Genomic DNA, 57,671 nt, shown 5'->3' with positions numbered 1-57,671 from the left:
ACAAACCATTTGTCAGCTCATTCCCATAGGCATCGACAAACCTGATCATCCCCGGCTCCTCTACATATTGTTCTATGGATATTGAATGTGTCAAACGACCAGCCGTTATCGTAAGAGTAGCCTGACGTGTCTGCCCTACATCGTTCCAGTAATAAGGAAAATTCAGATAAATTGCGCCATCTGTATTTGCACTTCCGGTTACAGCGGTACCATTCGAGAAGTTCAGCCATCCTCCTGAATCCGTAATAACAGCTTTCCACCCTCCAGGACTATCGGTAAACACATCGATCTTATAAGACACATTTTCGTATTGCCATACTCTTATTGCCGATTCGCTTACTCCAAGCATATATTGGCCGTTGTATACGATATCTGAAATTTTATCACGGTTATAGGCGATTAACCGAACATTCAGATTGGTCATCGTTCGATACGACTCAATGGCTTCTTCCATGGTCAGGTAGCCAATACCGGAAGCTTCCTTTATATTGATAGTATATTTGTAATTTCGTTTTAACGGCATATAGTCAGCAGTTCCTGACTTCAGGAAATCGACCCGATAATAATAAGACGTGTTATCACCTGTCATTTTACCTTTTACAATCAGACAGGTTGCATCCTTACGGCTTACCGCACCATCATTAGGGCTACCATCCGAATTGCTGGCTGCATCTGCAGCAGCAATAGCTTCATAAGTATAAATTTCCCCCAGATAGCTTGCCGCTCCATTGACTGAATAACTATAAGGTGATCCAGTTCTATCACTGTTACCCGGAATCATCGGATCATCCGGTTCCGGATCGCTTAACAATCCTGTTCCAGAATCCCAGGCAGAAGCAATATATCCAACTGTATTATAATTAGCCAGATAAACATTCTCCACTGTAAAATTCGAAGCCTCGTTATTAATATCGATCCGGGCGAGCATACGTACCAGATTGATATTGATTATAGGATCCATCTCGGGATAAATCTTCGAAACTTCTTTTTCTGCGTACATAGGTATCGGTGTATACCCCGAAGAGGTGGAACCATTAGCCGGCCATGCCACCGTCGAAGAGTGCGTCAGCTTCGGCATTATTTCAGCCTTTGTCTTCCCTATATCTGAGTCCTGAATAATCGAAGAAAGCGACTGGTTTGCTACCATCACAACACGAGCCTTTCCGCTGGTACGGGGTAGTTCCGCTGAAAAAGTCACCGTAGAAGGATTTTTACTCAAATCCTGTGTAACATTTGTCGCCACTACCCGCGCCAAAAGAACCTCCGGACTTTGCGCAGCATCGAATACAAGAATATCAACAGTCTTCACTTCGTCTTCCTTGTTGTTTGTCCCCTCCATCGTACGTGTAGATACAGACGGAATACTGACATCAGGAACCGTTAAAGTAAAGCTAACCGCATTTCCGATTGGACGTGGTCCGACACTATACTCATCCGAACAACCCACAAAGCCGATCATCACCAGCAATATAAGTGATAAGATGTTGAATCCGGGTGTTGAATGTATATATTTCATTATTCTGTTTCCTTTCTTAAAAAATATTCTTTACAATTAAAGTGCAGGCACTACAATCGTCAAAGGCGGATTATTGCCGTTTGTATTCTTCAGGGTGAGGGTAGCCGTTTTACCGGTTGGAGCATTGGCTTTGTAATAATAATAAAGTGCATCGCCATTTCCCCCGTTCGCTCCAATAATCGTCTCCGTATTCAGAAGTATATCATCCGGATCAGATACACCAGTCACCTCCCAGGTCCACGCACCAAGATCACCAGCACTCGAATCACCTGCGTATCCCGAAGCAAAAACGAGCTTATAGCGGGGTACTACACCTGAAACCCCGGAATTATCCAGAATTCTTGAAGCTGTCATCCAGTCAGCAAGCCCTTTGTATTGTTTGATTCTCATTTGGTGTATCAAATTACCTGCCTTGATATTGAACAAAGTATTCCGGCTATTTTCTGCGCCGCTATAACTCCCCACATTAATCTCAAGCTTATAAGTATGCACACCTGACGAGACAGTCCCATCAGACCTGTAAACCGTAGCCCAATCGAGTGAAAGATATTGCTCATAATTTCCGGGCGCACTAATACTGCTTAGATACGCACCTGCAGGATAGCCCGTTTCCGGGTCCGTATCCAGTTTATAATTCGTTTCAACATCTACAAATACTTGTGCACCATTACCCGCCAGTTCAATCGATTTATATTCGACATTCAGATAATACTGCTTATCAAAGATCACATTCACCGGATTCGTATCCCACGGTAAAGGTTGAGCTGTTATCTCGAATATCTTATCGGATAGGGTTATATTATAGTTTATATATTCACCCGATTTCCACGTATGTGCACTGGCAGCAACAACTTCCCGGAGATTAAATTCGTTAGTCCCCCAATTGGTTGTTATAACGATTTTGGCAGTCGAAGAGAAACTGTTCGTCGGTAACATGAGAAACGTATCCCCGATCTGAGCTACAGTACCCGTCACCGTATTACCGGAAGTAATCGTAGAAGTAACAGTACCTGTTGTAACATTACTCCAGGAAAATGCCGGTTTAGCAGGAGAAGAAAACGTAGGAATTTCTGTGACAACAAGCTTCCCGCTTTTCCCTATATCCTGAAACTCTATTTTATTTATAGTCACGACATCCGGAGCCGGGGCCACTTTCTTGAATGTAAAAGAGACCTTCGTCAGGGTATGGTAGAAATGTATACTTACCGGGCTTTTCCAGGCCAACGATCCTGATACAGCAGTCAGCACATCCACATGATTGGCTGCATCAGTATTTGCCGTATAATCCAAACTTAACTGCCCGGCTGTAAAACTCGCGGTAGGCGTATAGCTACCATCGCAAGGATACCACGAAAAGAACTTCAGCCGATCCGTTGCTTCATCAGGCCAGTACCGGATCGGTGATAATGAAGCTGTATAATCATCGTTCACTTTCGCTTTGGTATCTTCAAAGTAAATCTGTTCACTCGATGATGCGGGTATTCTCGAAGCATAAATACCAAAATTCAGTCCCAGCAGGTCTGCATCCGAATCAATAGCCGTACCTTTGGTGACACTGGTACCCTCCGTCACGATCGAACGCACGACTATCTGTTCCGTATCCATACCACCGCCTATCATCTTCTCACAAGAAGAGAGGGCAGCCGTAAGAATGACAGCTGTCACTGTATATTTTAGCTTATTTATATAAATCCCAAATTTCATCATCCATTATTTGCGTATGCCCGCCGAAGGGATCACAGCTTTATATCTAAATCGATGTCTTGTCTTGTACCCCAGTCTTCAACGGTGACCTGATATATGTCAATCTCAAAGACTTCCCCTACATAGGCCGTTATTACATATACATTATTTCTCCGGATTTCAGTAAAAGACACAGCTTCTACATCCTCCGAAGTTCTTTTGGTGACTGTTTCTATCGGTCTTTTATCCATACCGACAGACAAAGTCGCTTTTTTAAAGTTAGCCATACTGATAGCCAACCTGTCAGTATAGTTTGAACGGAAGATACGTTCGGCTGTATAGAACGAACAGAGTAACTGTTGGTTCTTTGCACCGGTAGCAGAAGAATACTGCCAGGTTGTATCTTTTGTTGCAGTCCATGTCTGATTGACTAAAACACCATCAGCCACACTGCCCATAACCTTGCCGTAATTCTTCGATGCAGTGGCGTTACCACGCGTACCGTTGGCTTCGTTCCCCATCACAAAATAGCTGTTATAGGAAAGGTTATACAAGGTAACGCTACTGGCCTCCGTGTCAGCAGTTTGTTTAAAGTATCCGATCTCATGCTCAGAATCTTTCCGGACTCCCAGATAGACATCTACCCTCGCTACGGCACGTTCGACCACAATCTTCACTGTTTCTGTATAGCCGTTAGCAACCGCTACATCCCGGATTACTCCAACCATAGGCATACCGGTAGTAGCAACTACCTCCTGACCACTGCTGTTCAGAATCCGGGCAATATCATACGTTACATTCTCCAAGGTAGTCATGTCGTCAATGAGATCGAGTTGTCCCGTCAACTCTGTCGGCTCATTGATGATCACCACCACAACCTTATCATCGTTGGGGGTGACCTCTACCTCATTTACTTTTATATCTGTCGCTGTTTCCGGCGACAGAACTTCCGAATAAATATTTTTATCCAGTTTCACTGTAGCCAACGACGCATCGTCAAATATGATAAACCGAATGGTTTTTATTAACTCCTGCCTGTCTTTATCCGTATCATCAACCAAATTGACCTGAAGAGATGCCCGGGTAGCCAAAGGAGTAATAATCTCTTTTTCACCACACGAGACCAAAGTCACGGCAAGTACAAAGAAAACTATATGTAATAGTCTATATATCATTTCATTTTATTTCACATTATTCAATCTCTATATCATGAAGCCAATATATCCAGTCGGCAACCTGAAGACCGATCGACAGAAATGCATTTCCGCTTCCAGGATCTTTTTCAGTCACGCAGAAAATAAGGTTCCACTCCCCTTCACGGTCCAGATATTCCTGGAAAGGCAGGGCTGTACCGTCATGCCTGTTGATAGGCTTGGTATACAACAATAGAGTCAGTAAATTATAGCTCCATACTTCGTTTAGCGTTTTCGTATCGCGTACAACAATCTTATAATCGAGTCCTTCCCTATTCAATAACCGAAGGGTATTCAGGTGGGCAGATACAAGAATGTCACTAGTCTCTCCTTTATTGAGATAGTAAGGTGAATAAGTTACCGGATGGGTTACATCCAACGGTTCGTTCTCCCATGAATAGGTACCGCTTTCCGGTGTAACAATTTCAAAAGTATACGGAGGAATTTCAGTAGCTGGAGCCGCTCCGTTCAAACTAACCAGCATCATATTAAACCGATTGGTAATGCGCATCAGGTTCACCTGATACACTTTATGGTCGGCGTTTTCCGGGGAATAGTCTATTTCCAGGGCTTCACCTAAGTAAAGATGAGGAAATTCGAAGTTCACCTCGTCCGACCTGCGTTCCAGGGCGAACATAAATTGTTGAAGTGTTGTAACTCCCGGAACCACATCTTGTCCGAGATAATCGGAAACACGAAAATTATCGGACAACCCTCCGATAGTAAGCACCTTATACTTCCCGTATGCAAGATCGTCTGCCAACGGCATTTTGTTTCCATCGACTAATCCGGCTGCTTCGGTACGTTTGGTGAATAATAGTTTATCATTGCTATCGAACACGAATACGTCTACCGATTTCACTTGTGGACTAAACGAGTCCGCATATTCCATATTATGATCGAATACGAATTTCAACCACAACTCGCAACGGGGCATATCCTCAAAGATCGAGGTACACGAAGCCGGCATAAGGAATATAATAAGAATGAATAACTGTTTGATATTTCCGAACATATTTTTTGTTTATTCTTTTAGCTATGACAACCCAAAGGTTGACTACTTAAAAAATGGAAAGAACCGAGCAGGCAGTATCCCTACCCGGCTACTTTATTTAAGAGTATATTAGATATCAAAATCTGTAGTCCAATAAACCCATGGACCTACTTCTATTTCGAAATCCAGGTAAGCATTTTCCTGGTCGATATCTTCTCCTGGATCTGGATCTTCAGGACCTCCACCCGGATACCATGGAGTACCTTTTCCTGTAACATTTTTCAGATTGAGGTTATACCAGTTATTACGTACCACACCATATTTACCAAATTCCATATTCCCTAGATCCGAATTATCATGACGAATTTCATAATAATAGTAATTGAGACCACCTTGGTACCAGCGAAGGCATTTATTTATTTTAGTAATTTCACCACCATTAGGGATCAATGCCGTAGTAAGTTGAGCTGCATCAAGAAGGTCAATATCTGAAGTACTAATATTTGAATTTATCTTATTAGCCTCTATCAGGAAATTGTCGGTTGCTTCAATAAACAATTTCTCAATTTCAGTTGGATCTGTTTTAGCCGCATTATAGGCAGCTTTCAACGTAGCAATAGTATAAGCCTTATTATCCCAGAAAAACCAATCTGTTCCTAATGGTATTTCAGTATTATTAGGAGTATATAATCCTTTTATGACCAAACGTGTAGCTGCTCCGAACTTTTGAGCCTTGGCTTCCATTGTATTTTCGATACAATAGTCTAGTCCTTTGCTGTCTTTCCAAAGCCCATCAGCCGGAATATCTTTAGAATCATCTGCTTTATTCAGAATAATTCCATTTTCGTGCCCTTTACCAACCTCATCCAGGATATAGTTAGGATCTTCTGTATAAAAGTTATTTTCATAGAAAGCAGGGCTATTATGCGTATCTAATTTAGTTTTCTTTGCATAAGGAAAGAATGTACTGTTACGATAGTCTAATATCCAAGCCCCAAACTCAAATTTTGCATTCGGATAAGTAGTTGTAGCTGCTACAGCACTTGTAGCATCCACTTCTATCTTAGCAGCCAAACGTTCGATTTTAAGAGTAGCTTTATCACTGCTCGCAGCAGCCTGAGCAGCTGCATCGTTTGGATAAGTGCCCTGTGGGTCAACCTTCTTTACATTACTACCGACATCGAGTAAGCCATCATCTGGCCATTTGTCACTATTTATATCATACGTACCGACATTGATCATCGTGAAGTGTTTACCAATACCGGTAGAACCATCAACAGATTCCACAATCTCTTTAACAAGAATATCGGGAGTTTCACCAGCTCCTAAAGCATCCAAAGTAATAACTTCATTAAAATCACTGTATTTCGTATTCTCTGTTAAAGAGCCCAGCCTGTTCTGCATTTTAGCCCCCGGATTAGCAACAACAAGCAGATATTTGGTATCCGGATTTACCTTAAGCATTTTAGTAACAGAACCGTCAATCTTTGTATAATACGTAGTTGCATTAGAATGCTTGATTAACTTTTTATCTGCGCTGCCATCGAATGTCAACACATAAAATTCCTTAATAGCAGCTTCATCCGGCTCTGCAGGTTCTTCTGTTGAACCTGCCTTTGTAGATGAAGTAGGATACGTTACATTTAACGACATATAAGCCGTTCCGGAGGAGCCTGTACCAGTATCAGGCCCTTCGCCTTCAACGTTGTCTGAACAACTTGCCATTGTGGCTATAGCCAGTAATACGGCAAAAATAGATTTGATTCTCATTCTGAATAAATTTAAATTATACTTGTTAGATAAATTCTGATAATAACTATGATAATAAAGAAGTTTAGCATCAACTATATTCGGAATATCTCTTATATTGCGTAATTGAAAAGTCATTTAAAAAAGTAAACAACCGAAAGTGCAAGTTTCGTCACACCGAAATAATCTCTGTCTTTTTGAATTTTGTCGCCACATGCTGTACATGGATATTTATCCTGGTTCAGATGAGCCCAACCGACCCCTACCACCGCTTCCATGCTCCAACGGTTACTCAACAACCACTGATAACCATACGAAAGTCCGGCTCCGTAAAGAGTTCCCTGATAACGACTCTTTTCCATATTGTCACTCAGGAACTTTATTCCACCCACATTGTAGTCCCCATAGTGTCCATGAATTCCCAAAAAATGTCCCACGAATTTCTCACAAGTCCAATACCGTAATTCAGGTTGTACCAGCCAATGACGCAGACGCATAGCGTCACTATCATCTCCAAACTTCCAAGGATTATAGTTTGCGGAAACGTCCAACGTCCATTTTTTACTCAAGCCCAATTCAACTCCCAGATTCATGGAAGTAGTCAAATCATAGAGCAAGTTAGACTTTACAGCCACTTTTTGGCTGAATGCACTTGTCACCGTAAATACCAGGAAAATGAAAAGTAAAAAAACAGTCCTCATACAATTCCTGTTAATGAGCCATTTTTTAAACTTCGTATCTCCATGTCTGACGTATTAAGCCCAGTTGTTACTATTAAAATATAAACCATCCGATTCTCAATTAAATAATTCATAATATTTACTGTCCTTGTAATTTTCATAACCTCTTGTAATCCCAAATGAAGTTATGTTATAATCCTAGTGCTGTCAGGCTCATACTCTACGAAATCAACCGAATCTAAATTTATATCCCATCATTTACAACCAGATCCGAATTTGGCGTAACTTAAAGTTTATAATTTATCCCAAAAACACTCCTTTTATAATATACAAAGATCGCTAAAGTCAAATAAATCATCACGCTATAACCGTTTCTGATATCATGCACACACCACACGGCAAACTACCCATTTCACAACACTATTTCCGCTATTTTGCATTTTTCGCAACTTTTCCTCTGTTTCCACCTTTTATACATACTAACCAAACATAAAAAAGAAATTTGTCTATAAAAACCACAAATGAGCCCCTACAAAAAAGAATATGGTAAAGACCACGCTAACTGTTAATTCAAAATACCTATACGCAGGTTTTTAGAAAATAATCATGTACCTTTGCGTCCAAAATAAAATCAGAATATATAGAAGTAAGAATATGGTTATTGAACAGCAGATCACCGGTGCGATCATTGCCGGAATAAAAGAACTGTACGGTACCGACATCACGGAAGCCCAGATACAGTTACAGAAGACAAAAAAAGAGTTTAAAGGACATCTTACCCTGGTTGTATTCCCCTTCCTTCGTGCATCGAAGAAGTCACCGGAACAGACCGCTCAGGAAATCGGCGAGTATTTGCTGAAAAACGAACCGGCTGTATCTGAGTTCAACGTGATCAAAGGTTTTCTGAACTTGACAGTTGCCGGTCCTTGCTGGATCGACCTGCTGAATACGGTCCATGCACAGCCCTCCTACGGGATCATTCCTGTGACGGAACAGTCTCCTCTGGTGATGATCGAATATTCTTCGCCTAACACGAACAAGCCCCTTCACCTGGGACATGTACGCAACAACCTCCTTGGCTACAGCTTGTCAGAGATCATGAAAGCGAACGGAAACAAAGTCGTTAAAACGAACATCGTAAATGACCGCGGTATCCACATCTGTAAATCCATGCTAGCCTGGCAGAAATGGGGTGACGGCGTTACTCCTGAGTCTTCCGGCAAAAAAGGCGACCACCTGATCGGTGATTTCTACGTATTATTCGATAAACATTATAAACAGGAGCTGAAAGAGCTGGAGACCAAAGGTCTGACCAAAGAAGAAGCAGAAGCTCAATCCACCCTGATGGCAGAAGCCCGCGAGATGCTTCGCAAATGGGAAGCAGGCGACGCTGAAGTCCGCGCTTTATGGGAAAAGATGAACAGCTGGGTATACGCCGGTTTTGATGAAACTTATAAAATGATGGGCGTAGACTTCGACAAGATCTATTACGAATCACAAACCTACCTGGAAGGTAAAGGCAAAGTAATGGAAGGCCTCGAAAAAGGTATCTTCTACCGCCGTGAAGACGGTTCTGTTTGGGCAGACCTGACCAAAGACGGACTGGATGAAAAACTGTTGCTCCGTGCTGACGGTACTTCCGTATATATGACACAGGATATCGGTACAGCCAAACTGCGCTTCGACGACTATCCTATCAACAAAATGATCTATGTAGTAGGAAACGAACAGAACTATCATTTCCAGGTACTGTCTATCCTTCTCGATAAGCTGGGCTTCGAATTCGGAAAGGGACTGGTACATTTCTCTTACGGAATGGTAGAACTTCCGGAAGGTAAAATGAAGAGTCGCGAAGGTACCGTTGTCGATGCAGACGACCTGATGGAAGAGATGATCGGCACGGCACACGAAATATCACAGGAACTGGGTAAACTGGACGAAATGACTCCCGAAGAGGCTGCCAATATTTCCCGTATCGTAGGACTGGGCTCCCTGAAATATTTCATCCTGAAAGTCGATCCGCGTAAGAATATGACCTTCAATCCGAAAGAATCTATCGACTTCAACGGCAATACCGGCCCGTTTATTCAGTACACATATGCCCGAATCCGTTCCGTTTTGCGAAAGGCTGCCGAGCAGGGAATTGTGCTTCCCGAACAAGTGCCCGCCAATACACTTATCTCGGAGAAAGAGGAAGGTCTGATCCAGATGATCGCAGACTACGCTGTAACGGTGAAAGAAGCAGGCAAGGAATACAGCCCCGCTTACATTGCGAACTACGTCTACGACCTGGTAAAAGAATACAACCAGTTCTATCACGACTTCTCCATCCTGCGCGAAGAGAATGCGGAAATCAAACAGTTCCGCCTCGTATTATCAGCCAACGTAGCCAAGATAGTCAAATCGGGCATGTCATTGCTGGGCATCGAAGTTCCGGAAAGAATGTAATTCCCCTATACATTATAATACAAAAAAACTCCTGCTGAATGATCAACAGGAGTTTTTTTGTATGAGCTATTCTCTGATTATGCTTTCTTCTTTGTAGTACGCTTTTTAGGAGCAGCGGGCTTCTCTGCCGCTTCAGTTATAATCTTCATACATTCTTCAAAAGTCAACTTTTCCGGATTCGTAACCGTCTTCGGTATCCGGTAATTTGCTTTCTTATAGGTAATATAAGGACCATATCGACCATTCAGAATTTCCAGTTCAGGATCTTCCTCAAACTTCTTCAGGAAGCGCTGTTCGTCTTTCTTACGCTTTTCATCGATCAGCGCAATCGCCTCCTCTGCCGTAATAGACAGCGGATTCATATCTTTCGGGATTGAAACGAACTTTCCGTCATGGCGGATAAACGGTCCGAAGCGACCTACAGCCGCAACCATTTCCTTGCCTTCATATTCACCGATCGTACGGGGCAGATCAAATAACTTCAGGGCTTCTTCAAGCGTGATCGTTTCGATGGACTGTCCTTTCATCAACGTAGCGAACTGAGGTTTAGGAGCCTCCTTGTCATCCGGATGGGCTTGGCCAATCTGTACGACCGGACCGTAGCGGCCAATCTTTACGAATACGGGATTTCCGCTTTTCGGATCGATACCCAACTGACGTTCACCTACCTTATGTTCAGTCTTCAACGCAGCCGTTTCCTCTACGATCGGATGGAACAGCTTATAGAACTTATCGATTGCCGCCGTCCAGACCATTTCTCCTTCAGCAACGGCATCGAACTCTTTTTCCACACTGGCTGTAAAATTATAATCCAATACGTCCGGAAAATAAGTCATCAAAAAGTCATTTACCACCGTTCCTATGTCGGTCGGCATCAACTTATTACGGTCGGCCCCTACAATTTCTTTCTTATCGGCTTCCTTGATCTTGTCCTTTGCCAGTGTAATGACACAGTAAGAACGTTCCACGCCTTCTTTATCTCCTTTCACGACATATTCACGATTCTGAATAGTCTGAATAGTAGGAGCATAGGTAGAAGGACGACCGATTCCCAGTTCTTCCAGACGACGAACGAGGCTGGCTTCCGTATAACGCGGCGGACGCTGCGTAAAACGTTCCGTGGCTACGATATCATTCAGCGACAGTACTTCATGCAGCTGTACCGGCGGTAACAAGCCGTTTTCCTGCTCTTTCTCATTCTCGTCATCGAAGCTCTCGCGGTATACCTGAAGGAAACCGTCGAATGTGATCACTTCACCTACGGCTACGAATTTCTCTTTCTTATTATTGATGCAGACGGAAATCGTCGTACGTTCCAGTTCGGCATCTGCCATCTGCGACGCGATCGTCCGTTTACGGATCAGTTCATATAATTTCTTTTCCTGCGCCGATCCGCTGATCTCCGTATTACTGATATAGGTAGGACGGATGGCTTCGTGCGCTTCCTGGGCACCCTTGCTCTTTGTGTGATACTGGCGGAATTTATAATATTTTTCACCGTATGTCTCCAGGATAGCCTCTTTGGAGGTTCCTAAAGCCAGGTCACTCAAGTTCACCGAGTCGGTACGCATATAGGTGATCAACCCCGATTCGTACAAACGCTGTGCGATCATCATGGTCTGCGATACGGAATACCCCAGCTTACGTGCAGCTTCCTGCTGTAAAGTGGAAGTAGTGAAAGGAGGTGCAGGTGATTTCTTTACCGGTTTCTTCGTGATCTCATCGATGCTGAAAGAGGCTGCTTTGCATGATTCCAAAAACTCCATGACCTCTTTCTTATCCTTCAGACGCTTGTTCAGTTCAGCTTTCAGGATCGTTGTTCCGTCGGGAAGCGTAAAATTGGCAATGATGCGGAAAGCGGCTTCCGATACGAACTCATTGATCTCACGCTCACGTTCCACAATCAGACGGACAGCCACAGACTGTACACGCCCGGCAGACAAAGCCGGCTTCACTTTCCGCCACAGGATGGGAGAAAGTTCGAAACCTACGATACGGTCCAATACACGACGTGCCTGCTGTGCATTCACCAAATTGATATTGATATCACGCGGTGTTTCGATAGCATGCAAAATTGCATTCTTGGTAATTTCATGGAAAACAATACGTTTCGTATTTTCCGGCTTCAATCCCAAAACTTCGTACAGATGCCAGGATATAGCTTCTCCTTCGCGGTCCTCATCGGATGCGAGCCATACCTGTTCGGCTGTCTTAGCTTCGGATTTCAATTCGGATACCAGCTTCTTCTTATCGGCCGGAATCACGTACTGCGGAGCATAATCGTGCTCGACATCAATACTAAAATCTTTTGTCTTCAAATCGCGGATGTGCCCGTAACTCGACATAACCTTAAAATCTTTCCCGAGGAACTTTTCGATGGTTTTTGCCTTGGCGGGTGACTCCACTATTACCAGATTCTTTTGCATAATCACTTTTCACTTTTTAGAAATCGAGTGCAAACTTACATAAATAATTAACGTAACCGTACATCAGTAACAAAAAAACAGTTTTTTAAACCGTGATTATTATGTATGTAACCACTTCAGAATTATCTTTGTCCACAAAATATCACATTATTTCGACATGGAAACAATCAGACAACTTATCAACGATAATAAAACAGATGAAGCCTTGCGTTTGTTGGATGAATACATTAAAAAAAACGAGGCAGACGATGAAGCGTACTACCTGCGGGGAAATGCATACCGTAAAATCGGAGACATCCGCCAGGCACTGAACAACTACCTGACTGCTATGGAACTAAATCCCGACAGTCCGGCACAAACGGCTTACAATGCCCAAATCAAAATATTAGATTTCTATAATAAAGATATGTACAATCATTAACAATTTTGCCCAAATATAGGAGTTCTTTTCATGAAAGTCGTTACTACATCTACTCAGGACCCTCATTTTACTCTGTTTTACACCCGGATGTGAACGATGCGAAGACCCGGGTGTAAAGGATGCCGAGACCCGGGTCTCAAGAAATTATCAGTGAATCTTTTCCCTCAGCTCTTTCAATACCTGGATATCTTTTGCCCGTATTTTACCGCTTCGATCAGGCGGACAATTCAGGATCAGGATATTATTATTCTTTGTACACTGACGGTACAGTTTTGCCAACTCATCAACCGGTTTATACTTTTTGTCGGTCGTATTATAAAACCAACGTTCGCTGATACAAATGGTAGATTCCCAAGGCATATAATATTCTTTACCGTCGTGGGTAAAGATTTTCGGATCATTATCGGCGGGCAGATACGGATCTCCCAAACGGAAATCACTCGGGAAATAACGGATCGGATAACCTTCTTTCTGATTTTCCGGCAATACAGGATGTGCATCCGGATTTTCCGGCAAACCGATTGTCCAGTTTATACCGATCTGACAATCCGGCTGTCTCGATTTGATCGTCTGGTAAATATCTTTCACCGGCCAACGATAATTTTCTTTCTCCCAGCCACCGTCAAACCAAAACTCCACAATATTCGTATAGGGTTCTACAATATCGATCAACTCATTCAACTGACGAAGCATATATTCATTATAGGCCGCATCTTTGGAGGGATCTTTCACATCTGTATTCACCTTGCGGTCCCATAAAGAATAGTACAGTCCCAGACCGATATCATATTTCTTACAGGATTTCGCTATCGCTTCAATTACATTAGTGGGATTGCCCGAACTCGCTACATCATATTCTGTATATTTACTGTCCCAAAGGCAGAAACCCTCATGATGCTTTGCAGTAAGAATAACGTATTTCATTCCGGCATCTTTTGCCGCTTTAATCCATTGGTCCGTATCGACAGCCGTCGGTCGATAAGAGGAAGCGGGTTTAGAACCGTCTGTCCACTCCTGGTCCTGAAACGTATTCAGTCCGAAATGGATAAACATTCCATACTTACGGGCTATTTGCTTTTGCTGTGCCGGGCTAGGTTGATTGGAAGGGACCGGCAATATCTGTTCCTGCCCACACACAAAAGGCATAGCCAGGAACAGAAATAAGAATTTAATTAGTATCTTTTTCATGGTAATAGAAATTTATACCACAAAAATATCGTTCTTTCTCTATCGGATATAGTCAGAATTCGTTCTATAGTTTGCAGAATCCGATATTATAACAATCAGAAGCGCCAACCTATATTAAACTGGAGAACGCCGTTACGGCTCTTTCCTTCCAAATCGGAAGCACTTATCCCACTAAAATCAGTATTATTATTTAAAAAGGAAGCAATATTGTCTTTATCAAGAACATTGGTTAATCCGATATTATAGCTTAAAGAAAACATAACTCCCATAGGCGACTGGTAACCAGCTCCAATAGCTACCGAAAAGTCAACTGTCTTAAACCAATCGCTGGCAATATCCGTCGAAACAGAAGTTCCGGAACTGGACGCTTTTAACTTAGAAGAAACCTTAAATCCGATCTGAGGTCCGGCAAATAAATTAAAACCTTCATAAATATAGCCTTTAAACAAAATAGGGATATTCAGATAATCATTCTTGAATTTTATAGAAGCACCACCTTCTTTCAATTTAGTACCCTGCATCGAATAGAATATTCCCGGCTCTATCGCAAAGTTATCAGTCATCATCACTTCGCCGGCTACACCGATATTCATTCCCGGCTTCATACTACCGTCCATATTTGTCATATTGGCAAAATTCAAACCGATCTTCGGTATAAAATGGAATTCCTGCGCACTCACCTTAAAGGTAACGAAAAGCAACAATAATAAAGCGATCTTTTTCATACAATAAATTTTTAGATATTAAACACATTATATTCAAGACAAATAAAAACATCCATTGTCACACTTAAATAATACCGGCCAAATATAAGTATTATATCAATCCTATACAACCTTGATCCATCTATTAAAGCAGAGCAAATGAATACAGTATAAACGCATTCGAATTAAAACTATTGCAGAAAAGATACAAATTAACGCATACAAAAAAAGCCATACCTTTTTGGGGTATAGCTTTTTCTTTTCATTTTATGTTGATATTACTTCAACAAGCTGCAAGGACAAAGATTATCTTTTTCGATATCTTTGAAGTAGTTGTATGTACCGACTTTGATTTCAGCGCAAGCCGCTTCGTCAGCTACGATAATACCTTTCGGGTGCATCTGCAAAGCAGTGATTGTCCACATCTGGTTGATAGAACCTTCAACAGCCTGCTGCAAAGCGCGAGCCTTGTTATGGCCGTTTACCATGATCAATACTTCTTTAGCATCCAGTACAGTACCTACACCAACCGTTACAGAAGTCTTCGGAACCTTGTTTACATCGTTATCGAAGAAACGAGAGTTAGCGATGATCGTGTCGGTAGTCAGAGACTTTACACGAGTACGTGAAGACAAAGAAGAACCCGGTTCGTTGAATGCGATATGACCGTCAGGACCGATACCACCCAGGAACAGGTCTACACCACCTACCGCTTTCATCTTAGCTTCGTAAGCAGCACATTCGGCTTCCAGGTCAGGAGCGTTACCGTTCAGGATATTTACATTCTCCGGCTTGATGTCAACATGGCTGAAGAAGTTGTTCCACATGAACGAATGATAACTTTCCGGATGATCTTTCGGCAATCCTACATATTCATCCATGTTGAAAGTGATGATATTCTGGAAGGAGATAACACCCTGCTTGTTCAATTCGATCAAGTTCTTGTACATACCCAGAGGAGACGATCCGGTAGGCAATCCCAAAACAAAAGGTTTTTCAGCTGTCGGATTAGCTTTCTTAATCTTTGCAGCTACATAATTAGCAGCCCATTTCGAGAGTTGCTCGTAATCTGGTTCAATAATTAGTCTCATAACGTTTGTGTTTTTTCAGTTGACAGTTGACAGTTGACAAGTGACAGATATAGTCACCCTCTTCCGCAAACCGGAACTGATTAGGTTATTAATAGTTTTTTTAGATCTGCTCTTTTAACTGTCAACTGTCACTTGTCAACTGTCAACTCTTTCGCCATCGCTTCACCCAAAGCCCAGCATTCTTCATACTTATCGACTTTCAGGCCCTGTTTTTGTTCAACAGGCGTACCAACGGTTTCCCATTTCATCTTTTCACCGAAAGCTGTCAGGCGTTTTACCGCAGCACCTGCCCAGGTAAATGAACCGAAGTAACCATACAGGCGGTTTTTCACCTCACGCATTTCGATCTTGCTCAGAATAGCTTCCACTTCCGGGAACAAACTGTTCGAATAAGTCGGACTGCCGATGATGATACCTTTATATTTAAATACATCTTTCAATATATAGGATGCAGGACTCTTGCTGACATTATGCAACACAATGTTCTTCACGCCATGTGCCGACAACGATGATGCGATCGCTTCCGCCATCTGTTCCGTATTGCCGTACATACTTCCATAGATAACGACAACACCGTCTTCTCCTTCATACCGGCTCAAACGATCATATATTTCAATCGCCTTCTTTGCATATTTACGCCATACAGGGCCATGAGTCGAACAGATCGTTTCGATACCCAATACAGAAAGTTTCTGTAAAGCACGCTGCACCGGATTTCCATATTTACCGACAATATTGGAATAATAACGGATCATTTCTTCCCAATAATGATCTACATTCATTTCTTCATCGATCACACCGCCATCCAGCGTTCCGTATGTACCGAAAGCATCAGCTGAGAATAACAGTTTATCTGTCGAATCGTAAGTCACCATCACTTCCGGCCAGTGCACCATCGGAGCCATGTAGAAAGAAAGCTGATGACGACCAATATTCAGCGTATCCCCTTCTTTTACTTCGTGAAGCCCGGTCGTAATCCCATGATATCCGTCCAACATACCGAATGTCTGCTTGTTACCAATGATCTGCACATCGGGATATTGCTGACGCAACAGGCGGATACTTCCGGCATGATCGGGTTCCATATGGTTCACGACCAGATAGTCGAGCGTACGTCCGTCCAGTGCATCCGCTATTTTTTTCAAAAAGATATCAGAGTAGCAAACATCCACCGTATCCACCAATACAGTCTTTTCGTCTACAATCAAATATGAATTGTAAGAAACACCATACGGAAGCGGCCACATATTTTCGAAGAGGGCCTTCTGACGGTCGTTAACTCCTACATAATAAACCTTATCTGCTATTTCTTTTAACTTATACATTTCTTTAATTTCGTCTTTTTAATTCTTCGTAATTGTTCGGCTTTCTCGTCAGTGCTCTCCAAACGAACCAGCAACCGGCCAAAACAAACGGAATACTGAGCCACTGCCCCATATTCAGCATCATATTATCTTCAAATGCCTCCTGGTTGTTCTTCAAAAATTCGATGAAGATACGCGATCCGAACACAATGATCATGAAGACTCCGAAAATAAGTCCTTCGCGTTTCCAGGCTTGCTTTTTGAAATACATCCACATACATATCCCGAAAGTAGCCAGATAAAACAGCGCCTCATATAGCTGTGTCGGATGGCTGGGCACCGTAAAGATCGGCTCCGCTCCCATTTTCCAGGCATGTAAGTTCTCGATAAAACGGAATCCCCACGGCAAATCGGTCGGGTGTCCGTATATTTCATGATTCATAAGGTTACCCAGGCGGATCATAGCCGCAACCAGTCCCGTCGGAACCACCAGTTTGTCGAATGTCCACAGCATACTTTTATGTGAGACACGTCTGGAATAGAAGTAAATGGCAATCACAATACCTAGCGTACCTCCATGACTTGCCAGTCCTCCTTCCCAAACCTTGAATATCTCTATCGGATTAGCCAGATAATATCCGGGATCATAAAACAGGCAGTGTCCTAAACGGGCGCCGACCACAGTTCCTACCATGGTATAAATAAGCAGGGAGTCGATCCATGCAGGAGGAAGTTTCTCATTTTTCCACATCCGGCTCACGATGGTATAACCAATCCAAAAGCCGATAGCAAAAGCAAGTCCGTACCAGCGTATTTCGCGTGAACCTATGGAAAAGATGGCGGGGTCAGCCGTCCAGGTAATAAAGTCGAGCATATTTTTTGTATTAAACTAGTCGTCTGATCAAGTCTTCTCTTTCACCGCAGATCATATCGATCACCGGCAGTTCGATCATAGTGTAAGCACCCGGCTGCTGTTTGAAACTTGCACGGGCAACAGCTACCAGGATCTGGGCCGTAAGAGCCGGGTTGTTGATCTTCATATCGAATTCAACCAACTGGTTCTGCGTCTTGCCCGATACACCTTTGCGAACCAGGTTCACACCGTGTCCCATATCCAGCAAATTATCTACGCATTCCACTTGCATCACGTGTGTTTCATCGTGTGCAAAATAATCGTCAGCTTTGATAGCAGCAGCCACCTGCTTGAAATCGTAACCGTCTTTCACTTCGATATAAACCATACGGCGATGAACGCCTGTACCCATCGGGATTGTCATCGACAAAGCAGCTTTTACACCTTCGATTGCTTTTACGGCAACCGTATGTCCCATACTCATACCCGGGCCGAAGTTTGTATAAGTAATTCCTTTCGGAACCATTGCTTCCAATAAAGCGCGAACAACAGAGTCGCTACCCGGATCCCATCCGGCAGAAATAACGGCAACCGTATTATGTGCTTTGGCTACAGCATCCAACGAACGGCGCAGGTCTACGATACCTCCATGGATATCAAAGCTATCTACCGTATTGATGCCTAATGAAAGAATTTCTTTTGCGTATGTCTCTACGCTACGGGTAGGAGTTGCAAGAACAGCAACGTCTACTTTATCTAACTTAGTGATACTGTCAGTCACAGTATAAGCTTTCAGTTCGTCCGGTACGTCATTCGGATTACGACGTACAACACCTGCTACTTCAAAATCGGGAGCAGCTTCCAGGGCCTCTAACACATACTTTCCAATGTTGCCATATCCAACGATGGCGGCTCTAATTTTCTTCATACTTTAGTTTTTACTTTTCAACCAACCGCAAAGTTAATTATTTATGGCGAAAATCTCGTGGAAGCATATAAAGAATTTAAACAATAAAAACCACTCTTAATAGTTATTTCTCCACATTACAACGAAAAGCATGAGCGACAAAAATACCCCAAACTAAACGAAACCCTGGAAGAACGAATCCTCCAGGGTTTGTTTTTGCCTGCCGTCACCCTTCACAGGGGTCAGAACAGAAGAACTTTATTTCATTACTTTAGTATTAATACTGATCGCTTGTTCGCCCTCGCGGGGTAATTACCATGGGGCGGTTCACGAACCGCCCCTACGATACGCGGCCAATTTAAATTTATTGATTATAAATAGTTACTTATTTTACAATTGCTTTAACAGCGGCTTCGCCTTCTACGGCTACTACAACGATACCTGCAGGAGCAGAGATTGTAGCATTGTCAGAAGAAATAACCGTGTTAGCCACTGTCTGACCAAGTACGTTAGTAATTACTACGTTCTTGCCGGCTGCACCCTTCACTGTCACGTTACCGTTGCCTGCTATTACTGATACTTCAGTTGCAGTGATTTCGTCGTTAGCTGTCGGATTGCGGTCTACTCTTTCAGAGATTACAAATTCGTCACCGTTTTCGAAACCTTCAGTTACAACTACTGTACCGTTGATCCATCTCAGGTAACCTTCGTTAGAGATAATCTCTGTATTCTCTGCTCTATCTTCATAGAATTCTTCTGCTTCTTCAGCTGTATCAAAACCACCTTCGAATGCCTTCCACTGAGTCTGGATCTTGAATGTCTTCTTGTCAGCATCAGTGTAACGGAATGCGAACTTAGCTACATTGAAGTCCGGAGTATCCATATCGATCTTGATCGTATCACCGTCTTCTTTTACGATGTTCAGCACATTGTCAGCCAATGTGTGGAAACCTGTTACGAATGCCAACTTAGTTTCAAATTCACCGGCTTCGTTTTCGTTGATATACCAATTGTTGTGGATATTATCGTACAGGTTAGCTGTGTCTACCAGGTTGATCAGGAAGTCGCCATACACTGTATCGATATCACCTTTCTTCTTATCGTGACCCGGAACACCGCAATCTTCAATATGGTAACCGTAAGAATGTCTTACAGCCAACAGATACTGATAGCAAGTGTTAGGTTCTTCTTCTGTACCACGATAAACATAAGCTGTGTCAACAAACAGAGCCGGGTTGATGTTCTTGAACTGATTTACATTGTCGATATTCAGGAAACTCATTGTATCGCCTTCAGCTACAACAGACTTAGCATCGAATTTTTCATACAATACCTGAGATGCATTTTCCTTACGAGCCAAAGTGATTGTATCGCCCCACATGCCTTCACTTACCAGGTGGTATTCAGGAGATTCGGCCTTTTCTACAACCATCAGAGAGTTTTCATCTTCTGCATAAATAGACATCTGACGCAAAGCACCTTTCGTTTCGCTGTTGGCAACTTTTACTTTAACATAACCCAGATAATCCTTATCTTTAGAAGACAAATCAGAACCTTCATTTTGATTTATAATTTCAACGAAGTTGTAAGCATTACCGTCGGCTTTCATCTTCAGAGCGAAGCGAGCTGCATCATTCGGTTTGTCTTTATTATCGTCGGCACAAACATAATAATTAGCATTCTTTGTATTGTCGAATTCTACAAATTCGTGGTTGTCTACCTTCTGGAATGTGTACGGAAGGATAGCCAAACGGCTGTCTGTTGTACCATCGGCTGTTACACCGTCAGCTTTCAGTTTCAGCAAAGAAGTTGTTACGAATACTGTATCGACTACTTCTTTGTCTTTACCATCCACTTTTACAGTTCTTGTTGCAAAACGCAGATTCCACTTATCTCCTTCACCTTCAACAGCGGTTACACCGATCTGGTGGCTGCTTTTATGGTTCTCTTTGAAGTAGGCGTTGTGGTTACCATCGATTGCGTGGTATTGACCCAGCAAGAAATTGTTGTTTCTTACTTCGCTTTCGCTATACTGTTTGAAACCGTCAAATTCTGTTACCTTGTCGGCTGCAGCCAGTTTAACGATATCGGAACCAATAATAATTTGAGCAACTTCCGGATCAGATACGGTCATTGTATATGTACCGTCTCCATTGTCGCGGAACTGAACGCCTTCAATCGTTTCGCTTGTTTCACGGTTCTGCAATGTTACAGTCTGGGTTGCAGGATCGTAAGCTATAACACCCCACTGAGCTTCAGGAGCATAAGCGTATACTTCGCTTGCAGGGATATAGTCTGCTACAGATACAATTTCAATTCTACCAGGTGCTACAGTAACTTCAGCTTCACCACGTTTTGTAGCCAAAACGCCACCGATCTTATAACGTTCATTAGTTGCAGTTACATTTTTCTTGCCTGCGAAAGAGATTCTCCAGAACTTGCCTGCCAAATCCTTCACAGGAACGATATTGTCGGCTTCCAGGGTGATATATGGCAATTTTTCGTCTCCTACCAGACCGCTAGTTGTTGTCAAGCAGATGGTTTCGCCTAAAGATTGGATAAACAAGTCGCCATAAGCTGAGCCATAAGTAGCAGCTTTGTAAACAGAAATCTTTGTAATCTTTTTAGCATTTTCACCCACTACATAAGAGAACTCGAAATAAGAGTTATATTTCTTACCAGCTTTATCTGCATCCTTCACAGCGACGAATTTTGCACCTCGCTTATTAGCACCAACATTACCAGTACCCCATGTATCTTCTTCGTCGAGCACGATATAATTGCCTGCTTCATTCATCAAACGGAATTTAGTAGTCTTAGAAATTCCTTCTAATTTATCACCATTTGCATCTACAGCAGTCAACTTGCCGGCAAATACATCTGTACCATCGATAACGCTAGTATCATCCTTACCTTTCTTGATAGTTACGTTGAAACCATCGTACAGGATTGCATTCAACTCTTCACCTGTTTTAGCGACAGTTACTGATTGGTAAAGGCCAAAGAGTTCTTCAGCATTGTTACCACTAGCAGCTTTCAAAGCAGCAGAATTGAAGCTAACTCCATTCGCAGAAGTAGCCTCTACATCATAGTCAAAAGACTTACCTGCCTTATTTGTAAAGGTATAAGTAGTTTTGTTTGCTGCAGTTCTTACCGATACTTTCCACAGATAATCTTCATAAGCCTCTGCATCTTGTGTTGCACCAGGTACACTTACAAACTGAGGACCTTTTGTTGCATCATCATACTTAAGAATTGCAGATGCTGTAGTAACTTTCTCATCACCTGTACCTACAAAGTAGTAATCGCTACCTATTGATTTGATTAGGGAACTTTCATCTAATTTACTAGGAGCGGTGAGAGAAGTAAATGTTAATACAGGATGTGTAGCTGATGCAACAGCTATTTTGTCCTCTGAATCAATAACAGACAAATAAAAATCTTTTGCTGCATTCTCACTGTAAGTCTTAGCCAATTTGGCCTTCTTTTCTACAGCATCATAATAAAAAGCATAAGCATCCTCTTTCTTATCTTTCAGATCTAAGTACCAAGCAGAGCCTGCACCTAAATATTTACCTTCAGCATTCTTCAAATAGAAAGCGTCATCAACGCCATCAATTGAAGCTGTTTCCAATGTCCATTCATTGCCAAATTCTGTTAATACAGCTTCATCATCGTGATCGATTGTCATATCTGCAGACAATAAACCTGTTACTTTACCATCTGAAGTACTCACAGAAACACCGATAACGTAAGACTTCCCGACAACCGGACCATCCGTTGGCACAATCAGTTCCGCATTCGCCGTCGTCCAAGCCCCGGCCAGCAGAAGACTGGCCACAAGTGTAGAAAACTTTTTGTTCATAATCTTAAAATTAATTGTTTATAAAATAGAGTGAATAAAATCCAACAACTAATTTTACGAAGGGGAAACAACCCCCGCGAATGATTATGAACGGGCATAAAAAAACGCGGGCATGTTGTCTATTATCAAACTAAAGGTATCGGCAAAGACCCATCCAGTAATAATAGAACAACAGCCCGCGCTTATACGATATAATATAATACACCCATATAAAATGGGAAGCACATACATATACGTAGTCCGCGCAAGCATTCTATGTCCATTATTCCACTGGATTAAAAAATTTTGCCGATTTTTTAGTTTGGAATAATCTCCGTAAAACGCTTACAATATGTAATTGAAACCGCATATCGCGAGCCGCTGCTCGCTACGGAATCTGTTGCAAAGGTAAAGAGGTTTTCCGAATCAACAAGGGAAAAGCCTTATATTTTTCCGAAATACGTGCTTTACAAAACGAAATAACACGATTTATGCAACATACTCCCCGGTTTCGGAGATAAAAGAGGAATTACAGTTTGTCGATTTCCTCCACGGACAGACCGGTACATTGGGCGATTATCCCAATATCGATCCCCTGCTTTTTTAAGTTGATGGCAATAAGGCGTTGTCCTTCCGCCAATCCCTCAGCCTTGCCTTTCTCCAAACCTTTCTCCAAACCTTTCTCCAGACCTTTTTCCAGACCCCTCTTCATACCTTTCTCCTCCGCTTCCTCCGCGGCATACTCCAGCGTGGCACGCCAGTCGCGATAATTCTTCAGGTTTTCATCGTAAATGGCTCGCTCGCGTGGAGTCAGTGCGGCCAGGTTCGCCACATTCAGCAAACGCTTAAAGGCTTCATTCTCCTCCTTAAACGGAGACATATCAAATATATTCATATTTTTTAATATATACATTGAACTCTCAAGAGGACTCTTACACTCCTCCTTGCTTAAATTAAACCGGTCGAACGACAGATAAATCTGTTTCAATTTGACCTCACCAAAAGCTTTACCTGTTGCTTCGTTCGCCATAATGACGTCCGTGCGCCAATGCGTAGATTCAGGTAAACTGAAGTTTAACAGGTAGATACCATATACCGGACGTAAATCATACTTCCAGTCATCGCCTGTTTCTCCTTGTCGGGAAACGGTACGACAAAGATAATAGAATCCGCGGTTAAAGAAATAACGTTGCGGGCAGTTTTGCATTTCCACAATAAATTTTGCTCCGTCCACATCTTCGCAGAGGAAGTCGAAAATCACCGTGCGTTGTTCTATTACTTCGGGTTGAATTTCTTTATCGATATAGGTCAGGTCTTTCACCTGACGCTCACCCTCCAAGACGGCATTGATAAAGTCGATGGCTACTTGCTTCACTCCGAAAACGGTTTTGAAGCCCTTGTCTAACATGATGTTCACGTACTTTTCCATATGTCAATGGTTTACTGGTTAATTACCTACTAGCAGGTAACGATACAAATATAGGCAATATCTTATATATTACAAGGTTTGGACTGACTTTTTTATCCTTTTGAGAGGTGTACAAAAACGTTCTCCTAAAGTGTTTCACCTAGGAGAAACACTTGTTTCTTCGGTGTGAAACAGTTGTTTCATTAGGGTGAAACACTTTTGGGCACCTTTTATCTCTTCTCAAAGAAAGCATCGAACGCATGGCCCGAAGGCTGGAAATCGACTTGCTTAACGAATGCACAGGACTCACGTGCACCATGCTCGCGATCCATTGCGCTGTCTTCCCACTCGACCGACAATGGTCCCTGGTAATTGATATCATTGAGGGCACGGATTATTTCTTCAAAGCAAATCCGACCGCGTCCCATACTGCGGAAGTTCCAGTAGCGACGGGAATCGCCGAACGTAGAATGACCGCCGAACACACCAATTTGCTTCGGGGTATCGCTCCAGTAAACATCTTTCATATGTACGTGGAAGATACGGTCGGAGAACTGATAAATAAAATCGACATAATCAACGCCTTGATAGCCCATGTGACTCGGATCATAGTTGAAACCGAAGGCTGGGTGATTTCCTAGTGCATCGAGTGCTTTACGAGCAGAATAAGTATCGAAAGCGATCTCCGTCGGATGTACTTCCAAGCCGTAACGGATTCCCAATTTCTGATACTCGTCCATGATCGGGATGAAACGACGAGCAAAATCGGCATAGCCGTCTTCAATCATCTGATCCGTCACAGGTGGGAAGGAGTAAAGCCATTGCCAAATAGGACTACCCGTAAATCCGGCAACAACATCGATACCTAACGCCTTAGCTGCATGAGCTGTCTGTACCATATATTCAGCAGCACGCTGACGAACACCTTCCGGATCACCGTCTCCCCAAATACACTCGGGCAGAACCGCTTTATGCCGCTGGTCGATAGTATCGCAGACAGCCTGGCTGATCAGATGGATCGATATACAATAAAGCTTCAGATCATATTTGGCCAACAATTCTTTTATGCCGTCATAATAAGCCTGATCCGTACGGCGTACATCCAGATGGTTGGGTAATCCCAGTTCCAATCCGTCATATCCGAACGCTTTCGCTTTTTCACAAACTGTTTCAAGGGGTAAATCTCCCCACTGAAGGGTACATAAAGTTACAGGACGTGCCATTCTTTTTTAATTTTAAGGTTATTACATTGAGTCTGTTTTCCACAAATCTAAAAAAAGTTCTGCTCATAACCAGTAAGTTCTCGCCTTAATATTTTTTAAATTCCAAAATAAGTATTTCCTTTGTGTAGATTTTATCATTAATAACTCCTTTGCTATGAAAAAGAAAGAATTATGCGCAGTAGCCTGCCTGTTTTGGCTGGCAGCTTGTAATGATCCGGCTTCGGATCAGATTGAAATTGTAAAGAATTTATTTCCCGTACAATTTAGTGTTCAACTTCAAAAAGAGGTACTCCCGTTCTCTCCTACCCGCAGTATGCCGCCTAACACAGTGCCCGAACCGACGATTCCGGATGAAAGCGATCCGGATAAAGACCATTCGGACAAAGAACTGGAGGATTTCTGTTCCACTATCGAATATTTGGTGTACGATAATAACGATTTGACAGAACCGGTAAAACACCATATATATAATGTAGAGACCGAAAGTGATTTCAGCATTGTATACGACACGTTACCTGCGGGTAATTATCAGGTTTGCTTTTTAGCATACCAAGCGGGTAAAACTTCGTTCACTGATAATACATTTTCGTTCGATAAATTATCCGACACCTTCTATAGTACAAAAAGATTCGAGGTGAAAGAAGGAGAAGAAACAAATATGGATGTTGCGCTGGAACGGATTGTCAGCAGGATAGAGTTTCGGGCTATCGATCCGGTACCGGACAATATCAAGCAATTCGACATTTCAGTAAAAGATTACCCGACCCAACTAAATATACTGACAAAAGAAGGACTCCCTTCCTCCAAAGAACAGAACTTCACATATAACTTTGATACAAAAGATAAAGGAGAAACCGGGAAAACCCATTCTTTCTATACATTCGTAGCTCCCGGCGACAAAAAGATATCCGTCACTCTTACCTCAACCGACATAGGCGGACAGGTTATGCGTAGGCGGATAGTAAGCGATATTCTCCCTATCGCTAATAAAGTAATCCGCTATACCGGCATTTTATACACTCCTCCCAAACCTGATGAATCAGAAAACACCTTCAATCTGATCATCGATAATAATGGGGAATGGAGCGAACCGGAAGAAAAAGAACTTCCGGAATAGATATTAAAGGAGTAAAACTTATCAAAATTGAACTATCTTATCCCCATGTCAAGCACGGAAACGGGGTAGCTCTTTTTTTTATTAAATAGCAGATAATTCTATGATTATCAATGATCTAATACGGACAAATCAATTAGGAAACCCAAATCTCGTTTTAAACGAGCGAAAACTTGTTTTAAACGAGCTTAAAGTCCGTTTTAAACGAGTTTTTGGGGAATCTATGTCACCTGTGTTCTCTCTATAATATAGCTCACCTTTTATCAGAATTGAACCTATTCAGATCGTATTAGGGGACGCAGATGACGCAGAATACGCAGATGTTCGCAGACTTTTTATTTTCTTTAAAACAGTATATTATCTGCGTTTATCTGCGCTCGTCTGCGTCATCTGCGTTCCTTAATACAAACTGGATATATAGCTCATATTTCTAAAATTGATATATTTATCCTATCATCCATCAGACAGATCAGCACCATGTTTTAAACTTATTAAAACATAAACTATCTTTGTACCAGTATTAAAGAAAAACATTATGAAAAAGAAAAGCATACTCAGTCTTATTTTACTACTCACTGTCCTCTGCGGATTCAATAGTTGCCAGGATAAACCGTTCGATCCTATTGACGATGATCCTGAATATCTGCTGTGCAATGCTACAGGGTGGTATGATGAATACATCGATTCCAATGGTTATCCCTGTACACAACACATTACATTCTATTCCAACGGTGACGGCAAAGAAACCATCGTACGCTATTTCAGTGATTTTCCGGGAGACTTTGAAGAACTTCATAACTCTTTCTACTGGGAATGGGATGACGATTACTACGGATCCATTTACATGGAATACCCGAATGGTGATTATCTTTTTTTCGACCAGTTAGTTATAAGCCCATACGAATTATCCGGCTTGCTGGATGGTGAAAAAGTAGTTTTTGAACCCTTTTAACCTTAAATAGTATCATCAAAAGTAAATGTTATGTCAAAATTTCTTATTCTACATACTTTCTAAAACTTATCTGAATTAGAGTTGTTTCATTCATAAAGAGAGCAAGAGTCTCACAGGGTAATAATCAAGACGCAAAACGTCTATTATAGTGGGGAAGATTCTTCTTGGATGTTTAACAATTTGTGAGTAAAAAGTACGATGAGAAGAGAAATATTGATAATATGCATTATTTATGCATTTATCAGTGGCATAACAGCACAAGTAAAAGAGAATAGAGACCATTTACCGGCTTATGCAATCAAAACAAATGCATTATATTGGGCGACTACAACTCCTAACCTGGGGTTTGAAATAGGACTATCCGATAAATTTACTCTTGACCTGTCCGGAAATTACAATCCATGGACATTTTCTGACAGTAAGAAACTCAAGCACTGGTTGGTTCAACCTGAGGTTCGCTACTGGACCTGCGAACGATTCAACGGACACTTTTTCGGACTCCATGCACATTATGCCGAATACAACGTTGGCGGCATCAAAATGCTGGGTCTGAAAGATCGTCGCTATCAGGGTAACCTATATGGTGCAGGAGTTTCATACGGGTATCATTGGATACTGAATAAGCGCCTTAGCATAGAGGCAACGATCGGAGTCGGTTATGCTTATCTGGATTACGACAAATATCCCTGTGGCAAATGTGGTAGTAAAATAAAAGACGACCACAGGAATTATTTCGGTCCGACCAAAGCCGGTCTGAGCCTCATCTATATCCTCAAATAAACAAAAGACAGTATTAAATTTAAGAAACATTTTGCATATATTCTCATATGTACAGCCATCCTTATGCCCTGATAAGGCATAAGATACCACTAATGAAGACAGGGGGGAAAGACTTCCACACAGAGTATTAATCATTAATTTCAGAGAGTTATGAGTATCAGAAATTTATTTACAGCATTATTTGCTGTAGCCACTTTATTTGCATGTAATAATGATGACGAAGCCCCGGTTCCTAATGCGGGCAAAGGTCCAAAATCCATCTCCGTATCATTGGCAGGCATGTCAGGTATCAAGACAAAAGCGGCAGAAGCCGGGAATTTCCTGACCAAAGACACCATAAATGTCGGTAGTGTACTTATCAACCTGACAGATGCCAGCGGCAGTGTCGTTGTATCCAAAACAGTCAACAAAGATGCTGCAGCCGATTCCGACTGGAGCAAACTGACTGCCACAGGAGAAGGGTCCGGTTTAAAATTCATCAATGTGCCTCAAACCGTATCCAAAGTATATGTATATGGTAATCCAGGCAGTGCAGTAACGGATAACCAGATAACGACGACACTTGACCAACAACAAGGATCAGGCGTATTATATTTCGGCGTAGATGAAGACCTGACACCGATCGTCGCCGAACCGGTTGAACCGGACCCGACTTCCGGACAGACTTATACGGCGAATGTGACCATCAAACCGATCCTTGCCCGTATACAAATAAACCGAATTTATTTTACGGATACGAAAGAGTTCACATTCACACGTGTCGTTGGAGGAAAAAAAGAAACAGCAACAGTCACTTGGGAAGACTTTACTGCGGACCTGAAAGGTATTTACCTGAATAAATTCTTCAATACTTATCACGATTCGACAAATGTGGAAGACCTGTACAGCAATGCTTCAGCCGTGAACAATATCCTGGAAGGCAAATGGTTGTTCAATCAGCCTACCGCCAATGATGCCGCATCGTATGCCAGCTACAACAACTATTCAGGAGGAACTTATCAAACGATGGTGATGGTTCCACCAGCAGGAAAGAGCTATGCGTTCAACTTCTTCCCGGGATCAGAGATACCGACAATACACCTCGACCTGGCAAATATCAATGTTGTAGGCATGCAGTCCGACAATACGACAGCATTCAACCCGTCGCTGGCCAACAAGGCACGCTTTGCCAACATCGTGAAGTATTTCAAAGAACCGAATGTTGAGATGACGGCTGCCGACTTCAAACCGGGTACGATCTATAACATGGATGTCGAACTGATCCCGATGCTCGATAATGACCTGGAAAATATCCAGTTTAACGTCTTAGTTCACGTAACGATCGCTCCCTGGGCAGAAGAAACGATTACTCCGGGATTCGATCTGGATCAGTAATTTCCAATTTCAACATAATTTCAACATACAGAACAAATGAAACGTATTATATATTTCAGCATCATATTATGGGTTGCCCTGATGACCGGTTGTATCAAAGAAGATCTGGCTAGTTGCGACACGAACCTGGTCTTCAGATACTTCGGAGACGGGACAAAGGAAATATTCCCTGAAAAAATAGAGAAAGTGGATCTGTATGTATATGGCGAAAACGGAGCACTAGTACAATCGATCGGACTGGATCAGAGTGATTTAAGACGCGAACAGGGAACTCCCCTCAATCTTCCGGCAGGCAAATACCGGATCATCTGTTGGGGAAATTCCCGGAACGACACCCGAATCGACCAGGTTTCAACTTTAAAAAACGCTTTGGTTGCAGCCCCTCACTATTTTACAAAAGAATTGATCACCACTAATGACAGCCTGTACATTGGAAGCAGGGACATTGAAATATTTCAGGACAACTCAAGTGAAGATACCGTTTATTTTAGTAGCTCGCATATAAAAATGTACATTGAACTGACTGGACTGGAAGAAGAAGCTCTGGCAGATGGCATATCCCCGATCGATATCGAGATCGGCAACCTGAGCCCGACAGTCGACTTTGCGAAAACATTCTCTTCGGAGAATGTTTCGTACAGGCCGGTTGCCCGCAAAGAGGATAACGCATCCAGTTTTAACACAAAGTTCAATGTTCTACGATTCAACGATGAAAATGGTATCTATATCAATCTGATTAGAAAAGAAACTAACAAAACAATATACACATTGAAGTTAAAGGATTTCATGCAAGATAACCAGATCACGGTCAACGGGATCAACGAAGTGACGGTAGGAATCCGCTTCCGCTTCAATGGTACCTCGGTCACAGTCAAACCCTGGGACGAAGAGGTGATAATACCGGGCCTCGGATAAGCCCATAAGCATATGAAAATCAAGAATAAATATATAGCGGCAATAAGTCTTTTCATTGTCGTCCTGCTGGTGGCATCCTGTAGTGAAAACCAGGATACGGATCCAACCGCGGCGAAAATGGATGCCCGACTAAACATGACCATCTCCACCCGCGCTACGGCAGACAACCTGACAAAAGGAGGTGACGGTAAATTTTCGAGCCTGGCACTCTACGTATTCAATAAAGCGGACGGTAGTTGCGAATATGCTGAGTTGATTCCGGTCATAACACCACAATATACGGACGAACTGCTCCGGTCTGTCCAGGTTTCCCCGCAAACAAAAATAATTTATGCAATAGGAAATTATAACGATCCGGATAAAGTCTTTTTCAATTCGTCAGATGCTAAAGTCACTTTAGAAGACCTGGGAAAGCCTACTTTGCAATATCTGGAGGGGTTGACCATTTCAAATCAGAACGGTTTCAGTGATACCAATATCTTGATGGTCGGCAAACAGGAAACACCGATAGAAGATTTCCTGACGGAGGTAACCGTACCGATGGAACGGTTGGTTTCACGCCTGGACATTTATATGTTCAAAAATACGAAGTATAAGGATAGTGAAGTAGTCGTGAACTCAATCGAGCTGGTGAACCAGGTTACTAATACACGCAGTAAATATCAGAACACGGTCATGGTTTCACCTGTTGAAAAAAGAGATGAAAGACAAGCGTTCAGTACCGCAAATTCACTGATACGCGTTCCTGAAGACCTTTCCGTGATTACCCCGGATAATGCGATGGTCTCTTTTTACAGCTATCAGAATATTGCCGGTCCGTCGGCTCCCGATTCGCAGGTCACACCTTATCTGAGAATCTCGGTAACGATAGACGGACAGCCTTACAAATATAAAGCCTATATAACCGACAACGGGCAGACGGATAGCAAATACAGTCTGAAGCGGAACACGGTATATACAGTTATGGGCATCATCGACCATCCGGATAATATCCTGGAACTTAAAACGATCACACTCCCCTGGACCAAATCCGTATCGGAGATCGGTCATGTGGTAAAGGAGGGAGATTATGAGCTCACAGCTAACAATACCGATGCCACTAACGGCATCGTACAATATCCGTATGTGCAAAACGGCGAACCGCAAAACAAGACATCTTATGTCAGTTACAACTTTCGCCTGACAGGTCCGGCCGGGGCCATCTGGACAGCGACATTAACAAACGGACTTGAATTTACCTTCGGGAAAGTAGGCTCGACCGCGGATAAACTGGCTATTTCAAAAGGTATTGCAGGAGATAATACTTACGAAATAAAGGTCGGAGCAACAAAACCCTGGGGAGGTACCCAAAGGATAGTCCGATTGTATATCACCGTCGGAGGAGAAAAACTGAAGATCAATCCGGTACAGAGCAACGGATCACGGAACTTTCCGGGTGATAATGACACAGATATTCTGATCACACAAACAGAATATAAATAAAAGGAGAAAAGGGTTATGAAACGAAATAAGAATTATATCATACTGTGCTTATCGATGTTTGCTTTGTTACTCTCGTCCTGCAGTCAGGAAGAGATGGAAGGTAAGCCTTACACGGATTCCGGCAAAATAGCGATCCGGCTATCGCTGTCGCATCCCGGCATAACAAGAGCGGGTACGGAAACAGGCGAAGATGACCTGAATGAAAACCTGGTAAAGACACTGGACGTTTTCATCTACGGGGAAGAAGAGAATGCCTGCTCTTTCTATCAACATATCGACTTGGCTTCCGGAACAGCGGTAAGCGGGGAATACCTCGTCACCTTGAGTGCTATGCAGGAGCAGTTCAACCGGAATAAAGCATACGAAACATATGTTGTGGCAAATTATTCACAAAACATTCCGGCCAACGGCTTTACACGTACCGAATTGCAGGCACAGGCCGTTTCATCCTTGGATCCCGATAAAAAACAGGATAGTTTTATGATGGACGGAACTTCCGCTCAGATACTGAATGACGGTGTGATAGTGAACAAGGAAATCAGTGTACCCTTAAAAAGGGCCGCTGCTAAAATACGGGTATCGACAGCTTATACAAATGGTTTTACAGCTTCCTCAGCCGGAACTATCAGCAAGAAACTATATAAGTATGCAACCAACGCTTCCGTAGTGGAAAGTGGTGGACCTGTCGTTCCTGAACTACAGAACATGGCTGGTTTTACAGACATCTCCAATGGAATGGGATCGGACAAAATCATTGTCTATTCCTATCCGAACGACTGGAGCCTTGATCAGCTGAATGAAACCTACCTGATCGTGAATATTCCGGCAACCGGTCCCGATGGAAAAGAGCACACACAGAACTATTATAAAGTACCTGTGAATTTTCGTCTCCCGTCCGACGACACGGCAAACCCGTCCGAAGAACAGGAAGCCGAGCGTAATGCCCTATACAAACTGGAACGTAACCGTCTATATGACATCACAATCCTGGTTGACCAGCCAGGAGCAGAAACCCCGGAATCGGCCAAAGAAATCAAAGCCAACTATACGATCAAAGACTGGACTACCAAAGAAGTTTTAGTTTCAGTAGAAGGATTCAACTTCATATACGTAGAACAGACAACCATATCGTTGCCAAACCGGACCAGTTTTACAACGACATTCCAGTCTTCTACCCCGGATGTTGAAATAACCGACATCACCGTCAACGGAACAAGTATAACAAACGGGACTAACGGAGTGGATATTACCTGTTCACAAGGAGTTAAGTCAGGAAACATTGTTGTAAACAGTACGCTTCCGGAAAACTTTGTGGCTAAAGAGATTGTATTCACGGTAAAGAACGGAGTTGATCTGACAGAACAAGTCACAGTTACACAATATCCGGCTGTATACCTTAGCTCCGATATCTCAGCAGAGACACCGGGCGGCAGCCAGGGACAGAATAACAAGAAGATGTATGTGATCGGTTCTTTTGTCGCCGACTTCTCATCGTTGCCCGATCCTGATGAATTTAATGAAGATTTCGGCAGCGGCTATACGCATTATGCAGCCAATCCCGCACTGGGACGATCGTATGCCGAATACATTAGAAACAATGCAGTCCTGGGTTATCCCCTGAGAGATGCCGGCAATGAAACCATCGACACCGAAGAAAACAACCGGCGTATCTCTCCCCGCGTGATGCTGGCTTCGCAGTTTGGCGTGACGACATCGGACAGTTATCTGAATTCCAGAAACAAATGTTCGACCTATGTTGAAAGGGATGAAACGACCGGTGAAACTTATTCGGACTGGCGTATGCCGACACTGGCTGAAGTATATCTGATCGATGTACTCCAGAACATCAAAGCCGCCGAAGTTAAAAAAATCCTGGAAGGGAGCTGGTATTGGAGTGCCAGAGCCAGTGCGACCGTACAATTCATGGATCCCCGTGTCGGAGGAGGCAACGGTTTCAACCCGTTACGTTCTTCTGTACGTTGTGTGAGAGATGTCAAATAATAAAAGATGGAAGTTATGAAAAATGTTATCATATATTTAATCGCTTCATTCACTTTATTCGCCTGTCAGGACGAATATGAAGTGGAGAAGCCCGGTATTCCCGGCAAGGCAACCCTGAAGGTTTCCGTGAATATCCCGGAATACAGGATTGCCACACGTGCCGCCTCCTTCGAAAATAATCTTTCGGATGTCTGGTTGCTGACCTTCGACATGAACGGGTTATTTATCGAACGCGTTCATGCAACCGGGCTCGACAGCCAGGAAACAGACGGCGTCGGTAACGGTTCTTTCAAAGCGGAAGTATCCGAAGAAACCAAGATCATCCATGTGGTAGCCAATTACGACAATTGGTCTTCATTCAATGACAAAGCATTCGTCGAAAAAGACGAAAAAGAACTTATGCCTGCCTTATTCGGCAGCAAAATGGTTTTCTGGGGAAGAAATGAAGTTTCTTCTTTGGACTCCCCGCTGAACGTAACCCTATTCCGTAACCAAGCGAAAGTGACGGTTCAGAACGAAACAGATAATTTTACGGTCACCGGCTACGCACTGGCTAATATTGTTGCCACAGGTACTGTTGCTCCTTTCAACCCGGATATGATATCGAATCCGTTCACTATTCAGGATGATATAACAACCCTGCCTTTGGGAACCCCGTCCAGGACAGCCCAAAGCGAAGCCGACTGTAATCTGGAAGATAAATACATGTTCGAAAATCCGAACTATTACGAAGATCAGTCTTTCCTTATTATTAAAGGACATCTGAAAGACGGACCGGAGTTATATTATAAAATACAGTTCCTCGACAACAACAAAAGACCGTATACGATTGTCAGGAATTTCCAGTACAAAGTGATCATCAAGTCCTTCAACGAGAAGGCAAGTGGCAGTACCTCTTTTGAAGATGCCAAACAAGCGGAAGTATCCAACAATATCTACGCCGACATCTTCAAAGATTCGCCGTCCATCTCTGACAACGATAACAACCGGCTTACCGTCAGCCGCCTGAACTTCCTGTTCACTCAGGGAGGGACATTGAATGTAACAGCCCATTATACAGAAAACGAAGTTCCGAACGACGGAGAGATCAGTGTATCCGTTCAGGAAGACAGAGGAAACATCATCAGTGGCTTGTCATATGACGGGAGCGGGAATATAACGGCACGTATTGCCCGGGTATATGCCGGACAGAATGATGCAACCCTCTCAGTCAAAGCCGGCAAGCTTTCCCGCACGATCACAGTCACTTCGAGTACGCTGTATAGTTTCAGTCCGACAAGTTTCACACCGGAGTTGTATACCAATAAAGATCAGGATATCACCTTGTCTTTCCGGATACCGGATGGAGTACCCAATTACCTGTATCCGCTGAAGTGCGAGATCACAACAGAATATCTGTATCCGACCGATCCGAACAAGAACCTGCAGATCGACTTTGTAAACGGAGTATATAAATATGTGTACTGGGCAGAAGACCCGGGAGTAAAAACACTGAACTTCAGGACAAGCCTGGACAACAGCAACGAGACAGTCACCATCGAGAACGCCTATTTCAAGACGGCAGAGATCAACCTGGTATCGCGTCAGTTTGAAAATGTATCTGTCAACAACGACAACATCGTCGTTTACGGGGAAGGAAATCCGGCAACACTCAAGTTTACTATTCCTCAGTATGCAGATTATCCACCGGAATATCCGCTCACCGTCTTCGTTGCCACGACAAAGTTGACGACATCGCAAGCCGGATGGACAGCCGTAAACGGAGGATACAGTTACACCTACAACGAAGCACCCACCGGAGAACAAAGCGTAGAGTTCACTTCTACAGAGAACGACAGCGGCGAACAAATAACGGTTAGCGCACAGGGATTCAGTAATGCGACGATCAACGTAGATAACCAGTTGAACAGGAATACGGCTACATCAGGAGAGATTCGTGTTATTTCAGGCGGGAGAACATATACCATACCGGGTTATACGATCTCATCGTCCGACAGGAGCATACTCGATTCATTCAGGGCCAATAATGCCAGCAACTACAACATTTCCGTCAAAGCCGGCTGTAAATTATCAGACACAGTTTCGCTGACAACGAGCTCCTATACAGGCACATTCACCGTCAGGGAATTATTGTCCGGACAACGACTGAATCTCCAATAAGAAATGGGAATATTATCAAGGGGTATTTCCGGTTAAGCAGAAGGACCGTATCTGAAGCAAAAGCTTAGGTACAGTCCTTCAATATTTTAACCCGGTAGTCTCGCCGGGAATCGAACCCGGATCTAAAGTTTAGGAAACTTCTATTCTATCCATTGAACTACAAGACCGACTTTTGTATAAGGTGCGGCAAAAGTATAATCTTTTCCTCAAACTGGCAAGTATTCAGGCGGTAATCTGATCAATCAAAAAGACTTTGCATCACCGACAGGGATTTTATTTCAGGAAACTCCGGCAGATGCAGGCGGTAATATTCAACAATACGGTTGATTACTCCTACCCTGTCCTGACGGGAAAATGAATAAAGCGACATATTCTCAAAGCTTATTTTCAGCAACCGGGCAAAAAAGAGGCTCTCTTCACGAGTCAGATAATGCCGGTGCATAGGGACACGGTCCACAAAGACACCGTTCTGCATATCGAAATAGCAACCGGCCGAATAAGAATCGGCATTCGGATAAATACCCAGGTAATGTAGCAGGCGAAGCAGAAAGACCAGATGGAAATTCGCCACCCCTTTGTCGGCATACTCCAGCAAACGGATCGACTCATATAAATAATCGAAAAGCCGCTGATCCGGCTCCGTATCCTTTACGACCCGAAACAATACCTCCGCCAGGAAAAGAGCCAGTACATTCTTCACCGGATTACAGAACACTTCGGTCAGCGGATAACAGAGTTTCGTTTCACGTATCCTGTGCAAGTCACGTTTATTCAGATGTTCCACCTCCATCTCCAGTACGGACAAAGGCATGAACAATGCCTTGGAAACGGTCGACTTCTTTCCCCGGCTGCGTGCAACCAGATAAGAAGCACGTCCGAACGCCTCCGTGTACATATATATAATAGAGTACTTATCGTTGTATGGAATAGCATGCAGGACGATCCCGCGCGTTTTACATAGCATATCTTCACCGCTTTATGACAGACAAAGATACAAAACAACAAACTATTTACGATATTTGCTGGTTATAATAGTATAAATACATTTGAGTTATGTTAGATCTTACTACCCCGTCGCTTTTATTTTCAGCCATATCACTGATACTATTGGCCTATACCAACCGTTTCCTTTCATACGCCAGCGTAGTCCGCACGTTAAAGGAAAAGCACCAGCAGACACACGATCCGAAGGATATCGCCCAGATCGCGAACCTTCGCAAACGGCTTTATCTGACCCGTTCGATGCAGATACTCGGCATACTCAGTCTGCTGCTATGCGTAATTTCCATGTTCTTCATTTATATTTCATGGCAAATCATCGCCGCCTGGATATTCGGTATCGCTCTGCTGCTCCTGGCGGCTTCCCTATGCGTATGTATCTGGGAAATAAACATTTCCGTCAAGGCTTTAGAAATACATTTACAGGACATAAGTTCTAAATAGAAGTTAAAACAAGAACTAACATTAAATTTTCTCATGAAATGTTTTGGTAGTTCAGAGAGAACATCTATCTTTGCACTCGCAATCGGGAAATCAACAATCCCAGAGCGCTGAAAGTGAGAACTTTGACATGATGGCCCATTCGTCTATCGGCTAGGACGCAAGATTTTCATTCTTGAAAGAGGGGTTCGATTCCCCTATGGGCTACAATAAACAAGATTAAAAAATTCAATAAAGAATAGCTAAGAAATGGCAAATCACAAGTCATCTATCAAGAGAATCAGACAGACGAGCGCAAGACGTCTACGCAACAGATATCATGCAAAAACTGCAAGAAATGCAATGCGTGTACTGCGTGCAACTGAAGACAAGAATGAAGCTCAGGTATTATTACCTAAGGTGTGCTCTATGCTGGATAAGCTTGCTAAGAAAAACGTTATTCACAAGAATAAAGCTGGCAATCTGAAATCCAAGTTGACAAAGCACGTTAACAAACTTGCATAAGGATATTTCGGCCCATTCGTCTATCGGCTAGGACGCAAGATTTTCATTCTTGAAAGAGGGGTTCGATTCCCCTATGGGCTACTTTACAAGCGGTCGGGTTCATACGAATCCGACTGCTTTTTGTTTACCCTCCCACCTGTCGCATTTTTTGCTATTTTCACACCTCTTTTACCTACTAAGTCGATTATTTTCACTACATTTGTTAGCATTTTTAGATATATAGAAATTTAGTGATTTTAAAGGATAGAAACTCATGAGTGAAGAAATGAAGAATACTTCCGGGGAATACTCTGCGGACAGTATTCAGGTACTTGAAGGGTTAGAAGCAGTACGTAAAAGGCCATCCATGTACATTGGTGACACCAGTGAAAAAGGTCTCCATCATCTCGTATACGAAGTTGTCGACAACTCGATAGATGAAGCGTTAGCCGGATTTTGTTCCCAGATCGATGTGGTAATTAACGAAGACAATTCGATCACAGTATCGGACGACGGTCGCGGTATCCCAGTAGATTTTCATGAGAAAGAAGGTAAATCAGCTCTGGAAGTAGTTTTAACCGTTCTACATGCTGGTGGTAAATTCGATAAAGGGACCTACAAAGTATCCGGTGGTCTGCACGGTGTGGGTGTTTCCTGTGTGAACGCGCTATCCACCTATTTAAAAGCAGAGGTACGCCGTGACGGGAAAGTACACATGCAGGAATTCTCTTGTGGTAAACCGTTACATGGCGTGGAAGTGACCGGACAAACAGAAACAACTGGTACAACTATCTCCTTCAAACCGGACGGCAGTATCTTTACAGTTACAGAATACAAATACGATATATTGGCTACTCGTCTGCGCGAACTAGCTTTCCTGAATGCCGGTATTAGCTTAACACTGACAGACAAACGCGTAATCAAAGAAGACGGAACCTTTAAATCGGAACTATTCCGTTCTGAAGAAGGCCTGAAAGAATTTGTTCGCTACGTAGACCGTTCCAAAGAATCCCTGATCCCCGATGTAATCCATATCGTAACGGAGAAACAGGGTATTCCCGTAGAAGTAGCTATGACATACAACACTTCTTTCAACGAAAGCGTGTTCTCGTATGTAAATGATATCAACACAATCGAAGGTGGTACGCACCTGGCTGGTTTCCGCCGTGGTCTGACACGTACACTGAAGAAATATGCAGAAGACTCCAAACTACTGGAAAAGGCAAAAGTAGAGATCCAGGGCGATGACTTCCGTGAAGGTCTGACAGCCGTTATCTCTATCAAAGTGGCTGAGCCACAGTTTGAAGGACAGACCAAGACGAAGCTGGGTAACAGTGAAGTGACAGGTGCTGTAGACCAGGCAATCGGTGAAGCTCTTAGTTATTATTTGGAAGAACATCCGAAAGAAGCGAAGATTATCGTTGAAAAAGTTGTCCTGGCTGCCCAGGCACGTCAGGCTGCCCGTAAAGCACGCGAACTGGTTCAGCGTAAGTCGCCGATGACCGGTGGCGGACTTCCCGGCAAGCTGGCAGACTGTTCTTCCAAAGACGCTTCTATCTGCGAGTTATTCCTGGTCGAAGGGGACTCTGCAGGCGGTACGGCTAAACAGGGCCGCGACCGTGTGTTCCAGGCTATCCTGCCGCTCCGCGGTAAGATCCTGAACGTAGAGAAAGCGATGGACCATAAAGTGTTCGAAAGTGAAGAAATCCAAAACATCTTCCGTGCCATGGGTGTTACTATCGGTACAGAGGAAGATCCGAAAGAATTGAACCTGAGCAAGCTCCGTTACCACAAGGTGATCATCATGACCGATGCCGACGTGGACGGAAGCCACATTGCCACTTTGATCCTTACGTTCTTCTTCCGCAGAATGCGCGCCCTGATCGAGAACGGATATGTATACCTGGCTACTCCTCCCCTTTACCTGTGTAAGAAAGGTAAAGTCGAAGAATACTGCTGGACAGAACAACAACGTCAGGCATTTATCGACAAGTTTGGTGGAGGTAATGAAAACCAAATACACACGCAACGATACAAAGGTTTGGGAGAAATGAACGACCACCAGCTGTGGGATACGACCATGAATCCAGAAAACCGTACGTTGAAACAGATCACGATCGACAGCGCAGCAGAAGCTGACCAGATATTCTCCATGTTGATGGGTGAAGACGTAGGTCCGCGCCGCGAATTCATCGAGGAGAATGCTACATACGCAAATATTGACGCTTAATCAATGGACAATTCACAATTGACAATTGACAATTTCTGATTATCTATTAATTGTCAATTATCAATTATCAATTGTCAATTAAAACAGTTTTGTTATGAATAATCAAGTCCGTCGTCCGAGTTTAGAAGCCCTGTTCAGGGAAGTTGACAATTTCAGTCCTAAGAAAGAAAAACTTCAGCCTCCCCGTATAGGAATATCTTCAAACCGGAAAGACGGACTTTCCTGTATAGCGGAGACTTATGTCCAGTCCGTTCTGATGGCTGGAGGTGCACCGGTACTAATCCCGGTTATCACCGACCTGGAAGCCCTTACAGCGATCGTTTCCAGTCTGGATGGGTTACTGATGAGCGGCGGAGGAGATCTCAACCCGCTTTATATCGGGGAAGAGCCGATACCGCAGTTACAGGATGTGGATACCTTCCGCGATGAGTTCGACCTGATCCTGCTCCGATTGGCAACCAACCGTCAGCTACCCGTTATGGGTATCTGTCGCGGACATCAGCTTATCAATGTAGCTTTCGGCGGCTCTGTCTACCAGGATATTTATTCGCAACATGCAGGTGGCGTGTTCAAACATAGCCAGGCAATGCCCCGCGAACAAGCTTCACATTCCGTCCGTATCACCGATAGCTCTTCCCGTCTTTTCGAAATATTGAGAAAGGAACCGGATGTACTGGTCAATTCCGTACACCACCAGGCGGTAAAAGAGGTTGCTCCCGAATTCAGGGAAACAGCCGTTGCTCCCGATGGGATCAACGAAGCGATGGAGCATCCCGAGAAAGAGATATTCAGTATCCAATGGCATCCCGAAGCAATGGCATCCAACGGCGACGAACTGATGCTCGAATTATTCAGGCATCATGTAGAAGCAGCACGCCTGTTTAAAGAGGCTAAACGTATCCACAGCCGGAATGTCATACTCGATTCCCATACCGACACCCCGATGATCTTTCCCGACCAGTTCAATATCGGTCAGAAAGAGGGCGGTAAAGTGAATCTTCCGCTTATGGAGGAAGGCATGGTAGATGCAGCCATCATGGTTGCCTATATCCCGCAAGGGAAACGGGACGACGAGTCATTGCAGCAAGCTACGGATTTCGCCATGAACCGCTTGAACGAGATCCATCGCCAAATGGAAATAAATCGCGGCAGAATGAATATCGCACACACTCCACAGGAAGTATGGGTAACAAAAGAGGCCGGGAAAAAAGCGATCATGCTGGGAGTGGAAAACGGATATGCCATCGGTAAAGACATCCGGAATATAGCCCGCTTCAAAGAACTGGGTGTCAGCTATATCACACTCTGCCACAATGGAAGTAACGATATTTGCGACTCCGCCCGCGGAGAAGCCGAATGGGGCGGTCTTAGTCCTTTCGGGAAAGAAGTGGTTGCAGAAATGAACCGACTGGGCATTATGGTGGATGTATCGCACGCTGCAGAAAGTACGTTCTACGACGCACTGGAAGTTAGCGCACTGCCGATCATTGCCTCACATTCTTCAGCGCGTGCTTTATGCAACCATCCGCGTAACCTGACCGACGAACAGCTGAAAGCACTGGCCGCCAAACAGGGAGTCGTACAGGTTTGCCTGTATAAAGGATTTATCAACGAAGATGCCGAAAAAGCATCGCTTACCGATGCCGTCCGCCACATCAATCACATAGTGGATCTGATCGGCATCAATCATGTAGGCATCGGTTCCGACTTCGACGGCGACGGTGAACTGATCGGGTGCCGGGCAAGTAATGAACTGATCAACATCACCGTACGTCTTTTGAAAGACGGATATAGTGAGAACGATATTGCAAAGATATGGGGAGGCAATCTGCTGCGTGTCATGTCACGTGTGCAGTCAGCCTATAACGGATAAACAAGAAACAAAAAAACAGATATGATGCACATTCTGTATATTGCCCTGCTGGCATGTTCATTAGCAGCATGCAGCCAGGCCAAAAACCAACAAAAAGAGAATACAACGGTGAGCCAGGCAGTACCTCAAACAAATACGCCGACATTCGATGCCGACAGTGCCTACACATACGTAGAGAACCAGGTTAAATTCGGTCCGCGTGTACCTAATACCCAGGCCCATAAAGATTGTGGCAATTACCTGGCATCCGAACTGAGACGTTTCGGAGCAAAGGTATATGAGCAGGAAGCAACCCTTACAGCTTATGACAATACGGGACTGGAAGCTAAAAATATTATCGGCTCCTATAATCCGGATAGCGACAAGCGCATCCTGTTGTTCGCCCATTGGGATTCCCGTCCTTATTCCGATCATGACCCAGATCCGGCAAACTATCGCAAACCAATCGACGGTGCCGATGACGGAGCAAGCGGTGTAGGCACCCTGCTGGAAATAGCCCGCCAGATCGGACAAAACAATCCTGGCATAGGCATCGATATCATCTTTTTCGATGCCGAGGATTACGGAACACCGGAATTTGTCGAAGATTATAAACCCGACACCTGGTGCCTAGGTACACAGTTTTGGGCAAAAACCCCCCATGTTCCTAATTACCGTGCCGACTTCGGCATTCTACTAGATATGGTCGGAGCCAAAAACGCAACCTTCTTCAAAGAAGGGTTGTCGTTGAAGAAAGCTCCAAATATCGTAGAAATGGTATGGAACACAGCCCGCGACCTGGGTTACGGCAAATATTTCATCAATGCGAGAGGCGGAACCTTTACCGACGACCACGAGTATGTCATCAAAGGCCGTAACATTCCTTGCATCGACATTATCAATAATGACCCGGAAAGCGACCATAGTTTCGGCTGGTACTGGCACACACAAAAAGACAATATGGATAATATCGACCGTGAAACCCTCAAAGCCGTAGGGCAAACGGTTCTGGAAGTAATATATAACCGACAAAAGAAATAATACGAACGATGACTATCAACGAACTTCAGGACAATGTTATTGAAGAGTTCTCAGCCTTCGACGACTGGATGGACAAGTATGCGTTGCTGATCGATTTAGGCAACTCACTTCCCCCGCTGGAAGAAAAGTATAAAACAGAAAGTAACCTGATCGAAGGTTGCCAGAGCCGCGTGTGGTTACAGGCGGATTATGAAGACGGTAAGATACTGTTCAAAGGTGAAAGTGATGCCGTGATTGTGAAAGGTATCGTTTCGTTACTGATCAACATCATATCCGGACATACACCGCAGGAGATACTGGATACCGACCTCTATTTCATAGAAAAGATCGGTCTGAAAGAACATCTTTCCCCTACCCGTTCCAACGGGCTGGTAGCTATGGTCAAACAGATGCGTATGTACGCACTGGCTTTCCGGACAAAAGAACAAGGATAATTTATAAAAGCAGCTCAACAAAAGTTTTCAGAAATAAATCCTTCATTCCTTCATCTGCAATATAACTAACTGATTTTATATCATTTACAGATGAAGGATTTTTAGTATAATGAAGGAAGCATCCTTTTTTTCGGATTAATGCTTCATTATCCTACCAGAGATTAATACCTGTTTAAGTTTAATCCTTCAGGCAAAAAGTGAGGCGTAGGCAATAAGCAATAACGAGCTGTCTAATTACTTATTATCCCATAAGTTAGCTATTCTTTCTTGTTTGTCAATTGTCAAACGCTTGTAGTACATTAGTCGAACAAGCGTTTGACAGCTGACAAATAAGCGTTCGATAATTGAAAAACAGAAAAAAAGAAAGGACAATTGACCTAAGAAGTCACTGGCTATGTATCAAAATAGAATAGGCAAACTGATAGCCTCTCGGTGGATATCCAGCCTTTTCATTGTATCAGATGCGATCATTTATGAACTAAAAAATGTGAAATACAAGAAAAATTCTTCATCCATATAATATTCCTTCATCCATAAAACAACCACAGTCAAGTGATTAATTATATAGATGAAGGAATGAAGGATTTATTTTCGAAAACTTTTTTATGCTGATAGCTCTGTCATTCCGGGGCAAGCCCGCCAGGACAGGCTCCTATTCGGTTATCTCAGTCCCATAATACGGTTTAACCTCATCATTAGACTTATAGACATAATAAGTCGTCGGATTTGTATACGGATTATTATAGTGGTAGATAGCAGGATTGGCATTCAATTCAGCCTGGTTCCAACCAGGAGTCCAGCCTACATATACGCCATCCATATCAATACAATGCTGGTAACGTTCACAGTTCGTTCCTTTATAAGCACGGTGGATACCCACTTCCAGGCGTTTGGCATCAAAATAGTTGATACCCTCACCCCAAAACTCGATACCTTTCTGGAAAACATACTCATCCAGGAAAGCATCTGCAGTAGTTGCCGTACAGGTATAGGTAGAATTACGTGTCTTCACGATATCCTCCAAAATGGCTGCAGCTGCAGGTACACCGGATGTATGAAGTGCTGCTTCGGCTTTCAGGAAATACATTTCTTCGATACGCATGATCGGATAATCAATTGCACCACCAACCGTATGTGTCCGGTAGTCCCCGTTATGCGGACGGAACTTCATATTGACGTACAACCACGGCCATGACAGGAAACCGTTGGAAGAGTTGATACGGGCACGGATCCATGACGCAGAACTGTTATACTTATATTGGTATTTGTCAGGACCGAAACCGGAATAATCGTCATTCCAATCGCTCTGAGTCGTACTTGTACTTACGTCGTTTACCGACCATTTATTGTTGATAAACTTGCCGTCTGCATCTTTCTCCACCAAGTATGGCTCTCCTTCTTTCTGATTCTTCGATTCATAGAAGAAGCTAGGATCCAGCCATGATTTCTTACGGAAGTCATTATCCGAAAGACGTTCATACCATTTGCGGTCGAGCGAACGGCCGACACGCCAGCCATACACACTGAATGTCGTCTCTGTTCCAAAGATCATGGCAAAAGAGAACGATTCGTTATTACCTGTGGCAGCTGTCGTATTACCTTCAGAAATAGAAGTCGCCCACATCCATGAGTTTTGCGAATTACGGTTATTGAAACCATTCACAGGGTCTGTCCATTCTGCTTCCGTCAGCGGCGTACAACCGGCTACAGAAATAGCCTTATCTGCAAATTCTCCGGATTTCTGCCAATAAGATGCTTCATCTTTATAAGTTGCAGAAGTATTCACACGTGAAGCCAGGTTGGCATAAGCACGGGCATACAATCCATACACAGCAGCCAGGTTAGGTTGGGTCTTATCCGTACGGGTATACCCGCTCAGATAGGTTTCCGCCTGTTGCAGATCACTCAGGATCAGGTCATAAGCAGCATCTACCGTTGCACGCGGATTATTGGATGCTTCTTCCGATGTGGTCTTTTCGGTTACGATAGGAACACCCAGGTTCGTCAAGTCGTTTTCAGGACTTACATAACTGAAACGGCTGTCGGTAGGCTTCTTGTACTCCATTATCTGAACCAAATCCAGATAATAAAGGGCACGATAAGCATAGCTGATTCCCAGATATCCCTTTTTCGTATCATCCAGATCGTTCACGTCGATCATTCTGATAATATCATTCACATTCTTGATGTAAGAATAATACAGGTAAGAAGGGTACAGTCCGCGATTTGATCCCGTAGCACTTACAGCGCCATTACAATAAGCCCCCATCGTATTATAACCGTTTGCTCCGGAACAAACAAACTGGGTCGTACTATGTTCAAGCATCGCACGCATACTGCCGTAAGAAATCATTTCTATACCGCCGTCCTCATTCTTATATCCGCCCATCGAAGTATAAATAGAGTTGACCATCCCCTCCAAAGCCGACTCCGAAGCCTGTATCTGATCATTCAGCACATATTCTGTCGGCAATGTTTCTTCGATACAGCTACTTAAACCCACAAGAGCCGCTGCAGCCAATAAAATCTTATATTTCTTCATGATGTTTTCTTTTTTATGTTTAGAATGTCAATGAAATACCACCCGAGATAGTACGTATCGGAGAATAAAGTTCCGGATTACTATACCCTTTCAACGTATAGCGAGGATCGAATCCCTGGCGTGCCGAAAAGTAGAACAGGTTTTCACCCGAGAAATAAACACGTATGTTCTGGATATTATATCTCTGAGTCAGACTGGAAGGCAAGGTGTATCCCAGGTTGATGTTCTGAATATTCAAATAGCTTGCATTCGTAATGAAGCGGTCTGAACGCGGATTCTGTGAATACTTTTCTGCAAACTGCAAACGCGGAACAGTTGTGTTGGTATTCTCCGGAGACCAGGCATTCAACATATCCTTATGCCAGGTTGTAGCACTGGTTGTACTGGTATGCATCAATGTCTGATAAGTATAATCGTATGCCTTACCTCCCAACTGATAGTTCAGGTTGATTGAAAAGTCAAAGCCACGATAGGTCAAAGATGTTCCCAAACCACCATAGAAAGAAGGAAGAGCATCGCCAATCAGATAATCGGTTGCCTGGCTCGAATCTTTTGTTGTCTCCTGTCCTGTCACGTTTCCTGCATCATCGAGGATATCTTTATAGAACAAAGACTCTCCTGTTTCAGGATCCAGACCGGCAAACTTAGGCAAGTACCAAGTATACAATGAAAGACCTTCGGCAACGAAATATTTATATTTAGATACGAACGACTTATCCAGGTTGACATAACCGTTATAACCGTCCACCTTGGTTGTCTTGATTTCATCCGGCAAAGTCAACACTTTGTTCTTTACATGGGAGATATTGAAATTAACGTCCCATTTGAAGTCCTTGTTTCGGATCAGAGTACCCTGCAATACCAATTCGAGACCGGCATTGCGCATGTCACCCAGGTTTATGAAATAACTGGTGTAACCGATAGAAGGAGGCGTATTCAAGGAGAACAGCATATCACTGGTTTTCCGATAGAAGTAATCCAGACTACCGCTCAAGCGACCATCGAAAAGATCAAACTCAGTTCCCACGTTCCAGTTGGTGTTGGTTTCCCACGTGATATCACTGGAGCCTTTCTGACGCCATTGGAAAGCAACCTGGTCATCATTGTTTACCACTTTATAAGAGTCGGCATACAAATAATCGCCGATATTATCGTTACCCTGTGAACCGACAGATGCTTTCAGTTTCAAGGAATTTACCCAGGGAGCATTAAAGAAAGCCTCCTTCGAAATAAGCCAGGCACCGCCGACCGACCAGAAGTTACCCCAGCGGTGGTCTTTCGCAAAACGTGAAGAAGCATCACGACGATAAGACACCGAACCGAAATACTTTGCATCGTAGTTGTACATGGCACGGAAGAAGTAACCTTCGTTATTATAAGAATTAGAATAAGAATAGGGATTATTATTCAGATTCAGAAGGGTTGCCAGTTCCCTTGTATTATCGATACCGAAATTACGTCCGGAAGCGCTCAACGATTCATATTTGTAATTATAATATTCATGACCGATCATAGCACTTACGTCATGTTTGCCGAATTGTTTGGAATAATTCAACAACTGTTGCGTATTATAAGTAAAAGTACGGTAAGAGGCTTTTGACAGATAACCGTTATCGGAAGAACTGGTATAATAATCGACAAAAGGACTGGTAGCATAAGTATAACGACGGTCGTAATCATAGGCATTGGCATTAAATGTGAATGTCAAGTCCTTTGTCAGATTCACATCGGCATAACCGCTGGCAATAAACGAGTTACCGGTTGTTTCGTCCGAGCGATATTTATTGGAGAAAATACAGTTGCCACCGACACCTCCGGCACGACTCAGATCGTAAGCTTGCGCGAAGTCATACATCTTCTCACCCCATTGATCGATCATGATGTTCTTGTTCTCATCACGGAAATAAACAGGATAAATAGGAGCCTGGGTCTTTATCGTGCTCCAGATGGTTCCAGTACCGATCGTTCCTTCGGATGTCTGACTGTAATTATATTTGGAATAGTTGAAGTTCGCTCCGACTTTCAACCATTTCTTTGCCTGGTAATCCAGCTTTGCACGTGCCGTCAAACGTTTCTGTGAAGAACCTTCCTGAATACCATCCTGGTCCAGATAACCGACAGAGGTATAATAATTAATACGGTCGGAAGCACCGGAAACCGACACATTATATTCCTGGCGGAAACCGTTCTGCAAACCGATCTCTTCCCAGTCGTCAGCCTGTAGCCAAAGTTTCTTTCCATTATAATCATAAAGAGTACCCATTGTCGCTCCCGGATTCATAACACCGCCTTGCTGGATAAAATCCTGTCCCTCCGGCACTGAATAAACCATATAACCCGGACCTACACCACTGGAAGAACTGGTCAGATGCTGGTTTGCCAAAGCATGGGCATCATTGGCGGACATACCGCCGCCAGCTTCTGTTATATAATAGTTATACAACATCTTATAATATGTTTCGTAGAACTGCTGGGCATTCGTGGTCTTATAATTTTGAAGCCCATTGGAGTTTGCACCCCATTTAGCATCTACGGTCACTTTAGCATCCCCATTCTTACCTTTCTTTGTTGTGATCATGATCACACCGTTGGCACCACGGGCACCGTACAAGGCATTGGATGCAGCATCTTTCAGAACGGTCATCGACTCGATATCGTTCGAGTTGATCAGGTTCAGGTCACCGTCGAAAGGCATTCCGTCAACAACGATCAGCGGTTCAGTATCAGAAGAAATAGAACCGAAACCACGAATAGTGATAGAAGGTGAGCTACCCGGCTGTGCAGATGAATTGCTCAGCTGTACGCCGGCAACACGTCCTGCCAGGGCCTGCGCAGGGTTCGATACCTGTGCTTTCAGAAGATCGTCCGATTTCATTACACCGGCAGAACCGGTAAAGGCTTCTTTTGTACTTTTACCGAAAGCGACTACCACCACTTCGTCCAAAGCCTGATTATCTTCCTGTAATATGATCTGGATATTGTTTTTGTTCCCTGGTTTTATTGTTTGGGTAACAAAGCCTACATAAGAGACTTGCAGTGAACCGCTGCTTTTGATGGACAGCTCAAATTTACCATCCATATCTGTCATAATACCATTGGTCGTGCCTACTTCTACGACACTGGCACCAATTACCGGATCTCCGTTTTCATCTTTAACGACACCCGTTACTTTACGGGAACTCTGATTTACAGAAGCTGCTTCCTCTACCGCTGCTTTCCGGACACCGAGATCTGAAATAGCATTTTCAGCTGCCATGGTCAAATGAAGACAAAACAAAGGAATGGCCACACAGGCAACTTTCTTTGTGTAATTATTCATAACTTAATTATTTAACGATTAGAACTTGAATAAAAAACTATTCACTGATTAGGTTAAAAAAGGATTTCCTTCTCCTATCTCCTCTACTAACTACTATTATTTCTCATACCTGACCTGAATCAAAAAGTTAGACTCTTTTATAGGAATTATTTAGCGTTTATATCCCATCAGAAATTAGCATTTCTTTTCTAAAAGCATACCTGATAGCTTATTAGCTCCCAAAGAAGAGAATCCAACAAGAAAATATTGGACCCGACTCACCTGCATATTTCTTCAAACTAAGTTTTTCAAAATATCAACACTAGTGGCATAATTAACACAGTTCACATAGAACTAATATATTTAGGGGTAGAAAGGGACGCTTTATCTACAAAAAAGATGAAAAATATGTCTCTATTTTATTAATTTTAGCGTTAAAGGATCTTGTTTTTACAAAAAATACTATATTTGCAATCGGTTTATTGATATAGTTCTATGTGAACTACGTCAAAAAAACGAAGCCTATACCCCAGAGGTGAAAAGGGAAGAAGAAAATCTAAAAATCCAGTGTAAGTTGTTCAGGTAATAAGGTGAATGTTTTCCGGTGGTAAGGAGTAATACCGACTGCACGGATTGCTTCACGGTGGGCTTTGGTTGGGTAGCCTTTATTATCCCTCCAATGGTACTCCGGATATTCCAAAGCCAGTTCATTCATATAATCGTCACGATATGTTTTAGCCAGGATGGAGGCGGCAGCAATACTCAAGTATTTACCATCCCCTTTCACGACTGTCGTATGCTTTATATCCCGATAGGGAGTAAAGCGATTCCCGTCTATCAGCAGATGTTCCGGTTTTACTTTCAGCTGGTCGATAGCACGATGCATGGCCAGGAAAGACGCTTTGAGTATATTTATTTTATCTATTTCTTCAGGTGTCACGATACCGACAGCCCAAGCTATGGCCTCCCGCTCTATTATCGGACGTAAAGTATAGCGTTTCTTTTCACTAAGTTGTTTACTGTCATTCAGATCATCATTCTTGAAATCAGGAGGAAGAATGACTGCAGCTGCAAAAACAGATCCGGCAAGACATCCGCGTCCGGCTTCATCACAACCGGCTTCTATCCGGTTTGCTTCCAAATAAGGCAACAACATAAAGTATCGTATATAAGTTTGTTATCAATCTATTATCTTCTTTCTCATCATCCAGGGGCGCAACACGAAATAAGAAAACAAGGTAGCCAAAGCAACCCCTGTCATGTTCGCCAGAAAATCAAACCAGTCACCACCCCGATAAGAGGTACAATATTCCTGCAACAACTCGATCGCCCCACTCATCACAATCGGACAAAGCACGGCTCCTATCCAGGCATGCCACAGCACATCGTCATATTTCCGGTGATTACGCAAAAACTCAATCCACAACATACCGGATAATCCTGCATACATGCAGATATGTGCCACCTTGTCTATCCCCGGAATCTTTCCGATCTCCACAGAGGGTGGTTTGAAAAAAGACAAATAAATTACTACCAGAATGATTGTCAGGGATATCGGATATTTCTTCAGATAATACAACATAATCTACTAATTAAAACATTTTCCGAACGCGTTCTATTCCGGCAACAAACGTATCGATCTCTTCTTTCGTATTATAGAAAGAGAAAGAAGCACGCACAGTACCTTCGATACCCAAAGCCTGCATCAACGGTTGTGCACAATGATGGCCGGTCCGGACAGCAATTCCTAAACGGTCGAGTAACATTCCCATATCATAATGATGAATATTTCCCACCAGGAAAGAAAGGACTGCTCCCTTATGATCCGCCTGCCCGAAGATACGCATACCTTCTATATTGTTCAGTTTCTCCGTTGCATAACGCAATAGCTCGTCTTCATAAGCAGCTATATTCTGCATACCCAGCCGATCGACATAGCGCAATGCTTCTGCCAAAGCCGTACTACCTATATAATCGGGAGTACCCGCTTCGAACTTGAACGGTAACTCGTTAAATGTAGTCTTCTCGAACGATACTGTCGCAATCATCTCGCCACCACCCTGGTAAGGAGGCAACTTATCCAGCCATTCTTCTTTTCCATACAATACGCCTATCCCTGTCGGACCATAAACCTTATGTCCGGAGAAAACATAAAACTCAGCATCCAAATCCTGTACATCGACTGCCAAATGCGGAACTGCCTGTGCCCCGTCGATCAGGACCGGGACATCACGGTTATGTGCTTCCTCAATAATTTCTTTCACCGGATTAATGGTTCCCAACACATTCGACACATGGGTTACAGAAACCAGCTTCGTACGCTCCGAAAACAATCCGCGAAACGCATCCATATCCAGTTCACCCTTTTCATTCATCGGAATGACCTTCAAGGCGATCCCTTTTCGCGCCGCTTGTATCTGCCAAGGTACAATATTGGAATGATGCTCCATCACGGAAACGATCACCTCATCACCCGCCGACATACATTCGTCGGTAAAGCTGGAAGCGATCAGATTGATTGCCTCTGTTGTCCCGCGTGTAAAAATAATCTCGTTGGACGAACGGGCGTTCAGAAAAGACTGGACGGTTTTACGCGCGTCCTCATGCGCTTCAGTAGCCGCCTGACTTAAAAAATGCACGCCCCGATGAATATTGGCATTTACATTATAATAACCGCTCTCTATCTTTTCTACCACCTGGCGGGGCTTCTGTGTTGTTGCACCGTTATCGAAGTAAATAAGCGGCTTATCGTATATTTTATGCTCCAGTATAGGAAAATCTTTCCGGATAGACTGTATATCTAACATAGCAATTGTATCTTTAGTCGTATAACAAACGCCAAAGATACGATGTTTATTTTAACAACGATGATTTATTCATTTATACAGATATAAGAATATAAAAAAAGCCTTTCATCTCAGACGAAAGGCTTTTCTGTTCCCTCAATACTAATTTACTCTACGGTTTCCGCAATCGGAGTTTCTTTGAACGCCAACAACGGGAAGAAAATAAACGGCAACAAAAGCAGACCTACCGCATACGCATTGTCACCTTTTCCATACTTCGCAGCTATATCTCTGTACAGCAAGAAGCAAAGATAGATGTTATAGATAGGAATCAGGAAAAACTAGAATTTCACAGGTTCCCACTTTACAATACGCAACATCACGATGATGTTGTAGAACGGAATAAGACAAGCCCATCCCTTTTGGCCGAAAGTTTCAAAAATCTTCCACATGCTGACGATTGTCAGTATGCTTAAAGCCAATTGAATAATTGATCCGATCATTACAGTTAGATTTAGATATTTAATATTATTTACGACCTAAAGATAAACCTTTTAAACTACAACTTTGTTATATTCGTTCATAAATTTTCACTGTTTCTGGTAGAAACGAACCCAGTCTATCTCCATTTCTACCGGCAGGTCTTCCGGATCGACGGCACCAACCCAACTTCCACCAAGCTGCATATCCAGCAACAGATAGAACTGGCTGTCGTTAAACGGGTATTGTCCTTCCTTATCCGTCTCGATTCGCGGATAAGCAAATGTACGGGTATCATTGATAAAAAACACCAGACTGTCGGGATACATTTCTACCGTATAGGTATTAAAATCATCCGGGTTTATAAGTCCGGTACTACCCTGTTTCGGATTATCTTTGATCCCCAGGTCGAATGTATAATGAGAATGGACTGTCTGATAAGCAATACTGTCATTATTCAACCGCTCCATGATATCTATCTCACCGCCTCCGGGCCATTTGGCACCCTGCGGCAACAACCAGAAGGCCGGCCATGCACCGGTTGCTCCATTCAGTTTGGCATGAATTTCGAGGCGACCGTTATTGAATCCGACTTTGTCTTTCGTATAAACACCGCCGGTCACATAAGGTGCCGTATCAGTCGGCAGGCTATAATTGACCAGCCCGCGCAATACCAGCTTGCCATCGCGCATCGCATAGCAAGAGTCAAAATCGGACATATAATTATTCCAATCGGAAGTACCCCGGGGAATCTTACTCCAGGAGGCAGGATCGAAACTACCGGTCTGGTCGAAATTATCTTCCCAAACCAATTTCCATTCAGCAGGCGAGGGTTTACAACTAAGCAGGATCACCATCATCGCCAGGCAGGCTAATAAGCCGAAAATGTTTTTTTTCATATGACAGTATTTTAGAATATAGTGTATCAGAATCCGTCCAAAGGTATTAAAACTGTAGGAATTAACAATAACATTCCAAGTAAAATAAAAAAGATAAGGATGCGGAAAAACCACTTTACCCATACCTCATAAGGAATATGTGCTAATCCGAGCGCTCCCATCAGGACACCGGAAGTAGGTGTGATCATATTGGTAAAACCATCCCCGAACTGAAACGCCAGTACGGTCGCCTGCCGGGAAATACCGATCACATCGGAGAAAGGAGCCATGATCGGCATGGTCAACGCAGCCTTTGCCGAACCGGAAGGGATAATGATATTGATCGTCGTCTGGATCAGGTACATCACTCCGAGAGAAGCGATCTTCCCCGCTTCCCCCATCAGGGCTGCCATACCATGCAGAATCGGATCGATGATACGGCCATCCTGCAATATCTGAATGATCCCGCCCGCCAATCCGACTACCAGGGCAGCCGAAAGCATATCTTTGGCACCGGCCAGGAACTGGGAAATGATCCCGTCGGCTCCTTCACTATTAGCAAAGCCGGATAAAATTCCCATAGCCAGGAAAATAGCGGATATCTCCGTCAGATACCAGCCATACCCCATTACACCGATTATCAGAAAGACGATCGTATATCCCAGTAAGTTCAGGATAAAAAACTGGTTCGACTTACGCAGTCCCAGCCAGCCGGTCAGCGCATAAAGTCCGGTAAACACCGGTACTGCCGGAAAATGCACGGCGCTCTCCCCCACTTCAAAGGTCGTAGACGGGTAGTAAACGGAAAAAGCGATCAGGGAAACCAATAACAACAGATAAACGGCCCAGGCGGAACGGCTTGTCTTCGCTTCCAGCACTTCCTCCGCCGCCACTTCACCTTTTTCCCGCCAATAGGCATCAGCCTGATACATAGGAGACCGTTCCGGATGCTTCTTTATCTTTGCTGCATAGCGGAGCACAATCACGATCAGTATCGCCGTCAATACTACCCAGCAAAACAGCCGATAACCGAAACCGGAGAACAGTGGCAGATCCGACAATCCTTGTGCGATCCCGATCGTAAACGGATTCAGGATAGCTCCGGAAAAACCGACGTGTGCCGCCACATAGACCATACAAAGTCCCGTAATGGAATCATATCCCATCCGTATAGCCAGCGGAACGATGATAATCACGAACGCCAATGTTTCTTCACTCATCCCGAAGACGGCCCCGAACAAGCTGAACAAAACAATGATCAGGGAGATCACCACGTTATTCACCCCTATCTTCCGGAACAGGCTATATCGCTCTATCCGCCCGGCATTATGAAGAAAAGACAATATGCCGGTGTCGATTGCCCGGCTACTGTTCATGATCTGAAAAGCACCGCCAATGATCAGCAGGAAAGCAATAATACCCGCCTGTTTCTCGAATCCCTCCAGTAACACACCGAAAACCTGCCAGCTTTGCGGGGCAGCATCGACTGCATGGAAAGAGTTATCCACAATAACCGTACGCTCCGTACCGTTCACCACCCGTATTTCCCGGGAGTATTCACCGGCAGGAATAATCCAGGAAAGGGCGGCACATATCAGGATTACAACAGATATAATTGTATAAGTATGCGGAATCTTATTCAGTTTCATTCGTTCTCTCGGATCAAAGTTGATAGGTATCGCCGGCTGTCAATATCCGGACATTCAATGAATTTGTTTTCAGATAGCCGGTCGGACTGATTGTCGGCTGTGCTTCCGGTTCAAATACCATCACCTGGCTTTGTCCGGCTACACGGAATGAACCGTCCGGCTTGACAATAATGGCAGTTGCCTCATCAATGCCGACACCTTTCATCCGACGTTCAAGCACCAGGCTGATCAGACGGTTCTGTCGTTTGCGGATGATGAAATGCTGGTCAATGATTGCCGAATCAATAAATCCAAAACCTTCCGCCGTCTGTACATTTCCTTGTTTGATATAAGAAAAGTCACCCTTATATTTATCAGGAACATTCTCTTCCTCACCGGTCAGCATGATTTTACTCATTACAGCCGCACCGGCACTGGTTCCGCCAATCACGCCGCCATTTTTATAGATTTCACGAATCTTTGCAAGGAACTTTGTACCCTGCAGATAATCCGTCAACCGGTTCTGATCGCCTCCGGAAAAGAATACAGCCGTTACGCCATCCAGTTTCGCCAGACTTTCTTCCGAGTCGATCAGTTTCTTCGGGCTATTGACATACTCCGAAGAGGCACATCCCAAACGGGCGAACTGTTCCTGCTGGTAACTACCCGTATCTTCGATATCACTACTGGCGAAGGGTACAATCAGCACACGAGCCTTACTGCCACCTCCCAATGCCAGATATTGGGTCATCAGAGAATCAGGACGGTCGCCACCTCCAATAATAAAGAGGTGACCTTCTTTCAGTTCAGGCGTTTCTTCATTATTATCAGCCTGTTTATCTTCGCTAAAACAACTGGTGGCCACAAAAACTGCCAACAGTAAAAACATTATATATCTGTATTTTTTCATCATAATCTTATTTATACTTGTTTATTCCACTCACCGGAACAGTACTCTTCTGATGGCTGGAATAACGCTCTTCCATCGAGTGGAACAGTACACTTCCAATCATCGGAACAACGTTATTCCAGTCATCGGAAAACCGGTTCATCTTTTCTATATTTCCGTCAACAATGCCAAAGCCATATCCGCAGACATCTGTAAGTCGTCATAAAGGATAAACTCATCTGTCCCATGTGGGTTCTGTGCCCCGACTCCCAAATTGATCGTCGGCAGTCCTTTTGCATTCATATTATTAGCGTCGCTACCTCCCATCGACTTTACACCTTCCATTTCCAGAGAAAGATGGCGGCATAATGCTTCCATACGTTTATAAGGCGTATTATCAGGAGAAACACGGTAAGGTTTGAAATCCCAGTGCCAGGCACACTCCACACTCCCGTTCAACCGGATTGCAGCAGCCTCAAAATCAGCAATAACAGCTTGCATCATCTGCTCACCCTGATCCAGATAATCGGTACGAATCTCACCCTCAAGCTCTACTGTATCAGGCACCACATTGGTTGCTGTCCCACCTCCGATAATACCGATGTTGGCAGTAGTACAGGCATCGATCCTGCCAAAAGGGAAATTTCGCATTCCCTCGGCAGCTATCTGTATGGCATTCACTCCCTTTTCAGGAGCAACACCGGCATGTGAAGCACGTCCTTTCACCTTCATTTTGAAAGCGATAGCACCACAGGTTTCCGATACAAATTTACCGGGAGAAAGATGTGAATCGAAAACAAAACCATGTGTCATTTGTGCCGATGGTTGATAAAACATCGAACCGGCCAAAGTCGTTTCTTCGCATACGCTGAAAAGCAGAGTACAAGGTTTTATTGCTTTCTTTTGCTCTACAGCCTGTCTCAATGCCCAAAGAATAGCTGATATTCCTCCCCGGTCATCCACGCCTAAAATCGTCGTACCGTCCGAAGTTATCCGGTCAGCCAGTAACTGTGGCTTTACCCCTTTGGTAGAACGGGGGGTATCCATATGTGCCATCAACAGGAAATCACCTCCCCCGTTTACTGGTACAATGATATTCCCGCTGTTTCCCCCGGAAAGGGATACTGCTCCGTCTTCCTGTGCAGGAAAACCCAAGGAAGCTGTGACCGACCGGATAAAATCGGCCACAGGTTGTTCTTTACCGGAAACAGCATCGATCTGAATCAAATCGAGAAACAGACGTTGCAAATCCGGATGTATTTTGTTATTCATAACTGTTT

At 43.5% G+C, this 57,671-nt stretch carries 46 protein-coding genes and 3 tRNA genes (2 of these 49 cut by a window edge); 18 read left to right on the top strand and 31 right to left on the bottom strand.

Going from position 1 to position 57,671, the window contains the following annotated elements; all coding sequences use genetic code 11:
* The 6 genes from DXD68_RS17365 to DXD68_RS17340 all read right to left on the bottom strand — a co-directional run.
* Window positions 1-1,516: the start of a fimbrial protein gene (locus DXD68_RS17365; RefSeq protein WP_122362786.1), read on the bottom strand. Its footprint begins 1,637 nt before the window's first position; the window shows 1,516 of its 3,153 coding nt (coding positions 1-1,516); the start codon lies at window positions 1,514-1,516; its stop codon lies off the left edge, out of view.
* 36 nt (window positions 1,517-1,552) lie between these two features.
* Entirely contained in the window at window positions 1,553-3,223 is a 1,671-nt protein-coding gene (locus DXD68_RS17360; protein WP_233577210.1) for a fimbrillin family protein, read from the bottom strand.
* Between the two features lie 29 nt (window positions 3,224-3,252).
* Window positions 3,253-4,374 (bottom strand): hypothetical protein, encoded by a 1,122-nt coding sequence (locus tag DXD68_RS17355; protein WP_122362785.1) that lies wholly within the window; start codon window positions 4,372-4,374, stop codon window positions 3,253-3,255.
* Between the two features lie 16 nt (window positions 4,375-4,390).
* A complete protein-coding gene (locus DXD68_RS17350) occupies window positions 4,391-5,407 on the bottom strand; it encodes a FimB/Mfa2 family fimbrial subunit (protein ID WP_122362784.1) in 1,017 nt (338 codons plus the stop codon).
* Window positions 5,408-5,515: 108 nt separating this feature from the next.
* Window positions 5,516-7,156, bottom strand: coding sequence for an Mfa1 family fimbria major subunit (locus DXD68_RS17345; RefSeq protein WP_122362783.1), 1,641 nt, complete (start codon window positions 7,154-7,156; stop codon window positions 5,516-5,518).
* Between the two features lie 113 nt (window positions 7,157-7,269).
* Window positions 7,270-7,836 carry a DUF3575 domain-containing protein gene (locus DXD68_RS17340; RefSeq protein WP_122362782.1) on the bottom strand — a complete coding sequence of 189 codons (567 nt, stop codon included), beginning with the start codon at window positions 7,834-7,836 and terminating at the stop codon, window positions 7,270-7,272.
* Window positions 7,837-8,469: 633 nt separating this feature from the next.
* Here DXD68_RS17340 and argS point away from each other — a divergent pair.
* Window positions 8,470-10,263 carry an arginine--tRNA ligase gene (gene argS / locus DXD68_RS17335; RefSeq protein ID WP_122362781.1) on the top strand — a complete coding sequence of 598 codons (1,794 nt, stop codon included), beginning with the start codon at window positions 8,470-8,472 and terminating at the stop codon, window positions 10,261-10,263.
* Window positions 10,264-10,340: 77 nt separating this feature from the next.
* Here argS and topA read toward each other — a convergent pair whose 3' ends face one another.
* Window positions 10,341-12,689, bottom strand: a complete 2,349-nt coding sequence (topA, locus tag DXD68_RS17330; RefSeq protein ID WP_122362780.1) for a type I DNA topoisomerase — start codon at window positions 12,687-12,689, stop codon at window positions 10,341-10,343.
* Between the two features lie 157 nt (window positions 12,690-12,846).
* On the opposite strand from topA, the gene DXD68_RS17325 reads away from it, so the two are divergent.
* Entirely contained in the window at window positions 12,847-13,110 is a 264-nt protein-coding gene (locus tag DXD68_RS17325; RefSeq protein ID WP_122362779.1) for a tetratricopeptide repeat protein, read from the top strand.
* A 147-nt stretch (window positions 13,111-13,257) separates the two neighbouring features.
* On the opposite strand, the gene DXD68_RS17320 is transcribed toward DXD68_RS17325, so the two are convergent.
* From DXD68_RS17320 to DXD68_RS17280, 9 genes are all read right to left on the bottom strand, one after another.
* A complete protein-coding gene (locus tag DXD68_RS17320) occupies window positions 13,258-14,298 on the bottom strand; it encodes an alpha-L-fucosidase (RefSeq protein ID WP_122362778.1) in 1,041 nt (346 codons plus the stop codon).
* Between the two features lie 95 nt (window positions 14,299-14,393).
* Window positions 14,394-15,023 carry a porin family protein gene (locus DXD68_RS17315; protein WP_122362777.1) on the bottom strand — a complete coding sequence of 210 codons (630 nt, stop codon included), beginning with the start codon at window positions 15,021-15,023 and terminating at the stop codon, window positions 14,394-14,396.
* Window positions 15,024-15,280: 257 nt separating this feature from the next.
* On the bottom strand, window positions 15,281-16,093 hold the full coding sequence (nagB, locus tag DXD68_RS17310; protein WP_075556006.1) for a glucosamine-6-phosphate deaminase: 813 nt from the start codon (window positions 16,091-16,093) through the stop codon (window positions 15,281-15,283).
* A gap of 128 nt (window positions 16,094-16,221) precedes the next feature.
* Window positions 16,222-17,418, bottom strand: coding sequence for an FprA family A-type flavoprotein (locus DXD68_RS17305; protein ID WP_122362776.1), 1,197 nt, complete (start codon window positions 17,416-17,418; stop codon window positions 16,222-16,224).
* A 4-nt stretch (window positions 17,419-17,422) separates the two neighbouring features.
* Window positions 17,423-18,271 carry a prolipoprotein diacylglyceryl transferase gene (lgt, locus tag DXD68_RS17300; protein ID WP_122362775.1) on the bottom strand — a complete coding sequence of 283 codons (849 nt, stop codon included), beginning with the start codon at window positions 18,269-18,271 and terminating at the stop codon, window positions 17,423-17,425.
* Window positions 18,272-18,281: 10 nt separating this feature from the next.
* Complete coding sequence (locus DXD68_RS17295) at window positions 18,282-19,178, bottom strand: diaminopimelate dehydrogenase (protein ID WP_075556003.1); 897 nt, start codon at window positions 19,176-19,178, stop codon at window positions 18,282-18,284.
* A gap of 364 nt (window positions 19,179-19,542) precedes the next feature.
* The gene (locus DXD68_RS17290) at window positions 19,543-23,022 is read right to left on the bottom strand and encodes a DUF6383 domain-containing protein (protein WP_122362774.1); all 3,480 of its coding nucleotides are present in this window, start codon (window positions 23,020-23,022) and stop codon (window positions 19,543-19,545) included.
* A gap of 508 nt (window positions 23,023-23,530) precedes the next feature.
* Window positions 23,531-24,430: an Rpn family recombination-promoting nuclease/putative transposase gene (locus tag DXD68_RS17285; RefSeq protein WP_122362773.1), complete on the bottom strand. Its 900-nt coding sequence runs from the start codon at window positions 24,428-24,430 to the stop codon at window positions 23,531-23,533.
* 209 nt (window positions 24,431-24,639) lie between these two features.
* Complete coding sequence (locus DXD68_RS17280; protein ID WP_122362772.1) at window positions 24,640-25,632, bottom strand: sugar phosphate isomerase/epimerase family protein; 993 nt, start codon at window positions 25,630-25,632, stop codon at window positions 24,640-24,642.
* 154 nt (window positions 25,633-25,786) lie between these two features.
* On the opposite strand from DXD68_RS17280, the gene DXD68_RS17275 reads away from it, so the two are divergent.
* The 8 genes from DXD68_RS17275 (at window position 25,787) to DXD68_RS17240 (ending at window position 36,410) form a co-directional block, all read left to right on the top strand.
* On the top strand, window positions 25,787-26,749 hold the full coding sequence (locus tag DXD68_RS17275; protein WP_122362771.1) for a FimB/Mfa2 family fimbrial subunit: 963 nt from the start codon (window positions 25,787-25,789) through the stop codon (window positions 26,747-26,749).
* Window positions 26,750-27,281: 532 nt separating this feature from the next.
* On the top strand, window positions 27,282-27,698 hold the full coding sequence (locus DXD68_RS17270; protein WP_122362770.1) for a hypothetical protein: 417 nt from the start codon (window positions 27,282-27,284) through the stop codon (window positions 27,696-27,698).
* 198 nt (window positions 27,699-27,896) lie between these two features.
* Window positions 27,897-28,478, top strand: coding sequence for a DUF3575 domain-containing protein (locus DXD68_RS17265; RefSeq protein WP_122362769.1), 582 nt, complete (start codon window positions 27,897-27,899; stop codon window positions 28,476-28,478).
* Between the two features lie 150 nt (window positions 28,479-28,628).
* Window positions 28,629-29,852 carry a hypothetical protein gene (locus DXD68_RS17260; RefSeq protein WP_122362768.1) on the top strand — a complete coding sequence of 408 codons (1,224 nt, stop codon included), beginning with the start codon at window positions 28,629-28,631 and terminating at the stop codon, window positions 29,850-29,852.
* Window positions 29,853-29,888: 36 nt separating this feature from the next.
* A complete protein-coding gene (locus DXD68_RS17255) occupies window positions 29,889-30,767 on the top strand; it encodes a FimB/Mfa2 family fimbrial subunit (RefSeq protein ID WP_199715727.1) in 879 nt (292 codons plus the stop codon).
* Window positions 30,768-30,779: 12 nt separating this feature from the next.
* Window positions 30,780-32,249, top strand: a complete 1,470-nt coding sequence (locus DXD68_RS17250) for a DUF4906 domain-containing protein (RefSeq protein WP_122362767.1) — start codon at window positions 30,780-30,782, stop codon at window positions 32,247-32,249.
* A gap of 15 nt (window positions 32,250-32,264) precedes the next feature.
* Window positions 32,265-34,250 carry a fimbrial protein gene (locus DXD68_RS17245; RefSeq protein WP_122362766.1) on the top strand — a complete coding sequence of 662 codons (1,986 nt, stop codon included), beginning with the start codon at window positions 32,265-32,267 and terminating at the stop codon, window positions 34,248-34,250.
* Between the two features lie 15 nt (window positions 34,251-34,265).
* Complete coding sequence (locus tag DXD68_RS17240) at window positions 34,266-36,410, top strand: hypothetical protein (protein WP_122362917.1); 2,145 nt, start codon at window positions 34,266-34,268, stop codon at window positions 36,408-36,410.
* Window positions 36,411-36,505: 95 nt separating this feature from the next.
* Here the strand turns inward: DXD68_RS17240 and DXD68_RS17235 are convergent.
* Both DXD68_RS17235 and recO read right to left on the bottom strand, forming a co-directional pair.
* Window positions 36,506-36,577, bottom strand: a tRNA-Arg gene (locus tag DXD68_RS17235).
* 71 nt (window positions 36,578-36,648) lie between these two features.
* Window positions 36,649-37,374 carry a DNA repair protein RecO gene (gene recO, locus DXD68_RS17230; protein WP_122362765.1) on the bottom strand — a complete coding sequence of 242 codons (726 nt, stop codon included), beginning with the start codon at window positions 37,372-37,374 and terminating at the stop codon, window positions 36,649-36,651.
* Window positions 37,375-37,463: 89 nt separating this feature from the next.
* Here recO and DXD68_RS17225 point away from each other — a divergent pair, with 89 nt between their 5' ends.
* From DXD68_RS17225 to DXD68_RS17190, 8 genes are all read left to right on the top strand, one after another.
* Window positions 37,464-37,853 (top strand): DUF2721 domain-containing protein, encoded by a 390-nt coding sequence (locus DXD68_RS17225; RefSeq protein ID WP_122362764.1) that lies wholly within the window; start codon window positions 37,464-37,466, stop codon window positions 37,851-37,853.
* Between the two features lie 132 nt (window positions 37,854-37,985).
* Window positions 37,986-38,057: transfer RNA gene (locus DXD68_RS17220), tRNA-Glu, on the top strand.
* Window positions 38,058-38,099: 42 nt separating this feature from the next.
* The gene (rpsT, locus tag DXD68_RS17215) at window positions 38,100-38,354 is read left to right on the top strand and encodes a 30S ribosomal protein S20 (protein WP_122362763.1); all 255 of its coding nucleotides are present in this window, start codon (window positions 38,100-38,102) and stop codon (window positions 38,352-38,354) included.
* 9 nt (window positions 38,355-38,363) lie between these two features.
* Window positions 38,364-38,435: transfer RNA gene (locus DXD68_RS17210), tRNA-Glu, on the top strand.
* Between the two features lie 172 nt (window positions 38,436-38,607).
* The gene (gene gyrB, locus DXD68_RS17205) at window positions 38,608-40,563 is read left to right on the top strand and encodes a DNA topoisomerase (ATP-hydrolyzing) subunit B (RefSeq protein WP_122362762.1); all 1,956 of its coding nucleotides are present in this window, start codon (window positions 38,608-38,610) and stop codon (window positions 40,561-40,563) included.
* Window positions 40,564-40,657: 94 nt separating this feature from the next.
* Window positions 40,658-42,436, top strand: coding sequence for a gamma-glutamyl-gamma-aminobutyrate hydrolase family protein (locus DXD68_RS17200; protein WP_122362761.1), 1,779 nt, complete (start codon window positions 40,658-40,660; stop codon window positions 42,434-42,436).
* A 21-nt stretch (window positions 42,437-42,457) separates the two neighbouring features.
* Window positions 42,458-43,456 carry a M20 family metallopeptidase gene (locus DXD68_RS17195; protein ID WP_410510731.1) on the top strand — a complete coding sequence of 333 codons (999 nt, stop codon included), beginning with the start codon at window positions 42,458-42,460 and terminating at the stop codon, window positions 43,454-43,456.
* Window positions 43,457-43,464: 8 nt separating this feature from the next.
* Complete coding sequence (locus DXD68_RS17190) at window positions 43,465-43,890, top strand: SufE family protein (RefSeq protein ID WP_122362760.1); 426 nt, start codon at window positions 43,465-43,467, stop codon at window positions 43,888-43,890.
* Between the two features lie 652 nt (window positions 43,891-44,542).
* On the opposite strand, the gene DXD68_RS17185 is transcribed toward DXD68_RS17190, so the two are convergent.
* The 13 genes from DXD68_RS17185 to DXD68_RS17140 form a co-directional block, all read right to left on the bottom strand.
* On the bottom strand, window positions 44,543-46,432 hold the full coding sequence (locus DXD68_RS17185; RefSeq protein ID WP_122362759.1) for a RagB/SusD family nutrient uptake outer membrane protein: 1,890 nt from the start codon (window positions 46,430-46,432) through the stop codon (window positions 44,543-44,545).
* Window positions 46,433-46,451: 19 nt separating this feature from the next.
* Window positions 46,452-49,751 carry a SusC/RagA family TonB-linked outer membrane protein gene (locus DXD68_RS17180; RefSeq protein ID WP_122362758.1) on the bottom strand — a complete coding sequence of 1,100 codons (3,300 nt, stop codon included), beginning with the start codon at window positions 49,749-49,751 and terminating at the stop codon, window positions 46,452-46,454.
* 535 nt (window positions 49,752-50,286) lie between these two features.
* Window positions 50,287-50,886: a ribonuclease HII gene (locus DXD68_RS17175; RefSeq protein ID WP_122362757.1), complete on the bottom strand. Its 600-nt coding sequence runs from the start codon at window positions 50,884-50,886 to the stop codon at window positions 50,287-50,289.
* A 24-nt stretch (window positions 50,887-50,910) separates the two neighbouring features.
* Window positions 50,911-51,312, bottom strand: a complete 402-nt coding sequence (locus DXD68_RS17170; RefSeq protein WP_122362756.1) for a VanZ family protein — start codon at window positions 51,310-51,312, stop codon at window positions 50,911-50,913.
* Between the two features lie 10 nt (window positions 51,313-51,322).
* Window positions 51,323-52,537, bottom strand: a complete 1,215-nt coding sequence (locus DXD68_RS17165; protein WP_122362755.1) for an aminotransferase class V-fold PLP-dependent enzyme — start codon at window positions 52,535-52,537, stop codon at window positions 51,323-51,325.
* 146 nt (window positions 52,538-52,683) lie between these two features.
* Window positions 52,684-52,842: a hypothetical protein gene (locus DXD68_RS24540; protein WP_255419289.1), complete on the bottom strand. Its 159-nt coding sequence runs from the start codon at window positions 52,840-52,842 to the stop codon at window positions 52,684-52,686.
* Between the two features lie 15 nt (window positions 52,843-52,857).
* The gene (locus DXD68_RS24145) at window positions 52,858-53,019 is read right to left on the bottom strand and encodes a hypothetical protein (RefSeq protein WP_158585905.1); all 162 of its coding nucleotides are present in this window, start codon (window positions 53,017-53,019) and stop codon (window positions 52,858-52,860) included.
* 87 nt (window positions 53,020-53,106) lie between these two features.
* A complete protein-coding gene (locus DXD68_RS17160) occupies window positions 53,107-53,895 on the bottom strand; it encodes a glycoside hydrolase family 16 protein (RefSeq protein WP_122362754.1) in 789 nt (262 codons plus the stop codon).
* A 26-nt stretch (window positions 53,896-53,921) separates the two neighbouring features.
* Window positions 53,922-55,523, bottom strand: a complete 1,602-nt coding sequence (locus tag DXD68_RS17155) for a YfcC family protein (RefSeq protein WP_122362753.1) — start codon at window positions 55,521-55,523, stop codon at window positions 53,922-53,924.
* 13 nt (window positions 55,524-55,536) lie between these two features.
* Complete coding sequence (locus DXD68_RS17150) at window positions 55,537-56,412, bottom strand: cyanophycinase (protein WP_158585904.1); 876 nt, start codon at window positions 56,410-56,412, stop codon at window positions 55,537-55,539.
* A 7-nt stretch (window positions 56,413-56,419) separates the two neighbouring features.
* Window positions 56,420-56,554: a hypothetical protein gene (locus DXD68_RS24665; protein ID WP_255419287.1), complete on the bottom strand. Its 135-nt coding sequence runs from the start codon at window positions 56,552-56,554 to the stop codon at window positions 56,420-56,422.
* Window positions 56,555-56,559: 5 nt separating this feature from the next.
* On the bottom strand, window positions 56,560-57,663 hold the full coding sequence (locus DXD68_RS17145) for a M20/M25/M40 family metallo-hydrolase (protein ID WP_122362751.1): 1,104 nt from the start codon (window positions 57,661-57,663) through the stop codon (window positions 56,560-56,562).
* Window positions 57,656-57,671: the 3' end of a choice-of-anchor J domain-containing protein gene (locus DXD68_RS17140; protein WP_122362750.1), read on the bottom strand. It continues 1,655 nt past the right edge of the window; 16 of the gene's 1,671 nt are visible here — the last part of the coding sequence; the start codon falls outside the window, past its right edge; its stop codon occupies window positions 57,656-57,658. The genes DXD68_RS17145 and DXD68_RS17140 overlap by 8 nt, the downstream gene beginning before the upstream one ends.

Source organism: Parabacteroides sp. TM07-1AC (assembly GCF_003480915.1).
In the GTDB taxonomy this organism is placed as follows: Bacteria; Bacteroidota; Bacteroidia; order Bacteroidales; family Tannerellaceae; genus Parabacteroides; species Parabacteroides chongii.
This window is presented reverse-complemented; position numbering and strand designations above follow the sequence as displayed.

What these genes read in the sequence shown, in the direction of transcription:
- DXD68_RS17360 (WP_233577210.1), bottom strand. Translation starts at nt 3,223, where the DNA reads ATGATGAAATTTGGGATTTATATAAATAAGCTAAAATATACAGTGACA.
- DXD68_RS17355 (WP_122362785.1), bottom strand. Translation starts at nt 4,374, where the DNA reads ATGATATATAGACTATTACATATAGTTTTCTTTGTACTTGCCGTGACT.
- DXD68_RS17350 (WP_122362784.1), bottom strand. Translation starts at nt 5,407, where the DNA reads ATGTTCGGAAATATCAAACAGTTATTCATTCTTATTATATTCCTTATG.
- DXD68_RS17345 (WP_122362783.1), bottom strand. Translation starts at nt 7,156, where the DNA reads ATGAGAATCAAATCTATTTTTGCCGTATTACTGGCTATAGCCACAATG.
- DXD68_RS17340 (WP_122362782.1), bottom strand. Translation starts at nt 7,836, where the DNA reads ATGAGGACTGTTTTTTTACTTTTCATTTTCCTGGTATTTACGGTGACA.
- argS (WP_122362781.1), top strand. Translation starts at nt 8,470, where the DNA reads ATGGTTATTGAACAGCAGATCACCGGTGCGATCATTGCCGGAATAAAA.
- topA (WP_122362780.1), bottom strand. Translation starts at nt 12,689, where the DNA reads ATGCAAAAGAATCTGGTAATAGTGGAGTCACCCGCCAAGGCAAAAACC.
- DXD68_RS17325 (WP_122362779.1), top strand. Translation starts at nt 12,847, where the DNA reads ATGGAAACAATCAGACAACTTATCAACGATAATAAAACAGATGAAGCC.
- DXD68_RS17320 (WP_122362778.1), bottom strand. Translation starts at nt 14,298, where the DNA reads ATGAAAAAGATACTAATTAAATTCTTATTTCTGTTCCTGGCTATGCCT.
- DXD68_RS17315 (WP_122362777.1), bottom strand. Translation starts at nt 15,023, where the DNA reads ATGAAAAAGATCGCTTTATTATTGTTGCTTTTCGTTACCTTTAAGGTG.
- nagB (WP_075556006.1), bottom strand. Translation starts at nt 16,093, where the DNA reads ATGAGACTAATTATTGAACCAGATTACGAGCAACTCTCGAAATGGGCT.
- DXD68_RS17305 (WP_122362776.1), bottom strand. Translation starts at nt 17,418, where the DNA reads ATGTATAAGTTAAAAGAAATAGCAGATAAGGTTTATTATGTAGGAGTT.
- lgt (WP_122362775.1), bottom strand. Translation starts at nt 18,271, where the DNA reads ATGCTCGACTTTATTACCTGGACGGCTGACCCCGCCATCTTTTCCATA.
- DXD68_RS17295 (WP_075556003.1), bottom strand. Translation starts at nt 19,178, where the DNA reads ATGAAGAAAATTAGAGCCGCCATCGTTGGATATGGCAACATTGGAAAG.
- DXD68_RS17290 (WP_122362774.1), bottom strand. Translation starts at nt 23,022, where the DNA reads ATGAACAAAAAGTTTTCTACACTTGTGGCCAGTCTTCTGCTGGCCGGG.
- DXD68_RS17285 (WP_122362773.1), bottom strand. Translation starts at nt 24,430, where the DNA reads ATGGAAAAGTACGTGAACATCATGTTAGACAAGGGCTTCAAAACCGTT.
- DXD68_RS17280 (WP_122362772.1), bottom strand. Translation starts at nt 25,632, where the DNA reads ATGGCACGTCCTGTAACTTTATGTACCCTTCAGTGGGGAGATTTACCC.
- DXD68_RS17275 (WP_122362771.1), top strand. Translation starts at nt 25,787, where the DNA reads ATGAAAAAGAAAGAATTATGCGCAGTAGCCTGCCTGTTTTGGCTGGCA.
- DXD68_RS17270 (WP_122362770.1), top strand. Translation starts at nt 27,282, where the DNA reads ATGAAAAAGAAAAGCATACTCAGTCTTATTTTACTACTCACTGTCCTC.
- DXD68_RS17265 (WP_122362769.1), top strand. Translation starts at nt 27,897, where the DNA reads ATGAGAAGAGAAATATTGATAATATGCATTATTTATGCATTTATCAGT.
- DXD68_RS17260 (WP_122362768.1), top strand. Translation starts at nt 28,629, where the DNA reads ATGAGTATCAGAAATTTATTTACAGCATTATTTGCTGTAGCCACTTTA.
- DXD68_RS17255 (WP_199715727.1), top strand. Translation starts at nt 29,889, where the DNA reads ATGAAACGTATTATATATTTCAGCATCATATTATGGGTTGCCCTGATG.
- DXD68_RS17250 (WP_122362767.1), top strand. Translation starts at nt 30,780, where the DNA reads ATGAAAATCAAGAATAAATATATAGCGGCAATAAGTCTTTTCATTGTC.
- DXD68_RS17245 (WP_122362766.1), top strand. Translation starts at nt 32,265, where the DNA reads ATGAAACGAAATAAGAATTATATCATACTGTGCTTATCGATGTTTGCT.
- DXD68_RS17240 (WP_122362917.1), top strand. Translation starts at nt 34,266, where the DNA reads ATGAAAAATGTTATCATATATTTAATCGCTTCATTCACTTTATTCGCC.
- recO (WP_122362765.1), bottom strand. Translation starts at nt 37,374, where the DNA reads ATGCTATGTAAAACGCGCGGGATCGTCCTGCATGCTATTCCATACAAC.
- DXD68_RS17225 (WP_122362764.1), top strand. Translation starts at nt 37,464, where the DNA reads ATGTTAGATCTTACTACCCCGTCGCTTTTATTTTCAGCCATATCACTG.
- rpsT (WP_122362763.1), top strand. Translation starts at nt 38,100, where the DNA reads ATGGCAAATCACAAGTCATCTATCAAGAGAATCAGACAGACGAGCGCA.
- gyrB (WP_122362762.1), top strand. Translation starts at nt 38,608, where the DNA reads ATGAGTGAAGAAATGAAGAATACTTCCGGGGAATACTCTGCGGACAGT.
- DXD68_RS17200 (WP_122362761.1), top strand. Translation starts at nt 40,658, where the DNA reads ATGAATAATCAAGTCCGTCGTCCGAGTTTAGAAGCCCTGTTCAGGGAA.
- DXD68_RS17195 (WP_410510731.1), top strand. Translation starts at nt 42,458, where the DNA reads ATGATGCACATTCTGTATATTGCCCTGCTGGCATGTTCATTAGCAGCA.
- DXD68_RS17190 (WP_122362760.1), top strand. Translation starts at nt 43,465, where the DNA reads ATGACTATCAACGAACTTCAGGACAATGTTATTGAAGAGTTCTCAGCC.
- DXD68_RS17185 (WP_122362759.1), bottom strand. Translation starts at nt 46,432, where the DNA reads ATGAAGAAATATAAGATTTTATTGGCTGCAGCGGCTCTTGTGGGTTTA.
- DXD68_RS17180 (WP_122362758.1), bottom strand. Translation starts at nt 49,751, where the DNA reads ATGAATAATTACACAAAGAAAGTTGCCTGTGTGGCCATTCCTTTGTTT.
- DXD68_RS17175 (WP_122362757.1), bottom strand. Translation starts at nt 50,886, where the DNA reads ATGTTGTTGCCTTATTTGGAAGCAAACCGGATAGAAGCCGGTTGTGAT.
- DXD68_RS17170 (WP_122362756.1), bottom strand. Translation starts at nt 51,312, where the DNA reads ATGTTGTATTATCTGAAGAAATATCCGATATCCCTGACAATCATTCTG.
- DXD68_RS17165 (WP_122362755.1), bottom strand. Translation starts at nt 52,537, where the DNA reads ATGTTAGATATACAGTCTATCCGGAAAGATTTTCCTATACTGGAGCAT.
- DXD68_RS24145 (WP_158585905.1), bottom strand. Translation starts at nt 53,019, where the DNA reads ATGATCGGATCAATTATTCAATTGGCTTTAAGCATACTGACAATCGTC.
- DXD68_RS17160 (WP_122362754.1), bottom strand. Translation starts at nt 53,895, where the DNA reads ATGAAAAAAAACATTTTCGGCTTATTAGCCTGCCTGGCGATGATGGTG.
- DXD68_RS17155 (WP_122362753.1), bottom strand. Translation starts at nt 55,523, where the DNA reads ATGAAACTGAATAAGATTCCGCATACTTATACAATTATATCTGTTGTA.
- DXD68_RS17150 (WP_158585904.1), bottom strand. Translation starts at nt 56,412, where the DNA reads ATGAAAAAATACAGATATATAATGTTTTTACTGTTGGCAGTTTTTGTG.
- DXD68_RS24665 (WP_255419287.1), bottom strand. Translation starts at nt 56,554, where the DNA reads ATGAACCGGTTTTCCGATGACTGGAATAACGTTGTTCCGATGATTGGA.
- DXD68_RS17145 (WP_122362751.1), bottom strand. Translation starts at nt 57,663, where the DNA reads ATGAATAACAAAATACATCCGGATTTGCAACGTCTGTTTCTCGATTTG.